At 70.1% G+C, this 46000-nt stretch carries 40 protein-coding genes and 1 pseudogene; 27 read left to right on the top strand and 14 right to left on the bottom strand.

What is annotated here, in order from left to right; all coding sequences use genetic code 11:
* The 7 genes from A7A76_RS10225 to A7A76_RS10195 form a co-directional block, all read right to left on the bottom strand.
* A partial coding sequence (locus A7A76_RS10225; RefSeq protein ID WP_206411108.1) for a BatA domain-containing protein occupies positions 1-555 on the bottom strand: 555 nt, incomplete at its 3' end.
* The gene (locus tag A7A76_RS10220) at positions 552-1445 is read right to left on the bottom strand and encodes a DUF58 domain-containing protein (RefSeq protein ID WP_343225311.1); all 894 of its coding nucleotides are present in this window, start codon (positions 1443-1445) and stop codon (positions 552-554) included. The genes A7A76_RS10225 and A7A76_RS10220, both read right to left, overlap by 4 nt.
* A 46-nt stretch (positions 1446-1491) precedes the next feature.
* Positions 1492-2493 carry an AAA family ATPase gene (locus tag A7A76_RS10215; RefSeq protein ID WP_206411107.1) on the bottom strand — a complete coding sequence of 334 codons (1002 nt, stop codon included), beginning with the start codon at positions 2491-2493 and terminating at the stop codon, positions 1492-1494.
* Between the two features lie 65 nt (positions 2494-2558).
* A complete protein-coding gene (locus A7A76_RS10210) occupies positions 2559-3233 on the bottom strand; it encodes a DUF4159 domain-containing protein (protein ID WP_206411111.1) in 675 nt (224 codons plus the stop codon).
* Positions 3234-3322: 89 nt separating this feature from the next.
* On the bottom strand, positions 3323-4948 hold the full coding sequence (locus A7A76_RS10205; protein WP_206411106.1) for a metallopeptidase TldD-related protein: 1626 nt from the start codon (positions 4946-4948) through the stop codon (positions 3323-3325).
* A gap of 76 nt (positions 4949-5024) precedes the next feature.
* On the bottom strand, positions 5025-6359 hold the full coding sequence (locus A7A76_RS10200) for a TldD/PmbA family protein (protein WP_206411105.1): 1335 nt from the start codon (positions 6357-6359) through the stop codon (positions 5025-5027).
* Positions 6360-6377: 18 nt separating this feature from the next.
* Positions 6378-8006 (bottom strand): metallopeptidase TldD-related protein, encoded by a 1629-nt coding sequence (locus A7A76_RS10195; protein WP_206411104.1) that lies wholly within the window; start codon positions 8004-8006, stop codon positions 6378-6380.
* A 460-nt stretch (positions 8007-8466) separates the two neighbouring features.
* Here A7A76_RS10195 and A7A76_RS10190 point away from each other — a divergent pair, with 460 nt between their 5' ends.
* The 13 genes from A7A76_RS10190 to A7A76_RS10130 all read left to right on the top strand — a co-directional run bounded on the left by A7A76_RS10190 (position 8467) and on the right by A7A76_RS10130 (position 20507).
* Positions 8467-9894: an aldehyde dehydrogenase gene (locus A7A76_RS10190; protein WP_206411103.1), complete on the top strand. Its 1428-nt coding sequence runs from the start codon at positions 8467-8469 to the stop codon at positions 9892-9894.
* 61 nt (positions 9895-9955) lie between these two features.
* Positions 9956-10621 (top strand): carbonate dehydratase, encoded by a 666-nt coding sequence (gene can / locus A7A76_RS10185; protein ID WP_206411102.1) that lies wholly within the window; start codon positions 9956-9958, stop codon positions 10619-10621.
* Positions 10618-11055, top strand: a complete 438-nt coding sequence (locus A7A76_RS10180; RefSeq protein ID WP_206411101.1) for a RidA family protein — start codon at positions 10618-10620, stop codon at positions 11053-11055. Before can ends, A7A76_RS10180 begins: the two co-directional genes overlap by 4 nt.
* A 4-nt stretch (positions 11056-11059) precedes the next feature.
* Positions 11060-11590 (top strand): 3-hydroxyanthranilate 3,4-dioxygenase, encoded by a 531-nt coding sequence (locus A7A76_RS10175; RefSeq protein ID WP_206411100.1) that lies wholly within the window; start codon positions 11060-11062, stop codon positions 11588-11590.
* 7 nt (positions 11591-11597) lie between these two features.
* Positions 11598-12608 (top strand): amidohydrolase family protein, encoded by a 1011-nt coding sequence (locus A7A76_RS10170; RefSeq protein WP_206411099.1) that lies wholly within the window; start codon positions 11598-11600, stop codon positions 12606-12608.
* A 24-nt stretch (positions 12609-12632) separates the two neighbouring features.
* Complete coding sequence (locus tag A7A76_RS10165; RefSeq protein ID WP_206411098.1) at positions 12633-13070, top strand: hypothetical protein; 438 nt, start codon at positions 12633-12635, stop codon at positions 13068-13070.
* 63 nt (positions 13071-13133) lie between these two features.
* A complete protein-coding gene (gene kynU, locus A7A76_RS10160; RefSeq protein WP_206411097.1) occupies positions 13134-14405 on the top strand; it encodes a kynureninase in 1272 nt (423 codons plus the stop codon).
* A 215-nt stretch (positions 14406-14620) separates the two neighbouring features.
* Positions 14621-14782, top strand: coding sequence for a hypothetical protein (locus A7A76_RS10155; RefSeq protein WP_343225310.1), 162 nt, complete (start codon positions 14621-14623; stop codon positions 14780-14782).
* Positions 14783-14870: 88 nt separating this feature from the next.
* Positions 14871-16241 (top strand): FAD-dependent oxidoreductase, encoded by a 1371-nt coding sequence (locus tag A7A76_RS10150; protein WP_206411096.1) that lies wholly within the window; start codon positions 14871-14873, stop codon positions 16239-16241.
* Position 16242: 1 nt separating this feature from the next.
* Complete coding sequence (gene sbcB, locus A7A76_RS10145; RefSeq protein ID WP_206411095.1) at positions 16243-17688, top strand: exodeoxyribonuclease I; 1446 nt, start codon at positions 16243-16245, stop codon at positions 17686-17688.
* A gap of 188 nt (positions 17689-17876) precedes the next feature.
* A complete protein-coding gene (locus A7A76_RS10140; protein WP_206411094.1) occupies positions 17877-18311 on the top strand; it encodes a thioredoxin family protein in 435 nt (144 codons plus the stop codon).
* The gene (locus A7A76_RS10135) at positions 18311-19039 is read left to right on the top strand and encodes a cytochrome c biogenesis CcdA family protein (protein ID WP_206411093.1); all 729 of its coding nucleotides are present in this window, start codon (positions 18311-18313) and stop codon (positions 19037-19039) included. Before A7A76_RS10140 ends, A7A76_RS10135 begins: the two co-directional genes overlap by 1 nt.
* 781 nt (positions 19040-19820) lie before the next feature.
* Positions 19821-20507, top strand: a complete 687-nt coding sequence (locus A7A76_RS10130; RefSeq protein ID WP_206411110.1) for a DUF2461 domain-containing protein — start codon at positions 19821-19823, stop codon at positions 20505-20507.
* A gap of 72 nt (positions 20508-20579) precedes the next feature.
* Here the strand turns inward: A7A76_RS10130 and A7A76_RS10125 are convergent, their stop codons facing one another.
* Together A7A76_RS10125 and A7A76_RS10120 are read right to left on the bottom strand one after the other, a co-directional pair.
* Positions 20580-20801 carry a hypothetical protein gene (locus tag A7A76_RS10125; RefSeq protein WP_206411092.1) on the bottom strand — a complete coding sequence of 74 codons (222 nt, stop codon included), beginning with the start codon at positions 20799-20801 and terminating at the stop codon, positions 20580-20582.
* A gap of 77 nt (positions 20802-20878) precedes the next feature.
* On the bottom strand, positions 20879-21769 hold the full coding sequence (locus A7A76_RS10120) for a LysR family transcriptional regulator (RefSeq protein WP_206411091.1): 891 nt from the start codon (positions 21767-21769) through the stop codon (positions 20879-20881).
* Between the two features lie 171 nt (positions 21770-21940).
* Between A7A76_RS10120 and attM the strand changes: the two genes are divergently transcribed.
* From attM to A7A76_RS10090, 6 genes are all read left to right on the top strand, one after another.
* Entirely contained in the window at positions 21941-22732 is a 792-nt protein-coding gene (gene attM / locus A7A76_RS10115) for an AttM family quorum-quenching N-acyl homoserine lactonase (protein ID WP_206411090.1), read from the top strand.
* Positions 22733-22999: 267 nt separating this feature from the next.
* Complete coding sequence (locus A7A76_RS10110) at positions 23000-23911, top strand: pyridoxal-phosphate dependent enzyme (RefSeq protein WP_206411089.1); 912 nt, start codon at positions 23000-23002, stop codon at positions 23909-23911.
* A gap of 294 nt (positions 23912-24205) precedes the next feature.
* Entirely contained in the window at positions 24206-25108 is a 903-nt protein-coding gene (locus A7A76_RS10105; RefSeq protein WP_241200851.1) for a hypothetical protein, read from the top strand.
* Between the two features lie 11 nt (positions 25109-25119).
* Positions 25120-26295, top strand: coding sequence for a DUF4785 domain-containing protein (locus A7A76_RS10100; protein WP_206411088.1), 1176 nt, complete (start codon positions 25120-25122; stop codon positions 26293-26295).
* A 278-nt stretch (positions 26296-26573) separates the two neighbouring features.
* Positions 26574-27125 (top strand): DUF2939 domain-containing protein, encoded by a 552-nt coding sequence (locus A7A76_RS10095; protein ID WP_206411087.1) that lies wholly within the window; start codon positions 26574-26576, stop codon positions 27123-27125.
* 252 nt (positions 27126-27377) lie between these two features.
* Positions 27378-27767 (top strand): lysozyme inhibitor LprI family protein, encoded by a 390-nt coding sequence (locus tag A7A76_RS10090; RefSeq protein ID WP_206411086.1) that lies wholly within the window; start codon positions 27378-27380, stop codon positions 27765-27767.
* 223 nt (positions 27768-27990) lie between these two features.
* On the opposite strand, the gene A7A76_RS10085 is transcribed toward A7A76_RS10090, so the two are convergent.
* Positions 27991-28911: a 5'-nucleotidase gene (locus tag A7A76_RS10085; protein WP_206411085.1), complete on the bottom strand. Its 921-nt coding sequence runs from the start codon at positions 28909-28911 to the stop codon at positions 27991-27993.
* Between the two features lie 287 nt (positions 28912-29198).
* Between A7A76_RS10085 and A7A76_RS10080 the strand changes: the two genes are divergently transcribed.
* Positions 29199-30578: an amino acid permease gene (locus A7A76_RS10080; RefSeq protein WP_206411084.1), complete on the top strand. Its 1380-nt coding sequence runs from the start codon at positions 29199-29201 to the stop codon at positions 30576-30578.
* Between the two features lie 181 nt (positions 30579-30759).
* The gene (locus tag A7A76_RS10075) at positions 30760-31173 is read left to right on the top strand and encodes an NUDIX domain-containing protein (protein WP_206411083.1); all 414 of its coding nucleotides are present in this window, start codon (positions 30760-30762) and stop codon (positions 31171-31173) included.
* 6 nt (positions 31174-31179) lie between these two features.
* Here A7A76_RS10075 and A7A76_RS10070 read toward each other — a convergent pair whose 3' ends face one another.
* On the bottom strand, positions 31180-31959 hold the full coding sequence (locus A7A76_RS10070; protein WP_206411082.1) for an NAD kinase: 780 nt from the start codon (positions 31957-31959) through the stop codon (positions 31180-31182).
* Here A7A76_RS10070 and A7A76_RS26450 point away from each other — a divergent pair.
* Positions 31876-32469: a DUF6053 domain-containing protein gene (locus tag A7A76_RS26450; RefSeq protein ID WP_428995120.1), complete on the top strand. Its 594-nt coding sequence runs from the start codon at positions 31876-31878 to the stop codon at positions 32467-32469. The two genes, A7A76_RS10070 and A7A76_RS26450, sit on opposite strands and share 84 nt — an antisense overlap.
* Here the strand turns inward: A7A76_RS26450 and A7A76_RS10065 are convergent.
* The 3 genes from A7A76_RS10065 to A7A76_RS10055 all read right to left on the bottom strand — a co-directional run bounded on the left by A7A76_RS10065 (position 32366) and on the right by A7A76_RS10055 (position 38884).
* Complete coding sequence (locus tag A7A76_RS10065; protein WP_206411081.1) at positions 32366-37456, bottom strand: NAD-glutamate dehydrogenase domain-containing protein; 5091 nt, start codon at positions 37454-37456, stop codon at positions 32366-32368. The two genes, A7A76_RS26450 and A7A76_RS10065, sit on opposite strands and share 104 nt — an antisense overlap.
* Positions 37457-37517: 61 nt before the next feature.
* Positions 37518-37712, bottom strand: coding sequence for a hypothetical protein (locus tag A7A76_RS10060; protein ID WP_206411080.1), 195 nt, complete (start codon positions 37710-37712; stop codon positions 37518-37520).
* 11 nt (positions 37713-37723) lie between these two features.
* Positions 37724-38884: an acyl-CoA dehydrogenase family protein gene (locus tag A7A76_RS10055; RefSeq protein WP_206411079.1), complete on the bottom strand. Its 1161-nt coding sequence runs from the start codon at positions 38882-38884 to the stop codon at positions 37724-37726.
* A 388-nt stretch (positions 38885-39272) separates the two neighbouring features.
* On the opposite strand from A7A76_RS10055, the pseudogene A7A76_RS10050 reads away from it, so the two are divergent.
* The 5 genes and pseudogenes from A7A76_RS10050 to A7A76_RS10030 all read left to right on the top strand — a co-directional run.
* Positions 39273-40199, top strand: a pseudogene (locus A7A76_RS10050) (ArsR/SmtB family transcription factor); the annotation flags it as partial.
* A gap of 52 nt (positions 40200-40251) precedes the next feature.
* Positions 40252-41367 carry a homocysteine S-methyltransferase family protein gene (locus A7A76_RS10045; protein WP_206411077.1) on the top strand — a complete coding sequence of 372 codons (1116 nt, stop codon included), beginning with the start codon at positions 40252-40254 and terminating at the stop codon, positions 41365-41367.
* A 108-nt stretch (positions 41368-41475) separates the two neighbouring features.
* On the top strand, positions 41476-44232 hold the full coding sequence (metH, locus tag A7A76_RS10040) for a methionine synthase (RefSeq protein ID WP_206411076.1): 2757 nt from the start codon (positions 41476-41478) through the stop codon (positions 44230-44232).
* A gap of 58 nt (positions 44233-44290) precedes the next feature.
* Positions 44291-45013, top strand: coding sequence for a hypothetical protein (locus A7A76_RS10035; protein ID WP_206411075.1), 723 nt, complete (start codon positions 44291-44293; stop codon positions 45011-45013).
* Between the two features lie 244 nt (positions 45014-45257).
* Positions 45258-46000 (top strand): hypothetical protein (locus A7A76_RS10030; RefSeq protein WP_206411074.1); only part of this gene is annotated, 743 nt, incomplete at its 3' end.

Here is a 46000-nt window from a genome sequence, read left to right as displayed (position 1 = left end):
CGCCGCGGCGGCGCTTGCGGAGTCGCCGACGATGCGCCACTGCACCGGCCGCGACAGGCGCAATCGCGCGCCGTCGGCGCCGTCGAACCGCGCCGGCACCGCCACGCTCAGGGCGACGCCGGGCGGCAGGCTCGCGTCCAGTTCGCGCAACAGGCTGGCGATATCGGCCGGCGCCGTGGGCGGCGGACGGTCGAGCGCGGGGAAACCGGGCGCCAGCCAGCGCCGCTCCAGTTCGCCATCGCCGAACTGCGCCGCGGCGCGCGCCGGATCGACGCCCGGCGCCACCGCCAACCACGCCGTGCGCGGTTGCGCGCCGTACAACACCGGCCTGGCCAGCAGCAGCGCCAGCGCCGCCAGCAGCAGCAGGCGCAGCAGCAACAGCAGCCATTCGTCGAAGCGCAGGCGGCTGCGCGGGCGCGGCTTCTCACGCAGCCAGCGCAGCGCCGCGAACACGGTCGGGCGCTGCTCGCTGCGCCGCGCCAGATGGATCAGCAACGGCAACGCCAGCGCCGCCAACGCGGCCAGCGCCATCGGCAGCAGAAGCGCCGCGTTCATGCGTCTCCCGCGGCGTCGCGGCCGCCGAACAGGCGCCGCAGCGGCAGGTCGACCGGCTCGTCGAGCACGTGCTCGGCGTGACGGATGCCGGCCGAGTCCAGGCGCGCGTCGACCGCGGCGCGCGCGGCGGCGAAGCGCTGGATGAATTCGCGCCGCAGCGCGTCGCCGTCGCCGAGCAGTTCTTCGCCGCTCTCCGGATCGCGGAAGCGGTGGCCGCCGCGGAACGGAAAATCGCGCTCCTCGGCGGTGAGGATGCGCGCGCTGAGCACTTCGCGCCGCGCCGCGGCCAGGCGTTCGGCCACCGCCAGCGCGCCGTCGTCGAGGCCGTCGCCGAGCATCAGCACCAGGTCGCCGGCGCCGATGCGCTCCCACAGCGGCCGCAGCAGCGCCGCCTGCGGCCAGGCGCCGCGCGCCTGCAGGCCGTGCAGTTCCAGCAACAGGCGGTCGCGCTGGCGCGGGCCGGTCGCGGGCGGAATCAGGCGCAGGCCGTCCTCGCGCAGGGCGATCAAGCCGAAGCGGTCGTTCTGGCGCAGCGCCAGTTCCGCCACGCAGGCGGCGATGGCCTTGGCCGCGTCCAGGCGCGAGTAATCCGGGCGCGCGCCGTCGCGCTGGTCCATCGAGGCGCTGGCGTCGAGCAGCAGCCACGCCGCCAGCGGACTTTCGCGCTCGGCTTCGCGGACGAAGAAGCGGTCTGAGCGCGCGTACAGTTTCCAATCGATCTGGCGCAGTTCGTCGCCGGGCTCGTAAGCGCGGTATTGGGCGAACTCCAGCCCGGCGCCGCGCGAGCGGCTGTGGTGCGCGCCGATCCCCTGCGCGCCGACCGCGCGGCGCGACACCAGGCTGAGGCTGCGCAGGCGCGCGCGCACGTCGGCAGGGATCAGATCGCGCACGATCCGCCCCCGCCCGTCGCCGCGCGCTCGCCGTCCGCCATCGCGGTCACCCCGGGAACGGCACGCCGCGCAGCAGCGCGGCGATCACATCGTCCGCGCTCTTGCCCTCGGCCTCGGCCGCGAACGACAGCAGCAGGCGGTGGCGCATCACCGGCGCGGCCAGCGCGGCCACGTCCTCGCGGGTCGCGGCGAAGCGGCCGTGCAGCAAGGCGCGCGCCTTGGCCGCCAGCACCAGCGACTGGCCGGCGCGGGGGCCGGCGCCCCACTTCACCCACTGCCGCACTTCGCTGAGCGAATCGGCCGCCGGGCGGCTGGCGCGCACCAGCCGGGTCACCCAGCGCAGCACGTCCTCGCCCAGGTGCACCTCGCGCACCCGCGCCTGCAAGGCCAGCACGGCGTCTGCGTCCATCACCTTGGGCACCTGCGCGCTGTGGCTGCCGGTGGTCTGCTGCAGGATGTCGTGCTCTTCCTGCTCGCTCGGATAACCCACGCGGATGTGCAGCAGGAAACGGTCGAGCTGCGCCTCCGGCAGCGGATAGGTGCCGGCCTGCTCCAGCGGGTTCTGCGTGGCCAGCACGAAGAACGGCGCCGGCAGCGCATGGGTGGTGCCGGCGTAGCTCACCGTGCGTTCCTGCATCGCTTCCAGCAGCGCCGCCTGGGTCTTGGGCGGGGTGCGGTTGAGCTCGTCGGCCAGCAGCAGGCTGGTGAAGATCGGCCCGGGCTGGAAACGGAAATGGCGGTGGCCGGTGCCGTGGTCCTCCTCCAGCAACTCGGTGCCGAGGATGTCGCTGGGCATCAGGTCGGGAGTGAACTGGACCCGGCGGAACTGCAACTCCAGCGCCTGCCCCAGCGAGCGCACCAGCAAGGTCTTGCCGAGCCCCGGCACGCCTTCGAGCAGGCAATGCCCGCCGGCCAGCAGGCCGATCAGCAACTGCTCCACCACCTCGTCCTGGCCGACGATGGCCTGGGCGATGGCGCCCCGCAGCCGTCCCAACTCGTCCAGCTGCGCCTGCAGCCCCGCATCGCCGCTGTTGTCGCTAACGCTCATGACCGCTCCCGAAACCGCCCGTTTCAAAAAATCCCGCCCGACAATCCCTGTTCCCTATTCCTGCCTCACGAATTCAACGCATACATCACGATGTTGACCCCGAACCTGGTGTTGTCCTCGGCCAGGAAACGCTTGTTGCGCCAGTCGTAATCCCACTCGCAGCCGTAGTCCTTGTTGCTGTACAGCAGCCCGAGCCGCCCGTCGATCTCGATGCCCTTGAGGTAATCGTGGACCAGATCGTCGCCCCAGCCGTTGAGTTCGAAGCCGGTCGCCGGCGGCCCGTCGAAGACGAAGAAGCTGCGGTAGATCGGATGGTTCTTCGGCAGCTTCTTCAGCGCCTTGGCGCCGAAGATTTTGGCCATCTGCGCCTCGAACGACTTGGCGAACAGGCCGTCGATGTCGTGGTTGCAGTCGTCGACGAACACGAACCCGCCGTTGCGCACGTAGCGCTCGAAGTTGCGCCGTTCATCGGGATTGAATTCGACCAGCTTGTGCCCGGCCAGATAGCAGAACGGCGCCGCCAGCATCTTCGGATCGGCCAGCGCCAGCACGTGTTCCTTCGGGTCCACGCGCAGGTTGGTGTAGTCGATCAACGACGTGATCAGGTTGGCCGGCATGCGCTGGTCGACGTCCCAGTCGCCGGAGTCGTACTTGAGCCGGGTGAACCAGAAATCGTAATCGGCCGCGGCGCGCGCCAGCGGCGAACGCGCCGCCCACGCGCCGGCCGCGGCGCCGAGCATCAGCCGCAGGAACTGGGCACGGTTCACCGCGCAGCGTCCTTGCGCGCGGCGGACGCTCGCCGGACCGAGGCCGCCATCGCCCGCACCGGCTACAACGCCCGCGCGGTGTTGATGACGTTGACCCCGTCGAAGCGCGCGGTGGCCGCGCCGTGCGAGACCGCCGAGACCTGGCTCGGCTGGCCCTTGCCGTCGAAGAACGAACCGCCGAGGCGGAAATCGCGCTCGTCGCAGATCGCCGAGCACGAGGCCCAGAACTCCGGCGTGCGGATCTGGTAGGCCGCGTCCTCGACCAGCCCGGCGACCTGCCCGTTCCTGATCTCGAAGAACAGCTGCCCGCCGAACTGGGCGTTGTAGCGCTGCTGGTCGATCGAATACGAACCGCGGCCGTGAATGTACAGCCCGCGCTCCACGCCCTTGATCATCTGCGCGACGTCGAGCTTGTCCTTGCCCGGCCGCAGCGACACGTTGGGCATGCGCTGGAACTGCACGCTCGACCACGAATCGGCGTAGCTGCAGCCGTGCGACTCCTTGTGGCCGAGGATATGCGCCTCGTCGCGGGTGGCCTGGTAATCCACCAGCACGCCGTCGCGGACCAGATCCCACTCGCGCGTCTTCACGCCCTCGTCGTCGAAGCCAACCGCGCCGAGACTGCCGGGCCGGGTCTTGTCGGCGACGAAGTTGACCCGCTCGCTGCCATACTTGAAGCCGGCCTCGCGCTTGTCGAGCGTGGCGAAGCTGGTGCCGGCGTAGTTGGCCTCATAGCCGAGCACGCGGTCGAGCTCGAGCGGATGGCCGACGTTCTCGTGGATGGTCAGGAACAGGTTGGACGGATCGATCACCAGGTCGTACTTGCCCGGCTTCACCGACGGCGCCTTGAGCTTGGCGCGGGCGTGGCGGGCGGCGGCGATCGCGTCTTCGATCACGTCGTAGCTGCGGCCGTAACCGGTCAGCCCACCCGGCAGGGCGAACTTGCCGGCCGGATCGGCGTCGAGGTATTCGAAGCCCATGCCCATCGGCGCCGACAGGCCGTCGCGGGTGCGGAACTTGCCGCTGGCCTTGTCGACCGCGGTCGCGGTCAGCGGCAGCCAGATGCGGTGGATGTCCTGGTCGATGTAGCTGCCGTCGGTGGAGGCGAAATACTTCTGTTCGTTGATCGCGAACAAATTGGACTGGACGAAATCCGCGCCGTTCTTGAGCGCGGCGGCGTTGACCGACATCAGCAGGTCGACCTTGTCCTTGACCGGCACCGCCAGCGCGTTCTTGCGCACCGGCGTGGCCCAGCGGGTTTCGCCGACGCCCTGCACCGGCGCCAGTTCGACCTTGCGCGTTTGCGCGCGCGCGTTGGCCCTGGCGATGGCCAGGGCCTGCTTCGTCGCCGCGGCGACCGCGTCGGGCGTCGTCTGCGAGGTCGCGGCGAAGCCCCAGGCGCCGTCGCGCAGCACCCGCACGCCGACGCCGACCGACTCGGCGTTGACGATGTTGCGCACCTGCGCCTCGCGGGTCAGCACCGACTGGCGCAGGTAGCGCCCCACGCGCACGTCGCAGTACTGCGCGCCGCCGTCGCGGGCGGCGCCCAGCGCGGTGTCGGCCAGGCGCTTGCGCAGCGCGGTGTCGGCCGGTTCCAGCAAGGCTTCGGCGGCGACGCTGCGGCCGAAGGGAAGCATGAGCGCGGCCAGGCCGAGGCCGGCGGAGCTGAGGAAATCGCGTCGTTGCACGGCGGTGCGGCCTCTTGCGGTGATGCCTCGGAGCGAAGCGGCGCGCCCGTCGCCGGGCGCGGCCGCCTGGGCGCGGTCAGACCGCGTCGGACAAGGACGTGAAGGTGAAATCGCGCAGCTTCATCGGCGGGATCATCATCACCAGGGTCGATTCGTCGCCGGCCACGCGCACCGGGCGGCCGAGCTCTTCGATGTTGTTGAGCATGATCACCGGCGACTCGTTGAAGCGGAAGTTCTTGACCGGATGCTTGATCTGCCCGTTCTCGATGTAGAAGGTGCCGTCGCGGGTCAGGCCGGTCAGCAGCACGGTCTGCGGATCGACCATGCGGATGTACCAGGTGCGGGTGACCAGGATGCCCTTCTGGGTGCCCTTGACCAGTTCGGCGGTGGTCTTGTCGCCGCCGGCCATGATCAGGTTGCCGGGCGCGCCGACCGCGCGCTTGCCCTGCTTCTGCGCCCAGTAGCGCGAATAGTTCAGCGCGACCACCTTGCCGTTCTCGACGATCGGCATCTTCTCGCGCGGCAGGCCTTCGGCGTCCCACGGCATCACCGGCGCGCGCGGGTCCCAGGGATCGGCGAGGAAGTTCACCCGCGGGTCGTAGACCTGCTCGCCGAGCTTGTTGCCGCCGCCCTTCCTGGACAGGAAGCTGCGGCCTTCGTCGGCCTGGCGCGCGTCGAAGAAATTCATCATGAACGAGATCAGCCCGGCGGCCGCGTGCGGCTCCAGGATCACCGTGTACTTGCCCGGCTCCAGCGCCTTGGCCTCGGCCGATTCGGTGGCCTTGCGCATGGCGATGCGGATGTCGGACTCGGCCTTGAACGCGTCGGCGTCGGTCAGGTCGCGCCCGACCCAGCCCGAACCGCGGCCGTCGTCGGTGCGCACGGTGCAGGTGTAATTGAAGTTGGTCGCGCTCTGGTAGCCGAAGTTGCCCTTGCTGTTGGCGAAGGCGACGAAGCTCTGGCCGTCCTCGAGGAAGCCGGCGGCGGTGAGCTTGGCCTCGCGGCACGGCGCGATCGAATCGGCCGCGACCTTGGCCCGGAACGCCGGATCGATCGCCGCGGTCGAGGCGGCGAAGGTCGGGCTGGGCTTGTAGCTCTGCTTGTCGATGATCGGCATGAACTCCGGGTTTTCCGGGGCCAGCCGGGCCAGGTCTTCGGCGCGGCGGACCACGCGCTCGAGCGCGGCGTCGTCGAACTCGTTGATGGTGGCCACGCCCACGCGCTTGCCGAACGACACCTGCACCGACAGGCTGACGTCGCTGACCACACCGCTGGTGGAGATGTTGTTGAGGGCGAAACGGATGTTGCCGTCGATCGAGCCGGTCAGGCGCGCGCTGGTCTCGTCGGCCTTCGACAGCGCCACGACCTTGTCCAAAATCGCCTTGGACTGGGCTTCGGTGAAGATGCTCATAGTGTTCTCCTGCCCCGGTCAGCCGAGCTTGCGGGCGGTGTTGATGACGTTGACGCCGTTGAACCGCGCCGTGCTGGAACCGTGCGAGACCGCCGAGACCTGCCCCGGCTGGCCCTTGCCGTCGAAGAACGAGCCGCCCAGGCGGTAGTCCTTGTCGTCGCAGATCGCCGCGCAGGAGTTCCAGAACTCCGGCGTGCGGATCTGGTAGGCCACGTCCTCGAGCATGCCGGTGACCTTGCCGATCTTGATCTCGAAGAACACCTGGCCGCCGAACTGGGCGTTGTAGCGCTGCTGGTCGATCGAGAACGAGCCGTCGCCGACGATGTAGATGCCGTTCTCCACGTCCTTGACCAGGTCGGCGACGCTGAGCTTGTCCTTGCCCGGCGCCAGCGACACGTTGGCCATGCGCTGGAACTGCACGCTCGACCAGGAATCGGCGTAGCAGCAGCCGTCGGACTCGGTCTTGCCGAGGATGTGGGCCTGGTCGCGGATGGTCTGGTAATCCACCAGCACGCCGTTCCTGATCAGGTCCCAGCGCTTGGTCTTGACGCCCTCGTCGTCGTAACCCACGGCGCCGAGGCTGCCGACCTGGGTCTTGTCGGCGAACACGTTGACCTTGTCGCTGCCGTACTTGAACGCGTTCTCGCGCTTGTCGAGCGTGGCGAAGCTGGTGCCGGCGTAGTTGGCTTCGAAGCCGAGCACGCGGTCGAGTTCGAGCGGGTGGCCGATGGATTCGTGGATGGTGAGCCAGGTGTGCGAGGGGTCGAGCACCAGGTCGTACTTGCCGGGCTTGACCGAGGTCGCGGTGAGCTTTTGCCGCGCGTGCCTGGCCGCGGCGACCGCGTCCTCGCGCATGTCGTAGGAATCGCCGTAGACGGTGACCCCGCACGGCAGCACGGTCTTGCCCGAGGCGGCGCCGTCGAGATATTCGTAGCCCATGCCGCGCGGCGAGGACAGGCCCTGGCGGGTGCGGAACTTGCCGCTGGCCTTGTCGATCGCGGTGACCGTCATCGGCGCCCAGATCCGGTGCACGTCCTGGTCGATGTAGCTGCCGTCGGTGGAGGCGAAATACTTCTGCTCGTTGACCAGGAACAGCATCGAATTGACGAAGCTGGCGCCGGCGCCGATGGCCGCGGCGTTGACGCCCAGCAGCAGTTCGGCCTTGTCCTTGAGCGGCACTTCCATCGAGTTCTTGCGGATCGGGGTCTTCCAGCTGACCTCGCCGACGCCGGGTGTCTTGGCCAGTTGCACCTTGGCGGTGATGATGCGGGCGTTGGCGCGGGCGATGGCCGCGGCCTGCTGCGCGGCCTTGGCGGCGCCGTCGGTGCCGAGCTGGTTGGTCGCGGCGAAGCCCCAGGCCCCGTCCACCAGCACGCGCACGCCGATGCCGGTGGACTCGGAGTTGACCACGTTCTGGACCTTGTCCTCGCGGGTGATCACGAACTGGCGCAGGTATCGGCCGATGCGCACGTCGCAATAGCTCGCGCCGGCCGCGCGCGCGGCGGTCAGGGCCGCGTCGGCCCAGGCCTTCTTCTTGGCCACATCCAGCGGCGCCAACAGGTCTTCGGCGGCGATGACATTGCCGAAGGGAATCATGAGCCCGGCGATGCCCAGCCCCGACATGCTGAGGAAATTGCGTCTGTCCACGTGATCGTCCCGCCCTGAATGGCCCCGCGCATGCGCGCCGCCGTGCGCCGAGGCATGAGTGAATGAACCCCGCCGGAATGTGCGCAGCGTCGAACTAATGCGTCAAGTGCGCAAAGCACGCCCGGGCTCGCGACGGCGCGCGGTTTTCTCCGGATTTCGCCGAACGTGCAGGCGATTTCGCGGGTTCTGGCCCGCGCGCATGACTAATGACCTAGAGGCGAACGGCGTGGGCAGATTCGGCAAACTCGCTCGGGCCGGGGGTGGTGTCGCTACCTGACCGGAAGGCATCGGGACTGAAGTCCCTCCCACAACAAGCGCCCACGGTGCGCTCTTGTGGGAGGGATTTCAGTCCCGACGCTTTGCGCTCCGGCCCGCCCGCCCCAACGGTTCTGCGAAACCCGCCGCGTCCCCGCCCGGCCTCGCTATGGGCGCCGCCGGGCCCACGCGTTAAGCTTGCGCCATGCACAGATTCCGGCACTGGATCGACGGGGCGCCGCGCGATGCGGCCGACGGCCGCTGGCTCGAAGTGTTCGATCCCGCCAATGCGCAAGCGTACGCGCAGGTCGCCGCCGGCGGCGCGGCCGAGGTCGAGGCCGCGGTGGCCGCGGCGCAGGCCGCGTTCCCGGCCTGGTCGGCGCTGGCGCACAGCGAACGCGCGCAGTGGCTGGAACGCCTGGCCGCGGCGCTGGAAGCGCGCACCGACGAATTCGCCCGCGCCGAGTCGCGCGACGGCGGCAAGCCGATCCGGCTCGCGCGCGAAGCCGAGATTCCGCGCGCGGTCTCGAACCTGCGCTTCTACGCCCAGGCCGCGACCCAGTTCGCCAGCGAATCCCACCACGGCCAGGCCGGGCTCAATTACACCTTGCGCCAGCCGCTCGGGCCGGTCGCGGCGATCTCGCCGTGGAACCTGCCGCTGTACCTGTTCACCTGGAAGATCGCGCCGGCGCTGGCGGCCGGCAATACCGTGGTGGCGAAACCTTCGGAGGTGACCCCGGCCACGGCGAGCATGCTCGGCGAGCTCTGCGCCGAAATCGGGTTTCCAGCGGGCGTGCTGAATATCGTGCACGGGCTCGGCCCCGAGGTCGGCGCGCCGCTGGTCGCGCATCCGGCGATCCGCGCGGTCTCGTTCACCGGCAGCACCGCGGTCGGGCGCGGCATCGCCGCGGCCTGCGCGCCGCTGCTGCGCAAGGTCTCGCTGGAGCTCGGCGGCAAGAACCCGACCCTGGTCTTCGCCGACAGCGACTGGCGCGCGAACCTCGACGTGCTGGTGCGTTCGGCGTTCCAGAACTCCGGGCAGATCTGCCTGTGCGGCTCGCGCCTCCTGATCGAGCGCTCGATCTACGCCGAGGTGCGCGAGGCGCTGGTCGAACGCGCGCAGGCGCTGCGCGTCGGCGAGCCCGGCGAGGAAACCACCGCGCTCGGCCCGCTGGTGTCGCAGGCGCACTTCGACAAGGTCGTCGCCGCGCTCGAGCGCGCCCGCGCCGAAGGCGGCCGGGTGCTGTGCGGCGGCGCCGCGCTGGAGCGGCCCGGCTGGTACGTCGCGCCGACCCTGATCGAAGGCCTGGGGCCGGAGACCGCGAGCAACCGCGAGGAAATCTTCGGCCCCGTCGCCACCCTGCAACCCTTCGACGACGACACCCACGCCCTGGCCCTGGCCAACGCCAGCGACTACGGCCTGTGCGCCAGCCTGTGGACGCGCGACCTCGCCCGCGCCCATCGCCTGGCCGCGCGCCTCAACGTCGGCATGGTCTGGATCAACACCTGGCTGCAACGCGACCTGCGCACGCCGTTCGGCGGCGCCGGCGCGTCGGGCCTCGGCCGCGAAGGCGGCGTCGAGGCCCTGCGTTTCTTCACCGAGGCCAAGAACGTCGGCCTCCATCTCGGATGACCTGCATGACTTCGCACCGCCCCTCGCCCGCCGCTTCCGCCCTGCTCGCGGAGACCCGCGCATGAGCCCGCTGGACGATCTGCTCGAACGCAATCGCGAATGGTCCGAGCGCATCAACGCCGAAGACCCGGACTTCTTCGCCCGCCTGTCCAAGCAGCAGGCGCCCGAATATCTCTGGATCGGCTGCTCCGACTCGCGCGTGCCGGCCAACCAGATCATCGACATGGCCCCGGGCGAGGTGTTCGTCCACCGCAACATCGCCAACGTGGTGGTGCACACCGACCTCAACTGCCTGTCGGTGATCCAGTATGCGGTCGACGTGCTCAAGGTCAAGCACATCATCGTGGTCGGCCACTACGGCTGCGGCGGCGTGCACGCGGCCCTGCACGGCACCCGCGTCGGCCTGGCCGACAACTGGCTGCGCCACGTCAGCGACGTCGCCGACAAGCACGCCACCTGCATGGCCCACGCCGACGAGAGCGAGCGCCACGACCGCCTGTGCGAGCTCAACGCGATCGAGCAGGTGCAGAACGTGTGCATGACCACGATCGTGCGCGACGCCTGGACCCGCGGCCAGCCGCTGAGCGTGCACGGCTGGGTCTACAGCCTGCGCAACGGCCGCGTCCACGACACCGGCATGAACGTGCACTCGGCGCAGACCCTGCAGCCGGCCTACGAGCGCGCGATCGCGCGCGTGCACGCCACCCACGGCGGTTCGCCGCGATGAGCGGGGCGATCCGCACCGGCAACGCGCCCAGGCCGGTCGGGCTGTATCCGCACGCGCGCCGGGTCGGCGACCTGCTGTTCCTGTCCGGGGTCGGCCCGCGCGACGCGGCCAGCAACGCGGTGCCCGGCAACGTCCACGACGCGCAGGGCCGGCTGATCGCCTACGACATCGAACTGCAGACGCGCTCGGTGTTCGCCAACGTGCGCGCGGTGCTGGAGGCCAGCGGCGCGTCCTGGGACGACCTGGTCGACGTGACCGTCTACCTGACCGACATGGCGCGCGACTTCGCCGCCTACAACGCGCTGTGGGCCGAGTACTTCCCCGACATCGAGCGCGCGCCGTGCCGGACCACGCTCGGCATCGTCGCGCTGCCGACCCCGATCGCGATCGAACTCAAATGCGTCGCGCGGCTGCGCGGCGAAGCAACGGAGTAAGGCCATGCTGCCCGGACCGATCAACCTGCTCGCATGGATCGAGGAGCACCGCCACCTGCTCAAGCCGCCGGTCGGCAACAAGACCATCTACGTCGGCGATTTCATCGTCATGGTCGTCGGCGGGCCGAACCAGCGCACCGACTATCACTGGGACGAAGGCCCGGAGTGGTTCTACCAGCTCGAAGGCGAGATGGTGCTGCGCATTCAAGAAGACGGCGCGGTGCGCGACATCCCGATCCGCGCCGGCGAGATCTTCCTGCTGCCCGCGCGCGTGCCGCACTCGCCGCAGCGCATGCCCGACTCGGTCGGCCTGGTGATCGAGCGCAAGCGCCTGGAGCACGAGAACGACGGCCTGATGTGGTTCTGCGAGCGCTGCAACCACAAGCTGTACGAGGAATTCTTCAAGCTGCGCAACATCGAGACCGACTTCCCGCCGGTGTTCGACCGCTTCTACGCCTCGCGCGAACACCGCACCTGCGCGCAGTGCGGCCACCTGAACCCGGCGCCGGCGCGCTACGCGATGCCCGACACCTGAGGCGGCGATGCTCAAGATCGACACCCACGCCCATTACCTGCCGCGCGACTGGCCCGACCTTGCGCGCAAGTTCGGCGACGACCGCTTTCCGGTGATCCACCACACCGACGACGGCCGCCACCGCATCTACAAGGACGGCAAGTTCTTCCGCGAGATCTGGTCCAAGACCTGGGACCCGCAGGAACGCATCGACGACTACGCGCGCTTCGGCGTGCAGGTGCAGGTGATCAGTACCGTGCCGGTGATGTTCAGCTACTGGGCCCGCGCCAACCAGGCGCTGGAGCTGCACCAGGCGCTCAACGACCACATGGCCCAGACCTGCCGCGACTATCCGCGCCATTACGCCGGCATCGGCACGGTGCCGCTGCAGTCGCCGCGGCTGGCGGTGCAGGAGCTGGAGCGCTGCATGGACCAGCTCGGCCTGCAGGGCGTGCAGATCGGCAGCCACATCGGCGACTGGAACCTCGACGCGCCGGAACTGTTCGAATTCTTCCAGGCCGCCAGCGAGCTCGGCGCGGCGATCCTGGTGCATCCCTGGGACATGATGGGAACCCCGAGCATGCCCAAGTACTGGCTGCCGTGGCTGGTCGGCATGCCGGCCGAGCAATCGCGCGCGGCCTGCTGCCTGGTGTTCGGCGGCGTGCTGGAACGCTTGCCGAAGCTGAAGATCTGCATGGCGCACGGCGGCGGCAGCTTTCCCTACACCATCGGCCGGATCGAGCACGGCTTCAACATGCGGCCGGACCTGGTCGCCACCGACAATCCGCGCAATCCGCGCGATTACCTCTCACGCCTGTACTTCGATTCGTGGGTCGCCGACCCGCGCGCGCTGCGCTATCTGCTCGACACCTGCGGCGTGTCGCGGGTGATGCTCGGCACCGACTATCCGTTCCCGCTCGGCGAGCAGACGCCCGGCGCCGGCATCGCCTCGCTGGAACTGGCCGAGGCCGAGCAGGCGCGGCTGTACCACGGCACCGCGCTGGAATGGCTGGGCCTGCCGCTTTCGCGGTTCGCATGAGCGCGACCGCATGAGCGCACGCGCATGAGCCCGGCCGCGCCGCACGCGCCGCCGCCGCTGGATCCGCAGGACCTGCTCGCCGGCCTGCGCGACTGGGCCGAGCGCATCGCCGACGACGGCGGCAAGGCCATCGACGACTATCTCGACCAGCGCGACCGCGAGCCCTTCGACCGCGACTGGATCCGCGCCGACGCTGCCTTGCAGAGCCACAAGCAGCGCCTGGACGCGCAGCGGGTGCAGCGTGCGCAGGGCGAGTCCGCGCAACTGCGCCAGGCGGTGTTCGTCGCGGCGATGCAGGCCAGCGGCCACGCCGAGCTGGCCGCTTACCTCGCCGACGATGCCGCATTGATCTACGAAAATCAGGCGCTGAGCCTGTGTTCGGATTGGATCGAGGCGCTGCATCGGCGCTACCGGCGCGCGCCCGGCGGATCGCTCGACCCATCGTCCGCGTCGCCGGATTGACTCCGCGATGTCCGCCGCGCCTGCCTGCTTTTCATCCATCGCCTCGTCTTCTGCCGGAACGCCATGACCGAACCGCACACCCCCGCCCACGCCGCCGCGCTCGACGCCGCCGATCCGCTGCCCACGCTGCGCGGCGAGTTCCTGATCCCGCGCCACGGCGACCGGGAGCAGGCCTATTTCGTCGGCAACTCGCTCGGCCTGCAGCCGCGCGGCGCGCGCGCGCACGTCGACGAAGTCATGGACAAGTGGGCGATGGAAGCGGTTGAGGGCCACTTCACCGGGCAGGCGCAGTGGATGCCCTATCACGAACTGGTGCGCGAGCCGCTGGCGCGCCTGGTCGGCGCGCTGCCGAGCGAAGTGGTGGCGATGAACTCGCTGACCGCCAACCTGCACTTCATGCTGGTCAGCTTCTACCGGCCCACGCGCGAGCGCCCCGCGATCCTGATGGAAGCCGGCGCGTTCCCGTCGGACCGCTACGCGCTGGCCTCGCAAGTCGGCTTCCACGGTTTCGACCCGGACCTCGACCTGATCGAACTGCAGCCCGACGGCCCCGGCGGCGTGTTCTCGATGGAGAGCATCGAGCGCGCCATCGCCGAACACGGCCCGCGTTTGGCGCTGGTGCTTTGGCCGGGCGTGCAGTACCGCACCGGCCAGGCCTTCGACCTCGCCCGCATCGCCGCGCTCGCCCACGCGCAAGGCGCGCTGTGCGGCTTCGACCTCGCCCACGGCGTCGGCAACCTGGAACTCAGGCTGCACGACAGCGGCGCCGACTTCGCGGTGTGGTGCCACTACAAATACCTCAACGCCGGCCCCGGCGCGGTTGCCGGCTGCTTCGTCCACGAACGCCACGCACGCAGCGATCGGCCGCGCTTCGCCGGCTGGTGGGGCCACGAATCGGCGACCCGCTTCCGCATGGGCCCCGAGTTCGTGCCGACGCCGGGCGCCGAGGGCTGGCAGCTCAGCAACCCGCCGATCCTCGGGCTGGCGCCGCTGCGCGCCTCGCTCGACCTGTTCGACCGGGTCGGCATGCGCGCGCTGCGCGAGAAATCGCTGCGCCTGACCGGCTACCTGGAATCGCTGATCCGCGCGCGTCTGGGCGAAACCCTGGACATCCTGACTCCCGCCGACCCGGCCCAACGCGGCTGCCAGCTGTCGCTGCGGGTGATCGGCGGCCGCGCCGCCGGCCGCGACCTGTTCGACGACCTGGCCCGCCGCGGCGTGCTCGGCGACTGGCGCGAGCCCGACGTGATCCGGATTTCGCCGGCGCCGCTGTACAACACGCATGGCGATATCGTGCGGTTCGTCAAGGCGGTGGAGGATTGGCGGGACGGTTGAGGGTTGCAGCAGCGGCTGGAAGACCGCGATCCTTCCAGCCGTCATTCCCGCGAACGCGGGAATCTAGAGCGAGGCCGTAGTGACCCGATCTCCCGCTGTCTACCTGCTGGCCAGCGCAAAGCGCGGCACGCTGTACATCGGCGTCACCTCGAACCTGATCCAGCGCGTGGCAACATCGGGAGCATCTGACCGACGGGTTCAGCGATCGCTACGATGTGACCCGACTGGTCTGGTACGAACTGCACGAGACCATGGAAAGCGCGATCTTGCGGGAGAAGCGGCTCAAGAAGTGGAAGCGCGAATGGAAGATCGAATTGATCGAGCAAACCAACCCGGACTGGCGGGATTTATGGCAGGACATCGCAAGCACCGGCTGAAGTCTCTGGATTCCCGCGTTCGCGGGAATGACGGCCTGGGGTGTTTCGGCTCCCTGCCCCTTTTGTATCGGATCGCAGGACATACGCTTTGAACGCCACTACCACTCCGCCGCACATCACCCTCATCGGCGCCGGCCTCGCCGGCGCCCTGCTCGCCACCCTGCTCGCCCGCGCCGGCTGGCGGGTGGACGTGTACGAAAAGCGCGGCGATCCGCGCCTGAAGGGCTATCAGGGCGGGCGTTCGATCAATCTCGCCCTGGCCGAGCGCGGCCGCCACGCGCTGCGCCTGGCCGGCGCCGACCAGGCGGTGATGGCGCAGGCGGTGATGATGCGCGGGCGCATGGTCCACTTTCTCGACGGCCGCACCGACCTGCAACGCTACGGCCGCGACGACAGCGAGGTGATCTGGTCGGTGCACCGCGGCGAGCTCAACCTGATCCTGCTGCAGATCGCGCAGGAGGCCGGCGCCCACCTGCATTTCCATCGCGGCCTGTCCGGCGTGGATTTCGACGCGCGCATCGCCCGTTTCCACGACGACCGCGATGGCAGCGAGCACGAGGTCGCCTTCGACAGCCTGGTCGGCGCCGACGGCGCCGGCTCGGCGCTGCGCGCGGCGATGGGCCGGGTCAGCGACCTGGGCGAGCGCACCGAATTCCTCGGCCACTCCTACAAGGAACTGGAAATCCCGCCCGCACCCGACGGCGGCTTCAGCATCGAGCCCAACGCCCTGCACATCTGGCCGCGCGGGCGCTACATGTGCATCGCCCTGCCCAACGACGAGCGCACCTTCACCGTCACCCTGTTCCTGCCCAACCAGGGCGATCCCAGCTTCGAGACCGTGCGCACCGGCGCCGATGCGCGCGCGTTGTTCCAGCGCGACTTCGCCGACGCGCTGCCGCTGATTCCCGAACTCGAGCGCGATTTCGAGCGCAATCCCGCCGGCCTGTTGGCGACGCTGTACCTGCAGCGCTGGCATCTGGACGACCGCGCGGTGCTGCTCGGCGACGCCGCGCACGCGATGGTGCCGTTCCACGGCCAGGGCATGAACTGCGCGTTCGAGGACTGCGTGGCCCTGGCCGAGCGCCTGCTCGCCGGCGGCGACCGCGCCCAGGCGTTCGCCGCGTTCCAGCGCCAGCGCCTGCCGAGCGCGCGCGCGATCCAGGCGATGGCGCTGGAGAACTACCTGGAAATGCGCGACCGCGTCGACGACGACGATTACCTGCTGCAGCGCGCGCTGGAACGCGAGCTGGCCCAGCGCCATCCCGAGCGCTTCATGCCGCGCTACGCGATGGTGACCTTCCACCGCATGCCCTACGAGGTCGCGTTCGAGCGCGGCCAGCGCCAGCGCGAGCTGCTGGTCGAGCTGACCCGCGGCCACGATTCGCTCGATACCTTGGACTGGGACGCGGTCGACGCCGTGGTGCGCGAGCGCCTGGACCCGTTGCCGGCGGACGCCTGACATGCCGGCCAGCTTCCTGTTCTACGACCTGGAGACCTTCGGCGCCGATCCGCGCACCAGCCGCATCGCCCAGTTCGCGGCGATGCGCACCGACGCCGAGCTCAACGAGGTCGAGGCGCCGATCAGCGTATTCGTCAAGCCCGCCGACGACCTGCTGCCTTCGCCGATGGCGACCCTGATCACCGGCATCGCCCCGCAGGACGCGCTGCGCGACGGCGTCAGCGAGGCCGAGATCTTCGCCCTGATCTTCGAGGAAATGGCCCGCCCGCAGACCTGCACCGCCGGCTACAACTCGCTGCGCTTCGACGACGAGTTCGTCCGCTACGGCCTGTTCCGCAATTTCTACGACGCCTACGAGCGCGAGTGGCGCAACGGCAACTCGCGCTGGGACCTGCTCGACGTGCTGCGCCTGGCGCGCGCGCTGCGCCCCGACGGCCTGGAATGGCCGCAGCGCGAGGACGGCTTCACCTCGTTCAAGCTCGAACACCTGGCCACGGCCAACCAGGTGCGCGTCGGCGATGCGCACGAAGCGCTGTCGGACGTGCGCGCGCTGATCGGCATCGCGCGCAAGCTCAAGCGCGCGCAGCCGCGGCTGTGGGACTACGCCCTGCGCCTGCGCGACAAGCGCTTCGCCGCGAGCCTGCTCGACCCGATCGCGATGCAGCCGGCGCTGCACGTGTCCTCGCGCTACCCGGCCGCGCGGCTGTGCGCGGCGCCGGTGATTCCGCTGGCGCGGCATCCGCGCATCGACAGCCGCATCGTTGTGTTCGACCTGGAACAGGATCCGCAGGCGCTGCTGAGCCTGACCCCGGAGGAGATCGCCGACCGCCTGTACACGCCGGCCGCGGACCTGCCCGAGGGCGAGGAGCGCGTCGCGCTGAAGGAGGTGCACCTCAATCGCTGCCCGGCGCTGACCGCCTGGAATCATCTGCGCCCGGACGATTTCGAACGCCTGAGCATCGACCCGGTGCGCGCCGAATACCGCGCCGCGCAACTGCGCGAAGCCGGCCCGGAGCTGGTCGAGAAGGTGCGCCGGGTCTACGCCGGCGACGCCGCGCGCGCGCCGTCGGATGCCGACGCCTCGCTCTACGACGCCTTCATCGGCGACGGCGACAAGCGCCTGTTCCGCAACGTGCGCGCCACCGCGCCGGAAGAACTGGCGCGCGCGGCGTTCGAATTCCGCGACGCGCGCCTGCCCGAACTGCTGTTCCGCTACCGCGCGCGCAACTGGCCGCAGACCCTGAGCGCGGCCGAGCGCGAGCGCTGGGACGACTATCGCCGCCAGCGCCTGGACGGCGAATCCGGCCTGTCCGAATACAGCTTCGCGCGCTTCGCCGAGGAACTGCGGCAGGTGCGCGCGGCCGCCGGCGAGGACGGCGCCAGGCAGGCGCTGCTGGATCGGCTGGAAGACTGGGGCCGCGGCCTGTGGCGCGAGTTGCACGGCTGAGCTTCGCCCTGTCTTCGCATCGCGCGCGGCCGCGGCAGCGCGCCTGGCCGCGACGCTGACTGAAAGCTGACTCGCGGCCCGCCGCCGCGACTCCATCGCCCGCCCTCGCCTCTCTGGTTGTGTGCACGCACGCAGCGGCCGCCGGCCGCGCGCGGCGTCGCGCCACAACGCCGAAGGAGGCGCCCCCGATGAAGCTGCGTTCGTTCGATATCCGCCGCGCGAAAACCGCGTCCGCCGTAATCGCCTTGCTGTTGTCCCTCGCCGGCGCCGCGCCCGCGTTCGCCGCGCAGGCGCTGCCCGCATATTCGCCGCAACAGTCGCAAGCGCTGCAAACCCAGGGCAAGACCGTGCTGGTCGACGTGTACGCGCCGTGGTGCCCGACCTGCCGCGCGCAGGAACCGGTGCTGGAAAAACTGCTCAAGGAACCCGAATTCGCCGGCATCACCGCGCTGCGCCTGGACTGGGACGGCCAGCGCGAACAGGCGCGCGCGCTGGGCGCGCCGCGCCAGAGCACGCTGCTGCTGTACCGCGGCGGCAAGCGCGTCGGCCTGTCGGTGGCCGAGACCAACGAATCGCGGCTGCGCCTGTTCCTGCGCGGCCAGCTTGGCCGGGCCGCCGACTGATGGAACCCAATGCCACCACCTTGGGCCTGGCCGCGCTGGCCGGGCTGCTCACCACACTCTCGCCGTGCGTACTGCCGGTGCTGCCGATGGTCGCCGCCTCGGCCAGCGGCCGCAGCCGCTGGGGCCTGTTCGCGCTGGCGCTGGGCATGGCCGCCTCGTTCACCGTCATCGGCGTCGCCCTCAGCAGCAGCGGCCAGTGGCTGGGCCTGGACGAATACCGCCTGCGCCAGCTCGCCGGCGCGCTGATGCTGGCGATCGGCCTGGTCCTGCTGGTGCCGGCGCTGCAGCGCGGCATGGAGCGGCTGACAGCGGGCCTCAGCCAGGCCGGCGGACACGCCCTGCAGCGCATCCGCGGCGACGGCCCGCTGGCGCAGCTCGGCGTCGGCGCGCTGATGGGCGCAGCCTGGAGCCCCTGCGTCGGCCCCACCCTCGGCGCGGCCATCGCCCTGGCCGCGCAAGGCGGCGGCGCCGGCCCGGCGGCGACGGTGATGGCGGTGTTCAGCGCCGCCGCGGTGCTGCCCTTGATCGCGGTCGGCGCAGCCTCGCGCGCGCTGCTGCAGCGCCATCAGGACCGGCTGCTGCAAGCCGGCCGCTGGGGCCGGCGGTTGATGGGCGCGAGCCTGCTGCTGATCGGCGCGCTGGTGCTGAGCAGCCTCGACAAGGTGCTCGAAGCCTGGCTGCTCGGGCTGACGCCGCAGTGGCTGACCGAGCTGACGACGCGCTTTTGACAAGCCCCGGCACGGCTCGCCGGGCTCCCTGCAGGAGCGGCGCGAGCCGCGACCGCGACACCGCGCATACGACGCAACCTGCCACCCCGCGGTCGCGACTCGCGTCGCTCCTACAGCGGCTTGCGACCGGCTTCGCAGGCCGTCGGTTCAAGCTCCGACGCAACCGGCTGGGCTCCCTGTAGGAGCGGCGCAAGCCGCGACCACGACACCGCGCATACGGCGCAACCTGCCACCCCGTGGTCGCGACTCGCGTCGCTCCTACAGCGGCTAGCGGCCGGCTTCGCAGGCCGTCGGCCCAAGCTCCGAAGGCAACCCGCTGGGCTCCCTGTAGGAGCGGCGCAAGCCGCGACCGCGACACCGCGCATACGACGCAAGCTGCCACCCCGCGGTCGCGACTCGCGTCGCTCCTACAGCGACTTGCGGCCGGCTTCGCAGGCCGTCGGCCCAAGCTCCGACGCAACCCGCTGGGCTCCCTGTAGGAGCGGCGCGAGCCGCGACCGCGACACCGCGCATACGGCGCAAGCTGCCACCCCGCGGTCGCGACTCGCGTCGCTCCTACAGCGGCTAGCGGCCGGCTTCGCAGGCCGTCGGCCCAAACTCCGACGCAACCCGCTGGGCTCCCTGTAGGAGCGGCGCGAGCCGCGACCGCGACACCACGTATACGACGCAACCGGCTATCTGAACGAGTCATCGAGCGCGCGGCGTTTGCCCGACCTGCGCTTTCGCCCGCCTCCGCGTCCCGGCGCCGGCCGCGACGCGGCGCTTGCGCTACTCTTCCGCCATGGCGACCTACTTTTCCGAAGCCAGCTTCAAGTTCCTGCGCTCACTGGCGCGCAACAACAATCGCGAGTGGTTCCACGCCCACAAGGCCGGCTACGACGAGCATGTGCGCGGCCCGTTCCTGCGCCTGCTCGGCGACCTGCAGCCGGTGCTGGCCGAAGTCAGCGAGCATTACCGCAGCGAGCCCAAGAACGTCGGCGGCTCGCTGTTCCGGATCCAGCGCGATACCCGCTTCGCCAACGACAAGGCGCCGTACAAGAGTTGGCAGGGCGCGCGCCTGTTCCACGAGCGCGGGCGTCAGGTCGAGGCGCCGTCGTTCTACATCCACCTGGGCCTGGACGAATGCTTCGTCGCCTCCGGCGTGTGGCACCCGGCGCCGGAGACCCTGCGCAAGATCCGCCACTTCGTCTTCGACAACCCCGGCAGCTGGAAGGCCGCCGCGCACGATCCCAAGTTCCGCAAGCGCTTCGACCTGGACGACAGCGAAATGCTGACCCGCGCCCCGCGCGGCTTCCCGCCGGAGTTCGAATTCGCCGACGACCTCAAGCGCAAGAACTTCGTCGCCTACCGCAATATCGAGCACGCGACCATGACCGGCCCGCGGTTGCTGTCGACGCTGCAAAAGGACTTGGCCGGGCTGGCGCCGTTCACCGACTACCTGTGCGCGGCGCTGGACCTGGAGTTCTGAGCCCGGCGGGCGGCGCGATCGACTGGCTGTCGGCTGGAAGCGGCGGGCGCGCGCAGCGCCCGCCGCGGCCCTTCAGATGCCGCAGACCAGATAGGTGATGTAGACCTCTTCGGTCACGCTGCCGCCCTGGGTCAGCTTGCCCTTGCAGTCGCGCTGGGCCCAGCCGACCACCTGGCCGTTCTGGTAGTACTCGTGCAGCTCGCCGAGGTACACCGGCGGGACCGCCCAGGCGGCGGTGGCGGCCGCGAACAGGCTCAGGGCCAGGGCGGCGATCGGCTTCTTCTTGCTACGCATCATGCGTCTCCTTCGGCGCCGACTCCATGTCGGCCGGCCCAGGCTGCCACAGCCCGACGCGGCTCGCAACGACCGAACTAAAGCTGCCGGGGCAGCGCCTTCTCCAGCAGCGCCAGCACCGTGCGGACCCGCTGCGGCAGCGGCTTTTCCGGCGAGTACAGCGCGTGCAGTTCGAAGCCGGGCACTTGATGATCCGGCAGCACGCGCTGCAAGCGCCCGCTCGCCAGATCCTCGCGGCACACCGGCTCCTGCAGCACGCCGATGCCCGCGCCGCCGAGCAGCAGCGCGTGCAACGGCCGCCAATGGCTCACGCTGAGCACGGTATCGACCGCGGCCGTCGCGGTTCGCCCGTGCTTATCGCGCAGGATCAGCCGGCCGTCGTTGAACAGCCCGGACACGCGCGCGAACGGATGCCGCAGCAGATCGGCCGGCGCCGACGGCGCACCGTGGCGTTGCAGATACTCGGGCGAAGCCGCGAGCACGCGCCGCACGTGGCCGAGCTTGCGCGCGACGTAGTGACCCTCGCCCGGCCCGCCGAGCCGCAGCGACACGTCCACGCCCTCGGTGACCGGATCGACCAGGCGATCGTTGAGCACCAGTTCGATCCGCAGTTGCGGGCAGTCGCGGCGCAGGCGCAGCAACAACGGCGGCAACAGCGTTTCGCCCAGGCCGTGCGGCGCGGCGATGCGCACGCGGCCGCGCATCGGCGAATCCGCGCGCGCGGCGTGCAAGGCCGCGTCCGCCGCGTCGATCGCGGTCTTGCAGCGCTCGTAGAAGCCGGCGCCGGCGTCGGTCAGCGAGATCGCGCGCGTGTTCCGCCGCAGCAGGCGCACGCCCAGATGCGCTTCCAGCCGCTCGATGCGTTCGCTGACCGCCGGCTGGCCCAGGCCCAGGTCGCGCGCGGCCGCGGACATGCTGCCGCGCTCGGCCACCCGCACGAACACCCGCATCGCCGCCAGAAAGTCCATAGCCGATCCATCGAGGAAGCCGATAGGTGAAAGCGGATCGAACCGCCTACCCGGCGGCGGACGCGCTCGCCAAGATTCGTTCGCGGCATGCGCCAGACACGCCAGCACGCCGGGCCGCGCCGCCATGCGCGCAAGCGCTCCGCACACCGACCCTACGACCGCGAAAACCTCATGAACGATATCAGGCTTTACCTGTTCCAATCCGGCTCGCAACTGTGCAAGGTCCACGACATCAAGATGAACCAAGGCTGCGGCCAGGATATGGAAATCCCGGTGCCGTGGTTCTTGCTGATGCATCCCAAGGGCAACGTCGTCATCGACGGCGGCCTGGCGGCCGAAGGCCTGGCCGATCCGCGCGGTTACTGGGGAGATGCGATCGACGCATACCGCCCGCGGATGCGGCCGGAGCAAGGCTGCGTGGCGCAGCTGGCGACGCTGGGGCTGAGCCCGCGCGACATACGCTACGTCGCCCTGTCGCATCTTCACTGCGACCACAGCGGCGCGGTCGGACGTTTTCCCGATGCCGTGCACCTGGTCCAGCGGCGCGAGTACGAATATGCGTTCGCGCCGGACTGGTTCGCCGCCGGCGCCTATGCACGCAAGGATTTCGACCGCGCCGGGCTGCGCTGGCAATTCCTCGACGGCGAGGCCGGGCAGCCGTTCGATCTGTACGGCGACGGCGCGCTGCAAGCGGTGTTCACGCCCGGTCATACCCTCGGCCACCAATCGTTCCTGGTCACCCTGCGCAACAGCGGTACGATGATCCTGGCCGGCGACGCGGTGTATACCTTGGACCACTGGAACGAAACCGCGCTGCCCGGTTTGCTGGCCTCGGCGGTGGATGCGGTGCGCTCGGTGCAGAAGCTGCGCGCGCTGGCCGAGCGCAGCGGCGCGACCCTGGTTCCGGGGCACGATCCCGAAGCGTGGCGGCGCTTCAGGCTGGCGCCGGGCTATTACGACTGATGTCCTGCGCGCGCCGCCGGGGTCCGCCGCGGCGCGCGCGACCGCATGCGAACCGCGTCGCGAAACGGCGCGGCCGCGCCGATGCGTGCGCCGACGCGCCCGACGCAATCGGGCCGGATCGCCGCGGGCCCTTCCCCGCCGGCGCCGCGGCTCGCACAATCGGCGTTCGGTCGCCGACGCCGGCGCATGCGCTCGCGCGCATCGCCCGCAGGACACCGCCATCGACACCGCGGCCCCGCACCGCCGCCCGCGCTTCCAGGACCCGTCATGCCGCTGAGCATCGCCACGCCCTTGCTCGAATCGCTTCCGCTCTCGCGCGCCAGCGGCGCGCGGGTGTGGATGAAAATGGAAGCCATGCAGCCGTCGGGATCGTTCAAGATCCGCGGCATCGGCCACGCCTGCGAGCGCTATCGTGCCGACGGCGCCCAGCGATTCCTGTCTTCCTCGGGCGGCAACGCCGGGCTGGCGGTCGCCTACGCCGGCCGCAAGCTCGGCGTGCCGGTCGCGGTGGTGGTGCCGGAAACCACGCCCGAACGCGCGCGCCGGCTGCTGCGCGAGGAAGGCGCGCAGGTCAGCGTGCACGGCCGCTCGTGGTCGGAGGCCAATGCGTTCGCGCAATCGCTGAAGACGCCGCGAGATGCGTTCCTGCATCCCTTCGACGACCCGCTGCTGTGGCAGGGCCACGCCACGATGATCGACGAAGTGGTCGCGGCGGGCCTGCGCCCGGACGCGGTGGCGCTGTGCGTCGGCGGCGGCGGGCTGCTCGCCGGCGTCGCCGAAGGCCTGCAGCGCAACGGGCTCGACCACGTGCCGATCTACGCCGCCGAAACCGACGGCATGGCTTCGTTCCACGCCTCGATCCAGGCCGGGCGCCGGGTCGAACTGCCGGCGGTGTCCGGCGTGGCCACCTCGCTCGGCGCGCGCCAGGTCTGCGCGCGCGCGTTCGAACTCGCGCGCGAGCGGCCGATCGTGCCGCTGCAAGTCAGCGATCGCGACGCCGTCGACGCCTGCCTGCGCTTTCTCGACGATCACCGCACCCTGGTCGAGCCGGCCTGCGGCGCATCGCTGGCCCTGCTCTACCGCCAGCGCATCGCGCTCGGCGCCGACGCCAATGTGCTGGTCATCGTCTGCGGCGGCTCCACCGCCACCGTCGAGTCGCTGTCCCGCTTCGAGGGCTGACGCGCACACACGCGTTCGCGCCGCGGCGCGCGCCGCACGCAGCCGCGCAAGCCGCAGCGCGATGGCCGCGTTCGCCCATTTGCGCTGGCGTTCGCGGCAATTGTGCGCGCCATCGCTGCGCAGGCCGGATGCGGTCACGTTTCCGCGCGCCGATCTGCGGCAGCGCCGCATGACAGCAACATTCGCGAACGTATGCTCGCTGCGATCGCCGTGCAGGAACGCGCGGCCACATCGACCGCGTACGGGCGCGAGGAACGCGCCGCGATAGCGTCCGCGGCCCATCGGGGAGAAGTCATGCATCAGCACCGCACCTCGCCGCGGCCGCGCGCCGCGTCGCTCGCCGCCGCGTCGTTGTTCGCCGCCGCCGCGCTGGCCGCGCCGTTCGCCGCCGGCGCCGTCACCGGCGTCGCCTTCGTCCACGGCACCGGCAAGCAGAGCAACGCCTATCAGGACTACTGGCAGCCGACGATGGTCGACAGCGTGCGCCAGGGCCTGGCCAATCCGGCCAACTACGTCGTGGTCAACTGCGATTTCGAGCAATACATGTGGGACAGCCGCGCCGCCGGCTGCCTGGCGCAACAGCTCACCGATTTCATCAACGCCCGCGGCATCACCCAGTTGATCGTGATCACCCACTCCAACGGCGGCAACGTCATGCGCTGGATCCTGTCGAACCCGACCTACGACAGCCGCTATCCCAACATCATCGCCAAGACCGTGCGGGTCAACGCGCTGGCGCCGTCCTCGGCCGGCACGCCGCTGGCCGATGCGGCGATGAATGGCAACGCCTTCGAACAGGCGGTGGGCTGGCTGCTGGGCTACAAGTCCGATGCGGTGAAGATGCAGCAGGTCAGCTGGATGGCAACCTACAACGCCAACAATCTCTACGGCACCGCCGGCCGCCCGGCGCTGCCCAAGCCGTTCCGCAGCGTGGTCGGCACCGACGTGGATTCCTCGCCGTTCGACAGCGACAGCTACTGCGGCGGCTACACCGAGAACGTCGGCCTGGAGACCACCCAGAACTGGTTGAACAGCTGCTCCGACGGCTTCCTCAACTGCACCAGCCAGTCGGCCGCGGGCACGGTCTGGTTCCAGGACAAGCAGCGCACCGCCGGCGCCGAGCCGCTCAGCCACAACCAGAGCCGGCGCGCCTGCTTCAACCTCAACACCATCCTGCGCAGCGACATGACCCCGTGAGGACGCCGACCATGCGAACGATTCTGTCCCTCGCCCTGCTCGCCGCCGCGGGCCAGGCCATCGCCGCCGATGCGCCGATGCTGCCGGCGGCCAAAGATGATCAGATCCCGCAGCGCCTGGCCGTGGTGGCCGCGCCGAAGGCCGCGGCCGAACGCGCGCCGCTGCGTTTTTCCTGGGCGCTGGATCCCGACGCCGAGCTCGCCGCCGATCCGCTGCCCGCAGCGGTGGAAAGCCGCGAGTATTGGCAGGAAACCGACGGCGCCGCGCTGCAGCGCGGGCTGCAGGTGTCGACCAGCGCGCCGGGCGCGTTGATCCGGGTCAGCCCCGTCGCCGGCGCCGCCCAGGTCGCCGCCGATTCGGTACGCATCACCCGCGCCGGCCAGCCGGTGGGCGCGCTCAAGCGCACCGGCGCCGAGCAGTTGCAGGCCGCCGGCCTGGCGGTCGGCACCGGCACCGCCGCGGTCCAGCTCGCCGCCGACGCGGCGCCGGGCGCGTACGCGGTGCAGGTCGCGCAGGCGCGCGGCCGCTACGTGGTGCACGTGTTCGAGCCCAACAGCGACGTGCGCCTGCTCGCCCGGCTGAGCCGCGATCACGCCCTGGCCGGCGGTTCGCGCGAGGTCGAAGTGGACCTGCAGCGCGGCCAGGCGTCGCTCAAGGCCGAAGGCGGCGCGCTGTTGGTGGCGCCGTCCGGACGCAGCTGGCCGCTGGCGCTGAAGGCCGGCGGCGACGGCAAGCTGCGCGGCGCGGTGCCGCTGCCGGCCGACGCCGGCGACGAACCGGCCGGGCTGTGGGAAGTGCAGGTGTTCGCCGGCGACGGCACGATCCAGCGCGACGCCCGCACCGCCCTGGCCGTGGCCCAGCCCACCGCCCGGCTCGACGGCGCCTACGCCTTCGACGCGCGTGCGTTGAGCTTCGCCCTGCCGCTGCGCGCCGCCTCGCCGGGCCGCTACGAGGTGCGCGGCACCCTGTATGCGAGCAACGCCAAGCGCGAGTTGCGGCCGGTGGCGATCGCCCACAGCGCGCAGTGGGTCGATGGCGGCGCGGCGCGGATCGAGCTGGCGTTCGACCGGGCGCAGCTGCCGAAGGAGTATGGCGCGCCGTTCGAGCTGCGCAACATCGAGCTCAACGACCAGAGCCGGCTGGCGCCAATCGAGCGGCGGCAGCGGGTGGCTCGGGTGGGGCGTTGATTCAGTAGGCGACGCGGCGCTGCGGCCCTCATCCGCCCCCCTGCTTTCGGGCAAGCTCTTCGGGGCACCCCCGATCAGAAGCGCTTCGAGGGCAGGCTCTTCTCCCGCAGGCGGGAGAAGGAAGGGCAAGCATTGGCCCTGCATGAAGCCCCTCTCCCGCTTGCGGGAGAGGGGGTGGGGTGAGGGCCGCAAGCAAACCGCGAAGCGACTAAGCCCGCCTTCATGCCACCGCACCGCGGCGCGACTACCCTGGCGGCTGTTCCCAAGGATCGCCGCGCATGAAGAAATGGATCGCCGCCCTGGCCCTGATCGCCGTCCTGCTGGTCGGCTGGATCGCCGCCGGGCCGTTCATGACCGTCCACGCCATCCGCACCGCGGTCAAGGAAGGCAACACCGGCGAGCTGTCCAGGCACGTCGACTTCGCCGCGCTGCGGCTGAGCCTGAAAGCGCAGGTCGACGATTACCTGGTCCGCCGCGCCGGCCCGCAGGTGCAGTCCAGCCTGCTCGGCGCGATCGGCCTGAGCATGGCCAGCGGCGTGGCCGGCACCGCGGTCGACGCGATCGCCACGCCGATCGGCATCGGCGCGGTGCTGGAAGGCCGCAACATGCTCAAGCGCTTCGACCCGCGCGAGCCGCGACGCGACGCCTACGCGCCGGTGGCGCCGGCCGAACCGCTCAAGGATCTGAGCTACCGCTTCGAGTCGCCGTCGCGGTTCACCGCCACGGTCGCCAACGCCGACGGCGATCCGGTGGTGTTCGTGCTGACCCGCGACGGGCTAAGCTGGCGGGTCACCGACGTGCGCCTGCCGCTGGACAAGATGTTGCCGTAGCCGGACAACCTCCCTGCAGGAGCGGCGCGAGCCGCGACTGCGACAACGCAACTACGCCGAAACTTTCGCAACGGGCGTGTTGCCGCAGTCGCGGCTTGCGCCGCTCCTACGGGGAGGCGCCGCGGCCGCCGGGCGCTTGCTTTCGCGCTGGCACCGCAATACTTTGCACGCCAACGCCGCCACGCGCGGCGCCGGCCGGACACGCACGCCCGGCCCCGATCGTCACCGCCACACGACTTGGACTGGAACGCCATGAAAACGATCTTCTGCGCCCTCGCCTTCGCCGCGCTCGCCCTCAGCGCCAACGCCGCCTACGCCCAGGGCGAATGCGACAAGTACCGGACCAGCTACGACAAGACCTATTGTTTCGCCAAGCTGTTCCTGGAGTCGGACAAGGAGCTCAACACCGCCTACAACGACCTGCGCGGCGTCGCCAAGGAGCCGGCCAAGACCGAACTCAAGCAGACCCAGCTGCAGTGGATCAAGCACCGCGACGCCACCTGCGAAAGCGGCGGCAGCATCAACGTCGACTGCAACTACCGGGTCAACCGCGAGCGCACCGAGTTCCTGCGCGACCGCGCGCGCGAGTGCAAGGCCGGCACCTGCCGTCCGGACATGATTTCGAAGAAGTCCTGGGACTGAGCGAGGCGGCGGCAGCGGCCGCCCGTCTTCGCAGCCAACCCGCAAGCCACGCCGCAAGCGTGGCTTGCGTCGTTTCCGCCGCCGGAAACTTCGTTCGCCCCGTGTAGGAGCGGCGCGAGCCGCGACCGCGACAACGCAACTACGCCGACACCTGCGCAATGGTTGCGTTGTCGCGGTCGCGGCTCGCGCCGCTCCTACAGGGAGTTACCGCACCGCGCGGGACTCAGCGATTCGCGACCCCGTGCGGCACATGCCCCGCCGCCACGTGCCCGCGCGCCGAGGCGATGTTGTTCTCCGAATCGTCGAAGAAGATGTCGGCGCCGAAGGCTTCCAGGAACGGCCCCTTGGCGCGGCCGCCGAGGAACAGCGCTTCGTCCAGGCGGATGTCCCACTCGCGCAGGGTGCGGATCACCCGCTCGTGCGCGGGCACCGAGCGCGCGGTCACCAGCGCGGTGCGGATCGGCGCGTCCTGGCCGACCGGGAACGCCGCCTGCAGCCGGTGCAATGCATCGAGGAAGCCGCGGAACGGCCCGCCCGACAGCGGCTCGCCGGCGTGGTTGCGCTCGTGCTCGGCGAACGCGGCCAGGCCGCCTTCGCGCGAGACCCGTTCGCCTTCGTCGTCGAAGATCACCGCGTCGCCGTCGAAGGCGATGCGCAACTGGTCCGGCGGCAGGTGCGGGGCGAGCCTGGAATTGAGCACCGCCGGCAGCAGCGTCGCCGCGGCGATGCCGGCCTCGAGCGCGGCGGTCACGTCCTGGGCGTTGGCCGACAGGAACAGGTCGGCGCCGAACGGACGGATGTAGGGAAACGGCGGCGCGCCGTTGCTGAAGGCCGCGCGCTTGATCGACAGGCCGTGGTGGGCGATGGAATTGAAGATGCGCAGCCCGCTGTCGGCGGAGTTGCGCGAGATCAGGATCACCTCGACCCGCGGCGCTTCGGCCGGCGCATCGCGGTTCAGCGCGAGCAATTTGCGCACCAGCGGGAAGGCGATGCCCGGGCGCAGGATGTCGTCCTCGCGCGCGCGCTGGAACGCGGCATAGGCGTCGATGCCCTCGCGCTCGAACAGCGAATGGCTCTCTTCCATGTCGAACAAGGTGCGCGAGGAAATCGCGACGATCAACGGGTCGGCATCACGGTCGGGCATGGGGCTATTGTGCCTGAGGCGGGAATCCTGGGTTGAGAATCGGGGGGCGCGTTCGCGGTCCGCCGCGGGGTCGTGGCGCTGGGGGAATGCGAGTGTCGCGGCCGCTGGATTGGCGCGGTCGCGGCTTGCGCCGCTCCTGCAAGGGGCTGTGGATGCTGCGTCGTCGTTTGCAGTGCCGAACCGGCCGGTCGGGCGTCGCCGGTTTGCCGGCTCGCCGCCGGGCCGCTCGCCCCCGGCGCCGATGCGGTATCGTGCCGCACCTCCCGCCGCCCGCCCGGACCCGCTCCATGTCCCTGCCCGCCCGCCACGCCGCCACCGCCGCCGATCCGCAACTCGGCCACGCTCTCAAGTCGCGCCAGTTGGTGATGATGGGCCTGGGCAGCGCGATCGGCGCCGGGCTGTTCCTCGGCTCCGGCGTCGGCGTGCAGACCGCCGGGCCGGCGGTGCTGCTGTCGTACCTGATCGCCGGCGCGCTGATCATCATCGTCATGCGCGCGCTCGGCGAAATGGCGGCCGCGCGCCCGACCAGCGGCGCGTTCTCGGTCTACGCCGCCGACGCCATGGGCCCGACCGCGGGCGCGACCCTGGGCTGGCTGTGGTGGGTACAGATCGTGATCGTGGTGGCGGCCGAATCGGTCGGCGCCGCGGGCCTGTTGGCCACGGTGTGGCCCGGCTTGCCGGTGGCGGCGACCTCGCTGGTGTTCATGAGCGCTTTCACCCTGGTCAACCTGCTCGGCGTGCGCAACTTCGGCGAGTTCGAGTTCTGGTTCGCGATCCTCAAGGTCGCCGCGATCCTGGCCTTCATCGCCATCGGCGCCGCGCTGCTGCTGGGCTGGCTGCCGGACGTGGCCTCGCCCGGCCTGGCCAATTTCACCGCCCACGGCGGCTTCGCGCCCAAGGGCTGGGCCGGCGTCGGCGCGGCGCTGCTGGTGGTGGTGTTCGCCTTCGGCGGCACCGAGATCGTCGCGGTCGCCGCGGCCGAAACCCAGGACCCGCAGCGCAGCATCACCCAGGCCATCCGCACCGTGGCCTGGCGCATCCTGGTGTTCTACATCGGTTCGCTGGCGGTGATCATCGCGGTGGTGCCGTGGACCAGCGAGGCCTTGAAATCTCCGTTCGCGGCGGTGCTGGAAGTCGCGCGGATTCCGGGCGCGGCCACGGCCATCACCCTGGTCGCGGTGGTGGCGCTGCTGTCGGCGCTCAACGCCAACCTCTACGGCGCCTCGCGCATGATCTATTCGCTGGCCCAGCGCCAGGAAGCGCCGCGCCTGCTCGCCCGCCTGAGCCGCAGCCAGGTGCCGGTGGCGGCGGTGCTGGCGAGCGTGGCGTTCGGCTTCATCGCCACCGCGCTGGAACTGCTGTACCCGGACAAGGTGCTGCCGGCGCTGCTCAACGTGGTCGGTTCGACCTGCCTGTTGGTGTGGACGCTGTCGCTGCTCTCGCAGCTGATCCTGCGCCGCCGCGCCGACCGCGCCGGCACCGCGCTGCCGTTCAAGATGTGGGCCTTCCCCTACGTCACCTACTTCGGCCTGGGCATCCTCGCCCTGGTGTTCGTGCTGGCGTTGATGACCCCGGGGCCGCGGGTGCAGTTGCTGTCGACGGTGGGGCTGACGCTGTGCATCGCCGCAGTGAGCGAGATCGCGCGGCGGGTGCGGGCGCGGGGGTGAGAGGGTTTCGCCCGACTCGATAGAGCCTTATAAAAAGACCGTAAGATATTATTTTAATTGATATTTATCGTCAGAACTTAAAGTAATTTCTCACGCGGATGACGCCGATCGCTTGCCCTCGCAGCCTCCCATGCCTGCCCCGCGGCCCGGAGCGCGACGGCTGGCCGCATCGGCGCGCGCCGTGAACTCCGACGCCGCGCCGCGCATCGGCTGGGTCGGTGCCTTGCTGCTGCGCGATGGCCGGGTTCTGCTCGGCTTGCGCGCCCTGCACAAGCGACTGGCGCCCGGCCGCTGGGACCTGCCCGGCGGCCACGTCGAACCCGGCGAAACGCCCGAGCAGGCCTTGTGGCGCGAACTGGCCGAGGAGACCGGCATCGGCCCGCCCGCCGACCCGGCGACGGCCGCTCGGATCGCTGCGGAATTCGCATTCGATGGCGTGGTGCTGCGCCTGTATGCGGTGCGCGACTGGGTCGGCGAACCGCGGCCGCTCGGCGACGAGCACCTGCGCCTGCAATGGTTCGAACCCGTGCAGGCCGCCGCCCTGCCCGACCTGTCGCATCCGCGCCTGGGCGCGCTGTTGCGGCGGCTGGCGTGAACCGCCTCAGCCGCTGGTGAACTGCTCGATCAGCATCCGCTCTTCCAGGTTGTGCTCCGGATCGAACAGCAGCGTGACGGTGCGGTCGCGCGATTCGCGGATGGTGACTTCGACCACGTCGCGCACCTCGTGCGAATCGGCGGTGGCGCTGACCGGGCGCTTGTACGGGTCGAGCACGCGGAAGCGCACTTCGGTGTCGGCCTTGAGCAGCGCGCCGCGCCAGCGCCGCGGGCGGAATGCGGCGATCGGGGTCAGCGCGATCACCGCCGAGCCCAGCGGCAGGATCGGGCCGTGCGCGGAGAAGTTGTAGGCGGTGCTGCCGGCCGGGGTCGCGACCAGCACGCCGTCGCAGATCAGCTCGTCCAGGCGGGTCTGGCCGTTGAGGTCGATGCGCAGGTGCGCGGCCTGGCGGGTCTGGCGCAGCAGCGAGACCTCGTTGTAGGCCAGCGAGCCGAAGCTGGCGCCGGATTCGGTCTGGGCGACCATCTCCAGCGGCCGCAGCACCGCTGGTTCGGCCTGGGCCAGGCGTTCGAACAGGTCGCCGGCGCCGCCGGCATGCTGGTTCATCAGGAAACCGACCGTGCCCAGCTTCATCCCGTACACGGGTTTGCCGAGCGCGCCGTGGCGGTGCAGGGTCTGCAGCATGAAGCCGTCGCCGCCGAGCGCGACCAGGACATCGGCATCGGCCGGCTCGCACTGGCCGTGACGTCCGCTGAGTTCGGCGAGCGCGCGCTGCGCTTCGTCGGTGTGGCTGGCGAGAAAGGCGATGCGGGGCGTCGCGGTCATCGGCGGCTCCGGGAGGACCGCGCCAGCATAACCCGGGCGGTGCGGGGGATTGGTGTCGGCGCGGCGCAATGCGGCGCGGCGCGGAGCCGGCTGCTTTGCGACGCAGTCGCGATTTTTCGTTCGCTGCCTGTAGGAGCGGCGCGAGCCGCGACTGCGCCAACGCAACCATTGCGAAGGTTTCGGCGCAGTTGCGTCGGCGCGGTCGCGGCTCGCGCCGCTCCTACAGGACCGACTGTGGGAGGGCCTTCAGGCCCGATGCCTTTGTTTCAGTTCGCGGCGGCTATCCGGCAGCAAGGCATCGGGCCTGAAGGCCCTCCCACAAGACAAAAAGCCCCTCGCCCGCGAGGGCGAAGGGCTTCGATCACTACCGCGAAGCCGGCGCAAGCGCCGGCTCCGCGCATCGCCGTCAACCGCGCGCGGCCAACTGCGACAGACGCTGCACCGCGACCGAGGCGGTCGGGTAGTCCAGGGTCTTCTGCGCCGCCAGTTCGGTCAGCATCGCCAGGGTGAAGCGCAGCGACTGGTCGTCGCGGCTCAGCCACTGCTTGACCTTGGCCTCGGCGTTGGCGCCCGGCATCTTCAGCACCTGGCCGACCAGGATGCGCTGCTGGGTCGCCAGTTCCTCGCGCAGCACGCCGCGCGCGACCGCGTGCCAGCGGCCGTCCACGGTCAGCGCGTCGATCTGCTCCTGCAGCCACGGCAGGCGCAGCGCCTCGCCGAGGCGGAAGTGGACCTTGGCCACGTCGACCGGCTTGAGCTTGCGCTCGCGCGCCAGCTCGATGATGTCGCAGCTCGGCTCCAGGTACGGCAGCGCGGCCAGCTGCGCGGCCAGCGCTTCGGGCACGCCCTTGGCCTTCCAGTCGGCGTAGGCGGCGTCCAGGGTCGGGCGTTCGCCGTCGCCGAGGATGCCGTGGCCGGCGCGGATGTTCTTGAAGCCGTCGTGGTAGCGCTCCACCGCCGTGGTGATGTCGGGGATCGCGCCGGGACGCGACAGCAGCCAGCGGGTGAAGGAGCGCTGCAGGTTCCAGATCACCTGCAGGGCGTCGATCTGGGTCGACTCGGCGACCTTGCCGTCGAGCGCGTCGATCTGCGCCCACAGCTCGCGCGCGTCCAGCGTCTCGCGGGTGATGGTGAAGGCCTTGGCGACCTCGCCCGGGGTGCGGCCGCTGTCTTCCTGCATGCGCAGCAGGAAGGTCGCGCCCATCCGGTTGATGGTCGAGTTGGTCACCGCGGTGGCGATGATCTCGCGCTTCAGGCGGTGGTTCTCCATCGCCTTGGCGTACTTGGCCTGCAGCGGCTGCGGGAAGTAGCGGACCAGTTCCTTGGACAGGTACGGGTCTTCCGGCACGTCCGAATCCAGCAGCTGCTGGAACGCGACCAGCTTGGAGTACGACAGCAGCACCGACAGTTCCGGACGGGTCAGGCCCTGGCCGCGGGCCTTGCGCTCGGCGATCTCGGCGTCCGACGGCAGGAACTCGATCTGGCGGTCGAGCAGGCCCTGCGATTCCAGGGTGCGGATGAAGTGCAGCTTGCTGCCCAGGCGGGTCAGGCTCATGCGCTCCATCAGGCTGATCGCCTGGTTCTGGCGGTAGTTGTCGTTGAGCACCAGCTCGGCGACTTCATCCGTCATCGAGGCCAGCAGCTTGTTGCGCTCCGGCAGGGTCAGCTTCTTCGCCTGCACCTGGCCGTTGAGCAGGATCTTGATGTTCACCTCGTGGTCGGAGGTGTCCACGCCGGCGGAGTTGTCGATGAAGTCGGTGTTGAGCAGCACGCCGTGCTGCGCCGCCTCGATGCGGCCGAGCTGGGTCAGGCCCAGGTTGCCGCCCTCGCCCACCATCTTGCAGCGCAGGTCCGCGCCGTTGACGCGCAGGGCGTTGTTGGCGCGGTCGCCGACGTCGCTGTTGGATTCGCTGCGCGACTTGACGTAGGTGCCGATGCCGCCGTTCCACAGCAGGTCGACCGGCGCCTTGAGGATCGCGCTCATCAGTTCGGCCGGGCTCAGCGCGGTGGCGTTGCCTTCGATGCCCAGCGCCGCCTTGGCCTCGGCCGACAGCGGGATCGACTTGGCCGAGCGCGGGTACACGCCGCCGCCCTTGCTGATGAGCTTCTTGTCGTAGTCCTCCCAGCTCGAGCGCGGCAGCTTGAACATGCGCTCGCGTTCCTTGAACGAGCGCGCCGCGTCCGGGTTCGGGTCGATGAAGATGTGGCGGTGGTCGAACGCGGCGACCAGGCGGATGTGCTCGCTCAGCAGCATGCCGTTGCCGAACACGTCGCCGGACATGTCGCCGATGCCGACCGTGGTGAAGTCCTGGGTCTGGCTGTCGCGGCCGAGCGCGCGGAAGTGGCGCTTGACCGATTCCCACGCGCCCTTGGCGGTGATGCCCATGCCCTTGTGGTCGTAACCGACCGAACCGCCCGAGGCGAACGCGTCGTCGAGCCAGAACTTGTGCTCGGCGGCGATGCCGTTGGCGATGTCGGAGAAGGTCGCGGTGCCCTTGTCGGCGGCCACCACCAGGTAGGGGTCGTCGTTGTCGTGGCGCACCACGTTCTGCGGCGGCACGATCTTGCCGTCGACGATGTTGTCGGTGATGTCGAGCAGGCCGTTGATGAACATCTTGTAGCAGGCGATGCCCTCGGCCAGGACCGCATCGCGGTCGCCGCCGATGGGCGGACGCTTGGCGAAGAAGCCGCCCTTGGAGCCGACCGGCACGATCACCGTGTTCTTGACCATCTGCGCCTTGACCAGGCCCAGCACTTCGGTGCGGAAGTCCTCGCGGCGGTCCGACCAGCGCAGGCCGCCGCGGGCGACCGGGCCGAAGCGCAGGTGCACGCCTTCCACGCGCGGGCCGTAGACGAAGATCTCGCGGTAGGGCTTGGGCTTGGGAAGGTCCGGCACCTGGGCCGAATCGAACTTGTAGCTGACGTAGCCGCGGTCGGAACCGTCGGCGGCGCGCTGGTAGTAGCTGGTGCGCAACGTCGCCTGGATCACGCCGATGAAGCTGCGCAGGATGCGGTCTTCGTCGAGGCTGGAAACGCGGTCGAGCAGCGACTTGAGCGCGGTCACCGCGGCCTCGGCCTGGGCCTCGCGCTTGCCGGCGCGGGCAGCGATCACCGGCTCCAGCGCGGCGCGCACGGTGTCGTCGCCGTCGTGCAGGGCTTCGAACTGGACCTTCAGGCGCTCCTGGCCGGCCTTGATCTCGGCCTTGCTCTCGCTGCCGGTGCTCGGGTCGAAGCGCGCTTCGAACAGTTCCACCAGCAGGCGCGCCAGCAGCGGATAGCGGGCGAAGGTTTCCTCGACGTAGCTCTGCGAGAACGGCACGCCGACCTGCAGCAGGTACTTGCAGTACGCGCGCAGCATCGCGACCTGGCGCCAGGACAGGCTGGCGGCCAGGATCAGGCGGTTGAAGCCGTCGTTCTCGGCGTTGCCGCGCCAGATCTGGGCGAAGGCTTCCTCGAAGTTCTCGTCCAGGCGGTCGACGTCGATGTCGTTGTTCGAGGTTTCGACCTCGAAGTCCTGGATGTACACCGGCTGGCCGTCGACGGTGAGCCGGTAGGGGTGCTCGGAGATCACCCGCAGGCCCATGTTCTCCATCATCGGCAGCGCATCCGACAGCGGGATGTCGTCGAGCTGGCGGTAGAACTTGAAGCGCAGGCCGCCCTCGCCCGGACGGGTCCGGCACAGGCTCAGGCGCAGGTCTTCGGGGCCGCTGAGCGCGGCCAGGTGAGCGATGTCTTGCGCGGCGACCGGCGCGGAGACTTCCTCGATGTAGCCGATCGGCAGCACCCGGCCGTAGCGGTTGGCCAGTTGCAGGCCCTGCTGCTCGCCGTTGTTGCGCACCAGCGCTTCGCGCAGTTCGTCCTGGCGGTTGCGCACGATCTCGGCCAGTTCGGCCTCGATCGCGGCGTTGTCGACCTGCACCGCCTCGCCCGAGGTCGGCCGCACGATCAGGTGCAGCTGGGCCAGCGGCGATTCGCCGATGTGCACGGTGGTGTCGACGTGCTCGCCGTGCAGCTTGTCCTTGAGCATCGCCTCCACGCGCAGGCGCACGTCGGTGTTGAAGCGCTCGCGCGGGATGTAGACCAGCACCGAGAAATAGCGGCCGTAGCGGTCGCGGCGCAGGAACAGCTTGCTGCGCACGCGCTCCTGCAGGCCGAGGATGCCCGAGGTGGTCTTGAGCAGCTCTTCCTCGCCGGACTGGAACAGCTCGTCGCGCGGCAGGGTTTCCAGCACGTGGCGCAGGGCCTTGCCGCTGTGGCTGTCGGCGGCCAGGCCGGACTGCTGCATCACGTAGTTATGGCGCTGGCGCACCAGCGGGATGTCCCACGGGCGGCGGTTGTAGGCGCTGGAGGTGTACAGGCCGAGGAAGCGCTTCTCCGCGGTCGGACGGCCCTGGGCGTCGAAGCTGAGCACGCCGATGTAGTCCATGTAGCCCGGGCGGTGCACGGTCGAGCGGGCGTTGGTCTTGGTCAGGATCAGCGCGTCGACCGCGCCGGACTGCGGCATGTAGTGCGCCGCCAGCGAGGTCAGCGGACGCGGCGCGCCCGAGGGCTTGCCGCGCAGCAGGCCCAGGCCGCTGTCCTTGACCGCGCGCAGCACGCCTTCGCCGCCGTGCTGGACGACTTCGTACTCGCGGTAGCCCAGGAAGGTGAAGTGGTTGTCGGCGGCCCAGTGCAGGAACGCCTGCGCCTCGCGCTTGCCGTGCTCGTCGATCGGCATCGACTGCGCCGGCAGCTCGTCGGCGACCTGGTTCATCTTGTCGCGCATCTGCGGCCAGTCGCGCACGATCGCGCGCACGTCGGCCAGCACGGTGTCCAGCGCCTGCTTGATCTGCGCCATGGCCTCCGGCGTCTGCCGGTCCAGCTCCAGGTGCATCAGCGATTCGGCCTGGCCCGCGCCGACCGCGACCAGCTTGCCGGCCTTGTCGCGCTGGAAGGCGACCACCGGGTGGCCGAGCACGTGCACGCCGACGCCGAGGTCGGCCAGGGCCATGGTCACCGAGTCGACCAGGAACGGCATGTCGTCGTTGGCGATCTGCAGCACGGTGTGCGGCGATTCCCAGCCGTGGCTCTTGAGCTGCGGGTTGAACAGGCGCACCAGCGCGTTGCCGGGCTTGCGGTCGCGGGCGAAGTCGAGGAAGTCGGCGGCCAGCGCGGCCCAGCCGTCGGCCGCGTGCTGCGGCATCTCGTCGCCGCTCATGCGCTTGTAGAACGCCTGGGCGAAGGCCTCGGCCTCGGCGTGGCGCGCCTTGGGCACGCGCTTGCGCATGGCCTCCAGCACCGGACGCAGGTCGACCGCCTGCGCGTCCACCGGCGGCGCCGACTGCGGCGCGCGGCCGGCGGGCTGGGCGGCCGGCTTCGCTGCGGGCTTCGCGGCCGGCTTCGCGGCGGATTCGGCGACCGGGGCGGTCGCCTTGGCTTGCTTGGCCGGGGCCGCCTTGGCGGCCTTGGCGGCCGGTTTGGCGGGTTCGGACTTGGAAGCTTTGGGTTTGCTGCTCATGGGAACGTTTGAGGTCCGGATGGAATGAGGCCCACGCTCGCGCGCGGGCCATAGAGAACGGTTATTGGGGCCGGTACGGCGGAATTCGCACGGCGGCAAGGGCGTCGGCGCCATAGTCGAGCGCGCCGGCGGCGCGGCCGCGCGCAGCGATGCGCGGGCCGGCGCCGGCGGCGCGGTCGAGGTGTCGTGCAGCGCTCAGGCCGTTGCCGCCGTCCTCAGGACAGGCGGTGGGCCGGGACGAGCCGAAGCGTTTCATGGCGTGGAAAGTCAGCGCAGGCCGGTTTCGTTGCGGGCGATGACCAGGCGCTGGATCTCGCTGGTGCCTTCGTAGATTTCGGTGATCTTGGCGTCGCGGAAATAGCGCTCCAGCGGCATTTCCTTGGAATAGCCCATGCCGCCGTGGATCTGCACGGCCTGGTGGGTGATCCACATCGCCGCTTCCGAGGCGGTGAGCTTGGCGATCGCCGCCTCGTTGCTGAAGCGGCCGCCGTTCTTCTCGGCCTGGCCCTTCTGCCAGGCCGCGCGCAAGGTCAGCAGCAGGGCTGCGTCGAGCTTGCACTTCATGTCGGCGATCTTGGCCTGGGTCATCTGGAAGGTGCCGATCGGCGCGCCGAAGGCCTTGCGTTCCTTGACGTAATCCAGGGTGCGCTCGTAGGCGGCGCGGGCGATGCCGATGGCCTGGCTGGCGATGCCGATGCGGCCGGCGTCGAGCACGCCCATGGCGATCTTGAAGCCGTGGCCTTCCTCGCCGAGCACGTCGGCCGGCGCCGCCACGTAGTCCTCGAACTCGATCTCGCAGGTGGCCGAGGCGCGGATGCCGAGCTTGGGCTCGGTCTTGCCGCGGTGGAAGCCGGGCTTGGCGGTGTCGATCATGAACGCGGTGATGCCGCGCGCGCCCTTGTCCGGGTCGGTCATCGCGAACAGCACGATGTACTTGGCGACCGGGCCGGAGGTGATCCAGCTCTTCTTGCCGTTGATGACGAAACTGCCGTCGGCCTGCTTGACCGCCTTGCAGCGCATCGCGGTGGCGTCGGAGCCCGACTGCGGCTCGGTCAGGGCGAAGGCGCCGATTTCGCGGCCTTCGGCGATCGCGCGCACGTACAGCTGCTTCTGTTCCTCGGTGCCGAACTTGAGGATGCCGTTGCAGAACAGCGAATTGTTGACCGAGACGATGGTCGAGTGCGCGGCGTCGCCGGCGGCGATCTCGACCATGGCCAGCACGTAGGCGACCGGGTCCATGCCGGCGCCGCCGTACTCGGCCGGCACCTCGATGCCCATCAGCCCGTTCTCGCCGAGGGTGCGGATGTTGTCCAGCGGGAATTCGCCGGTCTGGTCATGGTGCTCGGCGCTGGGAGCAATCTTCTCCTGGGCGATACGGCGCGCCACGTCCTGGATCATCAACTGCTCTTCGGTAAAGCCAAAATCCACGTCGCACCTCTGCTGGGTTGAGCGCTGCGGCCGTTCCCCCTTGCCGGCGCGCTCTTTGGCGCGTCCGTATCCCGGAACGACCGGCGCGTTGATTCCGCGTCCTGGTCCGCGATCCATTCGCCGGACCGCGGATGCGAATTGTAGCCGCGCGCGCCGCAGAACCCCACCCATGCGGCTGCCCCGATCTGGCGTCATGCCTGCCCGCGGCATCGCGCTTCAGTCGCCATTGCGGCTTGCTGCAGCGCCGCACGACTTGACCTGAGCGCACGCCGGGCACACACTTATCTCTATATCGCGATACGTTGATGAAAGCGACGGAAAGACGGAAACCGTTTACCCCTGCGCTTTCGCGACGCCGCCATTCCCCGTTCCCCTCAATCCCAATCCCATGGATCTCGAAGGCTGGTCCGCAAGACTCAAAGTATTCGCCGACGCCACCCGGGTGCGGCTGCTCGCCCTGCTCGAAGGCGAGGAGCTCACCGTGGCCGAACTGTCGGCGATCACCCGCCTGGCCCAGCCGCGCGTGTCCACCCATCTGTCCAAGCTCAAGGAAGCCGGGCTGGTGCGCGACCGCCGCGCCGGCGTGTCGGCCTATTACCGCTTCGACGAGGGCGCGCTCGACCAGGCCCAGCGCGCGCTGTGGCAGACCCTGAGCACCGGCAGCGACGACCCGCTGCTGCGCCAGGACGCCGAGCGCGTGGCCGCGGTGCTGGCGATGCGCGCCTCCGACCAGAACTGGGCCGACTCGGTCGCCGGCGACATGGAACGCCACTACTCGCCCGGCCGCACCTGGGAAGCGCTGGCGCGTTCGGCGCTGCCGCTGCTGCAGCCCGGCGACGTGCTCGACATCGCCTCCGGCGACGGCGTGCTGGCCGAACTGCTGGCGCCGCACTCGCACCGCTACATCTGCCTGGACGCCAGCACCAAGGTGGTCGCCGCCGCGTCCGAGCGCCTGCGCAAGCTGCGCAATGTCGAGGTGCGCGAGGGCGACATGCACGCGCTGCCGTTCGCGGCCGAGACCTTCGACCTGGTGGTGCTGATGCACGCGCTGACCTACGCCGAACAGCCGGCCCAGGCCGTGGCCGAGGCCGCGCGCGTGCTGCGCCCCGGCGGCCGCCTGTTGCTGACCAGCCTGGCCCGGCACGAGCACCGCGGCGCGGTCGAGGCCTTCGGCCACGTCAACCTCGGCTTCACCGAGAAAGACCTGCAGAAGTTCGCGACCAAGGCCGGCTTCGACATCGTCAGCTGCGAGACCGTGACCCGCGAGCGCCGCCCGCCGCATTTCGAAGTGATCGCGCTGATGGCGCGCAAGCCGCAGCCCGAGCCGGCCGCGGCGCGCAAGCCGGCCAAGAAGTGAGGAACCGCCGATGAAGCCCCTGCCCTGGCTCCACCCCGAACGCGCGCAGGCGCTGCTGCGCGGCCTGTCCGAGCGCATCCTGATCATCGACGGCGCGATGGGCACGATGATCCAGCAGCATTCGCTGAGCGAGGCCGACTACCGCGGCGAGCGCTTCGCCGAAGGCTACGACCGGCTGTATTCGCCGCCGGCGCGCGAGCACGACGGCGAGCACGTGCACGGCGACGGCTGCGGCTGCTCGCGCGACCAGCGCGGCAACAACGACCTGCTGACGTTGACCCGCCCCGAGATCATCGCCGGCATCCACCGCGAGTACCTGCAGGCCGGCGCCGACCTGGTCGAGACCAACACCTTCAACTCGACCACGATCTCGCTGGAGGACTACGGCCTGGAGCACCTGGCGCGCGAGCTCAACTTCGAAGGCGCCAAGCTGGCGCGCGGCGTCTGCGACGAGATCGAAGCGCTGGATCCGTCGCGCCCGCGCTTCGTCATCGGCGTGCTCGGCCCGACCAGCCGCACCGCCTCGCTGAGCCCGGACGTCAACCGCCCCGGCTACCGCGCGATCAGCTTCGACCAGTTGCGCGAGGCCTACCGCGAGGCCGCCGACGGCCTGATCGACGGCGGCGCGGACGTGTTGATGGTGGAAACCATCTTCGACACCCTCAACGCCAAGGCCGCGCTGTTCGCGCTCGAGGAAGCCTTCGACGCGCGCGGCGCGCGGCTGCCGGTGATGATCTCCGGCACCATCACCGACGCCTCCGGCCGCACCCTCTCGGGCCAGACCGCCGAAGCGTTCTGGTATTCGGTGCGGCATGTGCAGCCGACCGCGATCGGCCTGAACTGCGCGCTCGGCGCCAAGGACCTGCGCGTGCACGTCGACGTGCTGTCGCAGATCGCCGACTCGCACGTCAGCACCCATCCCAACGCCGGCCTGCCCAACGCCTTCGGCGGTTACGACGAAACCCCCGAGGACATGGCCGCGGTGCTCGGCGAATTCGCCCGCGCCGGCCTGCTCAACCTGGTCGGCGGCTGCTGCGGCACCTCGCCGGCGCATATCGCGGCGATCGCGGCGGCGGTGGCGGGGGTGGCGCCGCGGGTGCCGTTGGCGCTGCAAGCCGCAGCCTGAAGGCTGGGAGATAGCGGATAGGAGTTAGGAGATAGCAACAGCGGCTCTTCGCTATCTCCTAACTCCTATCCGCTATCTCCCNCCGCACCAGCCCCGGCACCACCCTACATGAAAGCTCTGCCCCGCCAGACCCGCCTCAGCGGCCTCGAACCGCTGCAGATCACCCCGGAAAGCAACTTCGTCAACGTCGGCGAACGCACCAACGTCACCGGCAGCGCGCAGTTCAAGAAGCTGATCCTGGAAGGCCGCCTCGATGAGGCGGTGGTGGTCGCGCGCCAGCAGGTCGAGAACGGCGCCCAGGTCATCGACGTCAACATGGACGAGGGCCTGCTCGACTCGCAGAAAGCCATGGTCGAGTTCCTCAACCTGATCGCCGCCGAGCCGGACATCGCCCGGGTGCCGGTGATGGTCGACAGTTCCAAGTGGAACGTGATCGAGGCCGGGCTCAAGTGCCTGCAGGGCAAGGGCATCGTCAACTCGATCTCGATGAAGGAAGGCGAGGCCGAATTCCTGCGCCAGGCGCGGCTGGTGCGCCGCTACGGCGCGGCGGTGGTGGTGATGGCCTTCGACGAGGTCGGCCAGGCCGACACCATCGAGCGCAAGGTCGAGATCTGCTCGCGCGCCTACAAGCTGCTGACCGAAGAGGTCGGCTTCCCGCCCGAAGACATCATCTTCGACCCCAACGTGTTCGCGGTCGCCACCGGCATCGAGGAGCACAACGACTACGCGGTCGCCTTCATCGAGGCCACCCGCGAGATCAAGCGGCGCTTCCCGTACAGCCACATCTCCGGCGGCGTGTCGAACGTGTCGTTCTCGTTCCGCGGCAACGAGCCGGTGCGCCAGGCGATCCACGTGGTGTTCCTCTACCACGCGATCCGCGCGGGCATGGACATGGGCATCGTCAACGCCGGCGCGCTGCCGCTGTACGACGATCTCGACGCCGACCTGCGCGAGCGGGTCGAGGACGTGGTGCTCAACCGCCGCAGCGACGCCACCGAGCGCCTGCTGGAGATCGCCGACCGCTTCAAGGGCAAGAAGGGCGAAAAAAAGGTCGAAGACCTGCGCTGGCGCGACAAGCCGGTGCGCGACCGCCTCAGCCACGCCCTGGTCCACGGCATCGACCAGTGGATCGAGGAAGACACCGAAGCCGCGCGCGCCGAATCCACGCGCCCGCTGGACGTGATCGAAGGCCCGCTGATGGCCGGCATGAACGTGGTCGGCGACCTGTTCGGCGCCGGCAAGATGTTCCTGCCGCAGGTGGTCAAGTCGGCGCGGGTGATGAAGAAGGCCGTGGCCTACCTGCTGCCGTACATCGAGGCCGAGAAGCTGCGCACCGGCGATGCCGGCAAGTCCAACGGCAAGATCGTCATGGCCACGGTCAAGGGCGACGTGCACGACATCGGCAAGAATATCGTCGGCGTGGTGTTGGCCTGCAACAACTTCGATGTGGTCGACCTCGGCGTGATGGTGCCCGCGCAGACCATCCTCGACCGGGCGCGCGCCGAGAACGCCGACCTGATCGGCCTGTCCGGGCTGATCACGCCGTCGCTGGAGGAGATGAGCCACGTCGCCCGCGAAATGCAGCGCCAGGGCTTCACCATGCCGCTGCTGATCGGCGGGGCGACCACCTCGCGCGCGCACACCGCGCTGAAGATCGATCCGCATTACGACGCGCCGACGATCTGGGTCAAGGACGCCTCGCGCGCGGTCGGCGTGGCCCAGTCGCTGATCTCGATCGAGCTGCGCGAGCCGTTCGTCGCCGCCAACGCCTCGGACTACGCCGAGATCCGCCAGCGCCATCGCCAGCGCGGCGACGGCAAGCGCCTGGTGTCGCTGGAAAAGGCGCGCGGCCAGCGCTTCGCCGGCAACTGGGACGAATACGTTCCGCCGATGCCGAACGCCCCGGGCGTGTACGCGTTCGACGATTACCCGCTCGACGAGCTGGTCGACTACATCGACTGGACCCCGTTCTTCAACACCTGGGAACTCGCCGGGCGCTACCCGGCGATCCTGACCGACGAGATCGTCGGCAAGCAGGCCAGCGAGCTGTACCGCGACGCGCGCGCGATGCTGAAGAAGATCGTCGCGGAGAAATGGATCGGCGCCAAGGCGGTGTTCGGCCTGTGGCCAGCGAACGCGGTCGGCGACGATGTCGACGTCGAACCGAGCCTCGCGCCCGACGCCGTCGCGCTGCCCGACAACGGCCTGGTGCAGCCGCGACGCGTCGCCGGCGGCCTGCGCGAGACGACCCGCCTGCACTTCCTGCGCCAGCAGGCCGACAAGCCCGCCGACCGCCCCGACTTCTGCCTGGCCGACTTCGTCGCGCCCAAGGACAGCGGCCGCCAGGACTGGATCGGCGCGTTCGCGGTCACCGCGGGCCTGGGCATCGAGCCGCACGTGGCGCGCTTCGAGGCCGATCACGACGACTACAACGCGATCATGCTCAAGGCCCTGGCCGACCGCTTCGCCGAGGCCCTGGCCGAGCGCCTGCACCAGCGCGTGCGCAAGGAGTTCTGGGGCTACGCCGGCGACGAGGCGCTCGACAACGAGGCGCTGATCGACGAAGGCTACCGCGGCATCCGTCCCGCGCCGGGCTATCCGGCCTGCCCCGAGCACAGCGAGAAGCGCACCCTGTTCGCCCTGCTCGACGCGCCGGCCCACTGCGGGCTGGAGCTGACCGAGAGCTTCGCCATGTACCCGGCGGCGGCGGTGTCGGGCTATTACTTCAGCCATCCCGACAGCCAGTACTTCGTGGTCGGGCGGGTGTCCAAGGAGCAGGTCGAGGACTACGCCCGGCGCAAGGGCGCCAGCGTGGCCCAGGCCGAGCGCTGGCTGGCGTCGAATCTGGATTACGATCCGGAGTGACGGGCCGCCCGCGCGGCCCGCGCCGCGCCCCCGCCCCACCCTTGCCGGAACTTCACGGATGAGCGATATCCTGCTGCCCGAAGACCTCGCCGACGCCGAGTCGTCCGATCCGCGCGGCAACCAGGCCTTCCTGGAAAAGCACGCCGCGCCGGGCCGGATCGGCCTGTGCGGCGGGCGCGACTTCATCAACAAGCTGATCCGCAAGGCGCAGTCGCCGCTGACCGAGGACGGCCACCGCAGCCTGTGGTCGCACGCCTTCGTCTTCAGCGAACGGCGCGTGGACGGCCACTGGTGGGTGATCGAGTCCGACCTGGACCTGCGCTACCGGCAGATCCGCCTGGGCGTGCAGGAGAACCGCGTCGCCCGCTACTACGACGCCGACGCCTTCCCCAACATCGCCGTGCTCGACTTCGGCCTGAGCCCGGAACAGGTGCTGCAGGTGCAGAAGGCCGGCCTGGACCTGCTGGCCGGGCTGTCGAGCTATTCGATCAGCGAACTGCTCGGCACCATGATGGCCATGCACAGCCGCCGCCTGCGCAAGCGCGGCAACCTGCTGGCCAAGGACGGCGCGCTGTTCTGCTCGGCGCTGGTGCAGCACTGCTACCTCGCCGCCGGCATCGAGTTCCTGCCCGGCGTGCCCGGCAAGAACATCGCCCCGCACGACATCGACGAATCGCCGCTGCCGCACGCCACTCATCGCATTCTTCGCGACCTGGGCGTGTCGACGGTGCGCGAGATCGGGCATTCGCTGCGCGAGCGGCTGGCGTCGTCGCTGGATTGATCTTCGCCGGGCCGATCTTCGCCTGAACTGATCCTCGCCGCGCAGCCGCCGCGCGGCGGTGCACGGAAACCGCGGTGCGTCACGCATCGGCGCGCGCGCTGCTGCGCGGCGCACGAGTGCGGCTTACAGTGGACGTCGATCTCAGTCGTGGTTGCGGCCGTTGCAGTGGCGACAGCCGCCGCGACGGCGGCGCGCCGCCGCCCTTCCCCCTGCGTTTACGCCGCGCTTCGCGACAGGAGCTTGCATGCCTTTCCAGTTGTATCGCACCGACAACCGTCCGCCCGAGACCATCGCCAACGACGGGTTCCAGGCGCGCGCGCCGATGAGCGTGGACACGGCGCGCGCGTTCGTCCAGCGCAGCCTGGTCGACGCCAATACCGATTTGAACCTGCCGGCCGCCGCGCAAGGCGGAGTCATGGCCGGCTACTTGCGCACCCATTCGAATCTGGTCGGGCTCAGTTCGCTGTACCAGGAGATCCGCCGCGAGACCAGCGCCTCGACCCTGCACGTGTCGACCTCGCCGTCCGACGGCACCGGCGGCATCCGCAGCGCTCATCTGTATCAGATCGATATGCCGGCATCGCGCCTGTATGCCTGGCAGGAGCGCGGCTCGGGCCTGAGCGCGAGGCCGACCGAGGTGTCCAGCTTCGCCGACGCGCATCCGTCCAACAACGCGTTCGGCATCCCCGCGACCCGGCCGGTGCTGCTGACCGACACCAACGATCTGCGCACGGCGACGATGTTCGCCATCTCCAGCCCGAGCGGCGACGGCGAAGTCGCGTTCCTGACCGGCATTCCGCCGCAGTGGATCAACAACAGCCGCACCCTGCCGGGCGGCGCCTGGCAGGCGATGCCGAACCAGGCGCAGGGCCAGGCCGCGCCGGTCGCGAACGCAGCGGCGCCGCTCGCCTCATCATCGACGGCGGCACCGCTGCCGCCGCGGCCCGCATCGGCCGCGACGCCCGCCTCCGCGTCCTCGACTGCGCC

The sequence above is a fragment of the Lysobacter enzymogenes genome (assembly GCF_017168095.1).
In the GTDB taxonomy this organism is placed as follows: Bacteria; Pseudomonadota; Gammaproteobacteria; order Xanthomonadales; family Xanthomonadaceae; genus Lysobacter; species Lysobacter enzymogenes_D.
The sequence above is the reverse complement of the archived record's forward strand: the minus strand, read 5'-3'. Positions and strand labels throughout refer to the sequence as shown.

Excerpts from the sequence above, each read along its gene's own strand:
- A7A76_RS10095 (WP_206411087.1), top strand. The coding sequence starts at position 26,574 with ATGAAGAAATGGATCGCCGCCCTGGCCCTGATCGCCGTCCTGCTGGTC.
- A7A76_RS10085 (WP_206411085.1), bottom strand. The coding sequence starts at position 28,911 with ATGCCCGACCGTGATGCCGACCCGTTGATCGTCGCGATTTCCTCGCGC.
- A7A76_RS10070 (WP_206411082.1), bottom strand. The coding sequence starts at position 31,959 with ATGACCGCGACGCCCCGCATCGCCTTTCTCGCCAGCCACACCGACGAA.
- A7A76_RS10215 (WP_206411107.1), bottom strand. The coding sequence starts at position 2,493 with ATGAGCGTTAGCGACAACAGCGGCGATGCGGGGCTGCAGGCGCAGCTG.
- metH (WP_206411076.1), top strand. The coding sequence starts at position 41,476 with ATGAAAGCTCTGCCCCGCCAGACCCGCCTCAGCGGCCTCGAACCGCTG.
- A7A76_RS10120 (WP_206411091.1), bottom strand. The coding sequence starts at position 21,769 with ATGGACTTTCTGGCGGCGATGCGGGTGTTCGTGCGGGTGGCCGAGCGC.
- A7A76_RS10090 (WP_206411086.1), top strand. The coding sequence starts at position 27,378 with ATGAAAACGATCTTCTGCGCCCTCGCCTTCGCCGCGCTCGCCCTCAGC.
- sbcB (WP_206411095.1), top strand. The coding sequence starts at position 16,243 with ATGCCGGCCAGCTTCCTGTTCTACGACCTGGAGACCTTCGGCGCCGAT.
- A7A76_RS10110 (WP_206411089.1), top strand. The coding sequence starts at position 23,000 with ATGCCGCTGAGCATCGCCACGCCCTTGCTCGAATCGCTTCCGCTCTCG.
- A7A76_RS10200 (WP_206411105.1), bottom strand. The coding sequence starts at position 6,359 with ATGAGCATCTTCACCGAAGCCCAGTCCAAGGCGATTTTGGACAAGGTC.
- A7A76_RS10180 (WP_206411101.1), top strand. The coding sequence starts at position 10,618 with ATGAGCGGGGCGATCCGCACCGGCAACGCGCCCAGGCCGGTCGGGCTG.
- A7A76_RS10140 (WP_206411094.1), top strand. The coding sequence starts at position 17,877 with ATGAAGCTGCGTTCGTTCGATATCCGCCGCGCGAAAACCGCGTCCGCC.
- A7A76_RS10105 (WP_241200851.1), top strand. The coding sequence starts at position 24,206 with ATGCATCAGCACCGCACCTCGCCGCGGCCGCGCGCCGCGTCGCTCGCC.
- A7A76_RS10035 (WP_206411075.1), top strand. The coding sequence starts at position 44,291 with ATGAGCGATATCCTGCTGCCCGAAGACCTCGCCGACGCCGAGTCGTCC.
- A7A76_RS10130 (WP_206411110.1), top strand. The coding sequence starts at position 19,821 with ATGGCGACCTACTTTTCCGAAGCCAGCTTCAAGTTCCTGCGCTCACTG.
- can (WP_206411102.1), top strand. The coding sequence starts at position 9,956 with ATGAGCCCGCTGGACGATCTGCTCGAACGCAATCGCGAATGGTCCGAG.
- attM (WP_206411090.1), top strand. The coding sequence starts at position 21,941 with ATGAACGATATCAGGCTTTACCTGTTCCAATCCGGCTCGCAACTGTGC.
- A7A76_RS10065 (WP_206411081.1), bottom strand. The coding sequence starts at position 37,456 with ATGAGCAGCAAACCCAAAGCTTCCAAGTCCGAACCCGCCAAACCGGCC.
- A7A76_RS10135 (WP_206411093.1), top strand. The coding sequence starts at position 18,311 with ATGGAACCCAATGCCACCACCTTGGGCCTGGCCGCGCTGGCCGGGCTG.
- A7A76_RS10045 (WP_206411077.1), top strand. The coding sequence starts at position 40,252 with ATGAAGCCCCTGCCCTGGCTCCACCCCGAACGCGCGCAGGCGCTGCTG.
- kynU (WP_206411097.1), top strand. The coding sequence starts at position 13,134 with ATGACCGAACCGCACACCCCCGCCCACGCCGCCGCGCTCGACGCCGCC.
- A7A76_RS10080 (WP_206411084.1), top strand. The coding sequence starts at position 29,199 with ATGTCCCTGCCCGCCCGCCACGCCGCCACCGCCGCCGATCCGCAACTC.
- A7A76_RS10190 (WP_206411103.1), top strand. The coding sequence starts at position 8,467 with ATGCACAGATTCCGGCACTGGATCGACGGGGCGCCGCGCGATGCGGCC.
- A7A76_RS10100 (WP_206411088.1), top strand. The coding sequence starts at position 25,120 with ATGCGAACGATTCTGTCCCTCGCCCTGCTCGCCGCCGCGGGCCAGGCC.
- A7A76_RS10175 (WP_206411100.1), top strand. The coding sequence starts at position 11,060 with ATGCTGCCCGGACCGATCAACCTGCTCGCATGGATCGAGGAGCACCGC.
- A7A76_RS10125 (WP_206411092.1), bottom strand. The coding sequence starts at position 20,801 with ATGCGTAGCAAGAAGAAGCCGATCGCCGCCCTGGCCCTGAGCCTGTTC.
- A7A76_RS10165 (WP_206411098.1), top strand. The coding sequence starts at position 12,633 with ATGAGCCCGGCCGCGCCGCACGCGCCGCCGCCGCTGGATCCGCAGGAC.
- A7A76_RS10170 (WP_206411099.1), top strand. The coding sequence starts at position 11,598 with ATGCTCAAGATCGACACCCACGCCCATTACCTGCCGCGCGACTGGCCC.
- A7A76_RS10060 (WP_206411080.1), bottom strand. The coding sequence starts at position 37,712 with ATGAAACGCTTCGGCTCGTCCCGGCCCACCGCCTGTCCTGAGGACGGC.
- A7A76_RS10210 (WP_206411111.1), bottom strand. The coding sequence starts at position 3,233 with ATGCTCGGCGCCGCGGCCGGCGCGTGGGCGGCGCGTTCGCCGCTGGCG.